We start from the raw sequence: 57,671 nt of genomic DNA on the forward strand, positions 1-57,671 counted from the left end.
TTACTTTATTTAAATAAATTGAGGTGGATTTATAATGCTCGCAGAGTTATCAATTCGCAACTTTGCCATTATCGAAGAGTTAACGATTTCCTTTAAAAAAGGACTAACTGTTTTAACAGGTGAAACAGGTGCAGGAAAATCAATCATTATTGATGCAATTGGATTACTTGTCGGTGGGCGTGGGTCAGTGGAATATGTTCGCCATGAGATGGAAAAAGCTGAAATTGAAGGGCTTTTCTTATTAGATAATCAAACACACCCTTGCTTTGAAAAGATGAATGAACTGGGTATAGAAGCTTCTGAAGGAATGATTGTATTACGTAGAGATATTTTAAAAAATGGGAAAAGTGTTTGTCGAGTGAACGGAAAGCTAGTGACATTAGGTATATTACGTGAAATAGGACAAACATTAATTGATATACATGGACAACATGAGCACCAAGAGCTGATGAATCAAGATGAACATATTTATCTGTTAGATCAATATGCATATGAAGCAATTTTTCCAGCATTAGAAGAATATCAACGATTATATAAAGATTATAATCAGTTAAATCACCAGTTGAAAAATTTAACCGAAAATGACCAACAGTTAGCTCATCGTTTAGATTTACTCCAATTTCAGCTTAATGAAATTACAAGTAGCCAACTTGAGCCTGGCGAAGATGAGCGACTAATGGAAGAAAAACATAAAATTTCGAATTTTGAGCGTATTTATCAGTCCGTCAATAGTGGTTATCACGCCTTGCACGGAGATCAAAAAGGGCTAGATTGGATTGCTATGGTAATGAATCAATTAGAGATGATCTCTGATTTAGACCCAAAATACAAGGAGTTATATGATTCAATCTCAACTAGTTTTTATCAACTTGAAGATGCATCTTACTCATTGAGAAATCAATTAGATAATCTTGAACACGATCCCAATCGATTAAATGTAATTGAAAGCAGATTAAGTGAGATTAATCAACTGCGTAGAAAATATGGGACAAAGGTTGATGAAATTCTTCAGTATGCTGCTAAAATCGAAGAGGAAATTGATGAAATAACGAACCGTGATTCTCATGTTCATAATGTACGTCAAAAGTTAGAATCAGTTCTTGAGGATTTGTTAGTAGAAGGACAAGTAATTTCTGAATTAAGAAAGAAATGGGCCTCGCTCTTAGAGGAAGCGATTTTAAGAGAATTGAAAGAGTTACACATGGAGAAATCTTCCTTCAAAATAATGGTGGAGCAAAAAGAGGGAAATGCGAATGATCCGATTGTAAATGGGAAAAATACGAAGCTACATAAAACTGGGTTTGATGAAGTGGAGTTTTACATTTCCCCAAACCCTGGAGAGCCTCTGAAACCATTAGCTAAAATTGCTTCAGGAGGAGAGCTTTCAAGAATTATGCTAGCGTTAAAGTCGATTTTCTCCAAACATCAAGGAGTAACTTCAATCATTTTTGATGAAGTGGATACTGGTGTAAGTGGAAGAGTAGCGCAGTCGATAGCAGAGAAAATCTATAAAGTATCTGTTGATTCACAAGTTCTTTGTATTTCTCACTTACCTCAAGTTGCTGCCATGGCCGATAGTCATTTATATATTCAAAAAGAAATGCACAATGAACGCACAAAGACGTCTGTTAAAGAATTAACGGATGAACAACAAATAAAAGAATTGGCCAGAATGATTTCGGGTGTAGAAATAACAGAACTTACTAAACAGCATTCTAAAGAGCTTTTAAGCCTTGCTACAAAGCTAAAACATCAAACAACTTGAAAAGCTATCCAAATTGGGTAGCTTTTTTTATAAAAGGAAAGTTATAAATGAAGTACGTAAAGGTAAAGTTATATATGTAGCCAAATATAAATGGTATGGTGTGGGTAGGAGCGAGGAGAGTGAAAATATGACAACAGAGATAATTAGAAAAATAATTGGCGCATTTCTCCTTGTTTCATTAGTTGCGATAGGATTTCTAAAACCGGTTCAAACGTATGTAGAAATACCGAAAGAGATTGTTTTGTTTGAGAATCAAAAGGAACAACTGTCCATTCCTGCCTCGGCAGCTGTAAAAGGGTTTCAGAACAATGAACAAATTGCCACAATTGCAGGAACAAATGAATCGCTTTCAATCGAAGGAACAGAAAGCGGGGATGGCGATATGATTGTTGAGATGGCTGGCTTTCCCATTAAAAAAGTTGATGTAAAGGTTTTAACTGATTTTAAAGTAATACCAGGTGGTCAATCGATTGGTGTTAAACTTAATTCTCAAGGAGTATTAGTAGTTGGGCACCATCAAATTGAAACAGAAAAAGGTAAGCAATCTCCAGGTGAAATAGCAGGTGTGCAGGTTGGAGATATAATTAAAAAAATAAATGGCGCACCAATTGAAAAAATGAGTGATGTTACACCTTTCGTACAGAGTGCCGGGAAAACTGGCGAGCCATTAGATTTAGTGGTTGTACGAGATGAAAAAGAAATCAAAACAAAGCTTGTGCCATTAAAGGATAAAAACGAGCATTCTTACCGAATTGGGCTTTATATTCGCGATTCTGCAGCTGGAATTGGGACAATGACCTTCTATCACCCTGAATCCAAGAAATATGGAGCACTCGGTCACGTTATCTCGGATATGGATACGAAAAAACCGATTGTAGTAGATGATGGTCAAATTATTCGATCGACCGTCACATCCATTCAAAAGGGTGCAAACGGAAGTCCTGGTGAGAAGCATGCACGATTCTCGTCAGAAAAAGAAGTGATCGGAAATATTACTCGAAATAGCCCGTTTGGAATTTTTGGTAAGCTTTCAAAGGATATGCAAAATGGCATTATGGATCAGCCATTACCAGTAGCTTTATCTCATCAAGTGAAGGAAGGACCTGCGCAAATATTAACAGTAGTTGATAACGATGAGGTACAATTATTTGATATTGAAATTGTAAGCACAGTTCCACAAAAATTTCCTGCTACAAAAGGGATGGTACTAAAAGTAACAGACCCCGAACTGCTTAAGAAAACAGGCGGTATCGTACAAGGGATGAGTGGAAGCCCGATTATCCAAGATGGAAAAGTTATTGGAGCTGTCACACATGTTTTTGTAAATGATCCTACTTCAGGATATGGTGTTCATATAGAGTGGATGCTTAATGAGGCAGGTTTAGATATATATGAAGAGTCATCAGAAGAGCGAAAGGCTAGTTAATAGCCATTTTCGCTCTTTTTTTCTTTTCTAAAATTATTTATACTGAAGGAGATAAAGATTATTCGACAAAATTGTGTTGTTATGACAAAAAAAGTCGAATAGACAAGTATAATGGAGAATAATAAATATTTCAACGTTTTTTTTATATTTTTTTTAAAAAATAGAGGAAATTTGGTTGCATTGTCGAAAACTTCATTTAGAATAGAAAATAGAAATCATAAATTATTCAAAATTTTAACCCTAATTATAAATCGGAAATAGGAGCGCTTTGATATAGAGTGAAACTGCAACGATTTAGGGAGTTGATGGTTTAAGTGCCATCCAATTGCTTATGTCTAACAAAATAATGTGAAAAGTTTCTTGAGGAGGAAGTATCGTGAAAAAGATTAAAGTTTGCTTAGTGGATGATAATAGAGAACTTATTGGACTTCTAGAAGATTATGTTTCAGCTCAAGATGATATGGAAGTGATTGGTGTTGCTTATAACGGTCAGGAATGCTTAAATTTACTCGAGGAACGTAATCCTGATGTATTAGTATTAGATATTATCATGCCTCATTTAGATGGTCTTGCTGTTCTGGAGAAGATGCGTGAAACAAGAACAGAAAAGATGCCTAATGTAATTATGTTAACTGCTTTTGGTCAGGAAGATGTAACGAAAAAGGCAGTTGATTTAGGTGCATCCTATTTTATTTTGAAACCGTTTGATATGGAACACCTTACAAACCAAATTCGTCAAGTTAGTGGTAATGGTGTATCTGCAATTAAGAGGCCTTTCTTCAGATCACATCAAGAACCATCAAAACCAAAGAATTTAGATGCGAGTATTACGAGCATTATCCATGAAATTGGTGTACCAGCTCATATCAAAGGATACCTATATTTACGTGAAGCAATCTCAATGGTTTACAATGACATTGAATTATTAGGATCAATTACAAAGGTCCTATATCCTGATATTGCCAAGAAATACAACACAACAGCAAGCCGTGTAGAGCGTGCAATTCGTCACGCGATCGAAGTAGCTTGGAGCCGTGGAAATATCGATTCGATTTCTTCTTTATTCGGATACACGGTAAGCATGTCTAAAGCAAAACCAACAAATTCAGAATTCATCGCAATGGTAGCGGATAAGCTTCGTTTGGAGCATAAGGCTTCTTGAGAGGGCGAGAAATAACACAAAACCACCGACTATTTGTTTAGTCGGTGGTTTTTATCTTTAGGCGCTTCCTAGAGCTATCAACTTGCTTAAAAACCCTCTTAAAATACATCCAATTATTTTGTATATACAAATAAATAAAATGACCTACTTTAGCGATAAATTATAGTGCGTGTTATTTACATTTTAATTGTTATGCGTATCGGCAAGTTTGTCTCGGTCACTAACAGACGGCGGTTCCTCGACCCAGCCTTTTTCGATGAGTAGATTCATACCGTCTTCTGCATAAAGTGCTATCTCGGTGATCATTCGTGCATATTGAGCAGCTAAATCACGTCGCTGCGCAACAGCAAAACCAGCACCGTAAAAACCAACTGCTGCAGATACTAGTGTCACAACATGATATAACATGAGTTTTTCAGAAAATGGCGCAATCGTTGAATTGGTTATTTCGCTATCTACTCTTCGAGGAGGCGGAAGGTTATCGTCGGTTAGCATTGTATTTAATATATCGAACTGTTTGTCGCAAACCTTATGTCCGCGTTGAAAATATGCGCGTACATCTTCCGTTTCAGTCACTTGACTAAATGCTAACTCTAAAACAATTTTGACGATATTTTTATACATATTATAGTAAATTCCGCTTATCTCAATAGCATTCAATGGTCTTCTTTGACCCAAAAATCCAGTTAAAAAACTTTGCTTTTCGATAAAATCAATACTTTCCTTTGGCGCAATATGGGGAGGACGACTAAAGATGCCCTTCGTTAGCAAGACGTCCATAATTCGATCGTAAAGCTCCATAGCCTCAGTGTTACACCCGATAAAGTATTTCCTCTGATCTGCACAAGTAGATGTTCCTACTGCACCCGCGTAGCCGGTCAATCCATGTAAGGTCATTACGTGGAAATATATGAGCATAAAAGTATCGGTAAAAAGTGGAGGAGCATCGTAGTTAACATCTAACTTAGTAAAACCTTTTGGTATAGGAAAGTTCTCTTTTCTTAAAAACTCTCTTATTTTAGATAGATGTTCTTTGGATAAAGATAAAGCGAATTCAAGAACCTCTTTTACATTAGGGTCTTTCACGGTCTTGATAAAGTAACTTGTTATCGCTGCCCCCATACTATCATTCATGTACTGTGTCCAAAGATTTGCAATTTCTGAAGATGATAACGGAACGGTGTGACTAATTTTTTTCATATTAACCTCTCTTATATACCGTTTTTCATCTGTTTAGTCTTTACCAGAATCAAGATAATTATATAAAAAAGTTGAATAGAAACGAATGACTCACAAAAATGACAAAAAGCTAGTACTTTATCTCGGAAAAGGTAAAGTACTAGCCAATTTTTTATGATTCTTCATTATTTGTTTCTTCTTTTGCAAGCTCCATCATTTTTTCTAATAAGATGTGTTGTGGCATATGCATGAGCTTTTCAATTGGTACACCAAGTTTTTCTGATAACCTGATTGCGGTTTCAGGTGAAATTTGTAATGGTCTCATTTTATTTCCTCCTTACTATAGTAGAATAAAGGAAGATATAAACATTCTCAAGCAATATAAAAGGGAGGGAATTAAATGACTAATATTTTCGGACATAGAGGTGCAGCGGGCACACACCCTGAGAATACAATGATTTCTTTTATGGAAGCAGAGAGAGTATTAGCTGATGGCATTGAGTTGGATGTTCAGTTAACGAGAGATGGAGAAATCGTTGTCATTCATGACGAAACCCTTGAGCGAACAACAACTGGAACTGGTTTTGTGAAAGATCATACTTTAAAGGAAATTCGGTCATTAGATGCAAGTTATAAGTTTCCTGATTACGGAGTATGTAAAGTACCTTCATTAGATGAAGTGTTTAACTGGGCACTTTCAAACTATCTTATCATCAATGTAGAGTTAAAGAATAGCGTTTTTCCTTATGATGGACTTGAAGAGAAGGTTATACAATTAGTGAGAACATATCATTATGAAAAACGAGTCATTATCTCCTCGTTTAATCATAAGAGCCTCGTAAAGTGCTTGAAGCTAGCTCCTGAAATAGAAGTAGGTGTACTTTTCCACGAAAAGAAGAAAAATCCTTGGGAATATGCGAGAAAATTAGGAGCAAACTCCATTCATCCAAATTATCGAGTAGTATCTAACTCTACAATTATAAAGTCACAAGAAAACGGTATTGCAGTCCGTCCATATACTGTTAATAAGTCGAAAGAAATGGAACGTCTTTTCTCCATTAACTGTGCTGCTATTATTACAGATTATCCTGAAAAGGCTGTTGCATTGAGAAATAAAAAAAGCTCTCGCTAAATTGAGAGCTTATTTACGTGGCATAAATTTCTTTTGAATTTTATTACGCTTGCGATCGCGATAAAATATAAAACTTCCGATTAAGTATAATCCACCACCAAGGCTTAGCACGCCAAGAAGTAATTGTAGGCCGAGAGAAGGAATAGGTGCTTGTAAGATCCCAAAAGACATATCTCTTATTAATTTTATTCCTAAGGCTGCTAGCCCTACTGGGATAAGTACTAGTATAAGTGCAATAAAACGTAACATAGCGTGTCCTTTCTAAACGGATATTGTTATTTCTTATTATAGTGGAAAAACGTCATGAGGGAAATTGCCAAAACTTACAATTCAGTGTACAATAATTATGTGCAATATTTTGCAATTAGGAGTGTCTAACTATGCAAAAAGTGTTATTAGTAGGAGCTGGAAAAGGTGGAACTGCTATACTCCGTCTCCTTAAGGAAACGGAGATAATGGAAATAGTAGCGGTTGTGGATATTAATAAAGAAGCTCCTGGCTTAGAATTAGCTAAAACATTAGGTATTGAAACGAGCACTAGCTGGGAAGTGTGCTTGACAGATGAAATCGATATTATCGTTGAAGCAACGGGAGATGAAGAAGTCTTTAGAGCAATTCGAGAAAAGCGTAGTCAAAAAACAGTTTTAATTCCGGGTACGGTTGCGCATTTCTTGTCAAAGTTGATTGAAGAGAAAGAGCTGCTAATTAATGAGTTAACTCATCAATCATATAAATATAATTTGATATTCAACTCTACTCATGACGGTATGATTGTAGTTGATATTGATGGTAAAATTATTTTGTTTAATCGAAGTGCCGAAAAAGTTACGGGGATAAAGAAAGAAGAAGCAATTGGACAAGACATCGAGAAAATAATACCTACTACTCAATTGCCAAGGGTGCTTCAAAGTCGCGAGATAGAGAAGAATAAAGAGTTATTGCTCGAAAACGGTAAAAAGGTCATAACGACGAGAATACCGATTGTAACAGATTCGGGTACGCTCCTTGGAGCATTTTCTGTCTTTAAAGATATTACAGAGGTTGTCAATTTAGCAGAAGAAATTACAAACTTAAAGGATATCCAAACAATGCTAGAGGCAATTATCCAATCTTCTGAAGAAGCAATCTCAGTTGTAGATGAAGAGGGTAAAGGGATTCTTATCAATCCAGCATATACGCGAATAACTGGGCTTACTAAAGAAAATGTTGTTGGTATGCCTGCAACAGCAGATATTTCTGAAGGTGAAAGTATGCACATGCAAGTCCTTCAGACAAGAAGGCCAGTTAGAGGAGCGAGGATGAGGGTAGGTCCTAATCATCGTGATGTTATTGTCAATGTTGCTCCTATTATCGTAGATGGTAAGTTGAAGGGTAGTGTAGGTGTTATTCATGACGTCTCAGAGATCCACTCGCTAACAAATGAATTAAAAAGAGCGCGACAAATTATTCGAACATTAGAAGCGAAATACTCGTTCGATGACATCATTGGAAGCGCAGAAGAAATGACGTTTGCCATTGAACAAGCAAAATTAGGTGCCAAAACTCCTGCTACAGTATTGCTAAGGGGAGAGTCAGGAACAGGAAAAGAGTTATTTGCTCATGCTATACATAATGGTAGTGATCGAAAATTCAATAAGTTTATTCGAGTAAATTGTGCAGCGATATCTGAATCACTATTAGAAAGTGAACTGTTTGGTTATGATGAAGGAGCCTTCTCCGGTGCTAAACGTGGCGGGAAAACTGGTTATTTTGAAGAAGCAAATAATGGGAGTATTTTTTTGGATGAAATTGGCGAACTATCAGCTGGAATGCAAGCAAAGCTTTTACGTGTTTTACAAGAACATGAAATTGTCCGAGTAGGGGGGACAAAGCCGATTCCAATCAATGTCCGTGTGATTGCTGCAACCAATGTTAATTTGGAAAAGGGAATAGCGAATGGAACATTTAGAGAGGATTTATACTATCGATTAAATCGCCTTCCGATTCATATTCCTCCTCTTAAACAACGAAAACAAGATATACCAAACTTGTGCCACTACTTATTACATAAAATAAACCAAGACTATGGTAGGGTCATTGAAGGGATCACTGAGGAAGCGTTGCGTTATTTAATGGAATATCATTGGCCGGGTAACGTTCGCGAACTTGAAAACATTCTAGGTAGAGCTGTTATTTACATGAAGCCGAATGAAACAAAAATAGAATTATCTCACATTCCTAAATTAGAGCCACAAGGGCAAACTAAAATAGACCAAGGACCGAATGAGATAAATGTTAGGACTCTTAATGATATGGTCGAAGAATTCGAAGCAAACATATTATCAAGGGTAATTCAACAGAATAATGGTAACAAAACGTTAACCGCTAAACAGTTAAATATTTCATTGCGAAGTTTATATTATAAACTAGATAAATATCATGTTTTGCAAAAGTGAGCATGCAATTTCTTTCACATCGTGCAGATATTTGCATGGTCGTTAAAATAAATGAAGCGTTTTCATTGAATGAAAAATTGGCATGATTCTTGCTTATATAATATATGGGTGCATATTTTGGTTAATCAGAATTTTTCTTTTGAATTTTTGAACAACCTAAGAAAAACTAGGGCGACCTACGACGCTAGCTGAGTATTCCTACTATCAAAAGGGGTTGAAGACAAACATGAAACTTAGCACACTCATTGAAAATGCAACCCGTTTTAATGGGAAGGTTGTTGCGGTTGCAGCAGCTGAGGATGAAGAAGTTATTGAGGCAGTACATTTAGCTTTGGAAAACAACCTCGCCTCTTTCCATCTATTCGGAAATGAAACTGAAATTAAAAGTTTGCTAACGAAGCATGGTATTGAGAAAAATGAACATATCGTGATTCACCATGCAAATACGAAGGCACGTGCAGCTGAATTGGCAGTTAAAGCAGTTAGTTCCAATGATGCAGATATTTTGATGAAAGGGAATATACCTACATCAACAATATTGAAAGCAGTATTAAACAAAGAATATGGGCTTAGAACTGGTAGTGTGTTATCACATGTCGCAGTATTCGAAGTACCTGGTTTTGATCAGTTGATTTTCGTTACTGATGCAGCTATGAATATTGCGCCAGACGTTCAGGAGAAAGCACAAATTGTACAAAATGCAGTAAATGTTGCGATTTCTATTGGAATTAGTAAACCAAAAGTTGCTCCTTTAGCAGCTGTTGAAGTGGTGAATCCTACTATGCAAGCAACGTTAGATGCAGCCATACTTAGTCAAATGCAAGTCAGAGGACAAATCACAGACTGCAAAGTCGATGGTCCGTTAGCACTTGATAATGCGGTTTCGTTAGAGGCAGCAGAGCATAAAGGGATTACTGGTGAAGTAGCGGGACAAGCAGATATTTTGCTAGTTCCTACAATTGAAGTTGGTAATGTATTATATAAATCATTAATTTATTTTGCGAAGGCGAAAGTCGGAGCGATGATCGCAGGAGCTAAGGCACCAATTGTATTAACATCTAGAGCAGACTCTGCTGAAAGTAAATTATACTCACTTGCATTAGCAGTTTGCTCTGTAGCAAATAAATAACTAAAAGGTAATCTGGGGAGGAAACGAAAATGGAATTATTCAAGTACATGGAAACTTACGATTATGAGCAGTTAGTATTATGTCAAGATAAAGAATCAGGCTTAAAAGCAATTATTTGTATTCACGATACAACATTGGGACCAGCTCTTGGCGGTACTCGTATGTGGACTTATGCATCAGAAGAAGCAGCGATTGAAGATGCCCTGCGTTTAGCAAAAGGAATGACTTACAAAAATGCAGCAGCAGGTCTAAACCTTGGTGGGGGAAAAACGGTTATTATCGGTGATCCACGTAAAGATAAGAACGAAGCAATGTTCCGTGCGTTTGGTCGCTATATTCAAGGCTTAAATGGTCGTTATATCACTGCTGAAGATGTAGGAACTACTGTAGCTGACATGGATCTTATTTATGAAGAAACTGAATTTGTAACAGGAATTTCACCTGCATTTGGTTCTTCGGGTAACCCATCACCTGTAACTGCTTACGGTGTATATCGTGGTATGAAGGCTGCAGCAAAAGAAGCGTTTGGTACAGACTCTTTAGAGGGTAAAGTGATTGCAATTCAAGGTGTAGGAAATGTTGCTTACAACTTATGTCGTCATTTGCATGAAGAAGGTGCAAGCCTAATTGTTACAGATATTAATAAAGAGGCTGTTGCAAGAGTCGTTGAAGAATTTGGAGCAAAAGCAGTAGATCCAGATGAAATTTATAGCGTAGATTGTGACATTTATGCACCATGTGCTTTAGGAGCTACCATTAATGATGAAACAATTCCGCAATTAAAAGCAAAAGTGGTTGCTGGTGCGGCCAACAACCAATTAAAAGAAGCTCGTCACGGAGATGTTCTACAAGAGATGGGTATTGTATATGCACCAGACTATGTTATTAACGCTGGTGGAGTAATTAACGTAGCGGACGAACTTTACGGATATAACCGTGAACGTGCAATGAAAAAAGTAGAAACAATTTATGACAACATTGAACGCGTAATTTCAATTTCAAAGCGTGATGGAGTTCCTACTTATGTAGCAGCAGACCGTCTCGCTGAAGAAAGAATCAACACAATGAAGAATTCTAGAAGCCAATTCCTACAAAACAATAAACACATTTTAAGTCGCAGAGTTGGACGTTAATCAATAAATTTTTTTAGATAGAGGTAAGCTTGAGGTGTGGGAGGACAAACATCAGGATCATGCATCATCCCACCTCTCACCTCACAAACCCTCTCTATTGGAGGAATCAACATTGCAAGAAAACGAATACCGAATTTTAGTTATTAATCCTGGCTCAACTTCCACAAAAATAGGTGTCTACTCAGATGAAGTATCAATCTTTGAGAAAACGATACGCCACGATGCAGAAACCATTTCTTCTTTTTCAAATATTATTGATCAATATGAATTTCGTAAGAACACAATATTGGAAACGTTAGATCATGAAGGAATTAATATTTCGAAGTTAAGTGCTGTTTGTGGTCGAGGCGGTTTACTTCGTCCTATTGAAGGCGGCACCTATGATGTAAACGATCAAATGCTCAAAGATTTGAGAAAAGGCTATTCGGGACAACATGCTTCAAACTTAGGTGGAATCATTGCCTATGAAATTGCAAGTGGATTAAATATCCCTTCTTTCATCGTTGACCCAGTGGTAGTAGACGAATTAGACCCTATCGCTAGAATATCGGGTGTTCCAGAAATAGAACGAAAAAGTATATTCCATGCGCTAAACCAAAAAGCGGTTAGCAGACGAGTAGCAAAAGAATTAGGCAAGCGTTATGAAGAGCTAAATTTAATCGTTACTCATATGGGTGGGGGAATTACCGTTGGTGTTCACAAACTAGGAAGAGTAATCGATGTAAATAATGGTCTTCATGGTGATGGGCCATTCAGTCCAGAACGTGCAGGAACCGTACCAGCCGGAGATTTAGTATCACTTTGCTTCTCTGGCGAGTATTACCGAGATGAAGTAATGAAAAAATTGGTTGGTCAAGGTGGACTTGTTGGATATCTAGGAACGAATGATGCGGTAAGAGTTGAAAAAATGATTGAAGCAGGGAATGAAAAAGCCAAACTTGTGTATGAAGCAATGGCCTATCAAGTTGCAAAAGAAATTGGCTCTGCAGCAGCCGCATTAGCAGGTAAGGTTGATGCAATCATATTAACAGGCGGTCTCGCTTACGGTAAGGGATATGTGTCACTAATTACGGATCGAGTTAAATGGATTGCTGATGTAATTGTTCAACCAGGTGAAAACGAATTACAAGCATTAGCAGAGGGAGCTCTGCGTGTATTAAAAGGCGAAGAGAGAGCTAAAACCTATCCAGGCCTTGTGGATCAAATAGTTAAGGCTTAAAGGTGAAGGAGAGATGAAAACATGGCAACAGAATATGATGTAGTCATACTTGGAGGCGGAACAGGTGGATACGTAGCAGCTATCCGTGCTTCCCAATTAGGTAAGAAAGTGGCAATCGTCGAAAAAGGTAAGTTAGGTGGTACATGTCTACATAAAGGATGTATCCCTAGTAAGGCTCTTCTTCGTAGTGCAGAAGTATTTGCAACAGCTAAAAAAGGCGAGGAGTTTGGAGTTATTGCAAAAGAAGTAGCTCTAGATTTCACAAAGGTTCAAGAGAGAAAAGCGAAAATCGTAGAACAACTTCATAAAGGTGTTCAACACTTAATGAAGCAAGGGAAAATTGATGTTTATGAAGGATTAGGAAGAATTTTAGGACCGTCAATTTTCTCTCCAATGCCTGGAACAATTTCTGTAGAAATGAACAATGGTGAAGAAAACCAAATGTTAATTCCGAAAAATGTTGTAATCGCAACAGGTTCACGTCCAAGAACACTTCCAGGACTAGACATTGACGGTGAATTCGTTCTTTCTTCAGATGAAGCATTAGAACTTACAGAGCTTCCTAATTCTATTATTATTGTTGGTGGTGGAGTAATCGGGATTGAATGGGCATCGATGATGTCAGATTTCGGAGTTGAAGTGACGGTACTTGAGTATGCAGATCGCATCATTCCAACAGAAGACCGAGAAATTTCAAAAGAAATGCAACGTATCATGAAGAAAAAGGGAGTTAAAATTGTTACAAATGCGAAGGTACTTCCTGAAACATTGGAAAAAGGGAATGGTGTAACAATTAAAGCTGAACATAAAGGAGAGCAAAAATCCTTTACAGCTGAAAAAATCCTTGTATCTGTCGGACGTCAAGCAAATATAGAAGGTATTGGAATCGAGAATACAGAAATTCAAATAGACCGAGGCTTTATTGTTACAAACGAAAATTATCAAACAAAAGAATCACACATGTATGCAATTGGTGATGTAATTGGCGGACTTCAGTTAGCTCATGTAGCCTCACATGAAGGTATTACAGCTGTAGAGCATATCGCAGGTGAAAAGACTCATCCAGTTGACCCAACTCTTGTTTCAAAATGTATCTATAGTAATCCAGAAGCAGCTAGTGTTGGTCTAACAGAAGATGAAGCAAAAGAAAAAGGTTATAAAGTGAAAACTGGAAAGTTTTTATTTAAGGCAATTGGAAAGGCACTTGTTTATGGCGAGTCAGATGGATTTGTAAAGCTTGTTGTTGATGAAGAAACAGACGATTTATTAGGTGTTCATATGATTGGTCCACACGTAACTGATATGATTTCTGAAGCTGGCTTAGCAAAAGTACTTGACGCGACTCCGTGGGAAATCGCTCATACGATCCATCCGCATCCAACCTTATCAGAAGCAATTGGTGAAGCAGCGCTTGCTGTTGAAGGAAGAGCAATTCATTCATAATTTTAGAATCTATGGAGGTAGGTAATCCTGCCTTCATCTACATATTTTATTAGGGGGTATCCATATGACTGAGAATCGTCATCAAGCCTTAGGTTTAAGTGATGAGACTGTTTTAGAAATGTACGAAACAATGCTACGTGCTCGTAAGATTGATGAGCGTATGTGGTTATTAAACCGTGCAGGTAAAATTCCATTCGTAATTTCTTGTCAAGGGCAAGAAGCTGCACAAGTTGGTGCTGCATTTGCGCTTGATCGTGAAAAAGATTATGTACTGCCATACTACAGAGATATGGGTGTTGTATTAACATTTGGAATGACTGCAAAAGAATTAATGTTATCAGCATTTGCAAAGGCGGAAGATCCAAACTCTGGTGGCCGACAAATGCCTGGTCACTTTGGTCAAAAGAAAAACAGAATCGTAACAGGTTCATCTCCGGTTACAACACAAGTCCCACACGCAGTTGGTGTTGCTCTGGGTGGAAGACTAGAAGGAAAAGACTTAGTAACGTTTGTAACGTTTGGTGAAGGTTCTTCTAACCAAGGAGATTTCCATGAAGGTGCAAACTATGCTGCAGTACACAAACTACCTGTTATCTTCATGTGTGAGAATAACAAGTACGCGATCTCTGTTCCATATGAAAAGCAAGTAGCATGTGAGAACATCTCTGATCGTGCAATCGGGTATGGTATGCCTGGTATCACAGTTGATGGTAATGATATTTTAGAAGTATACAAAGCTGTAAAAGAAGCGGCAGACCGTGGTCGCCAAGGTGAAGGTCCAACTCTAGTAGAAACAGTATCTTATCGATTAACTGCTCACTCAAGTGACGATGATGATCGTATATATCGTACAAAAGAAGAAGTAGAAGAAGCAAAGAAGAAAGATGGCTTATTCGCTTTCGAACTGTATCTACAAGAAATCGGACTATTAACAGAAGAAAAATTGAATGAAATTCAAGAAAAAATTAAAAAAGAAGTAGAAGAAGCAACAGACTACGCAGAAAATGCTCCATACGCAGAGCCAGAGCATGCTTTAAAGCATGTATATGCTGAGTAAGAGGGGGAAGAGAGATGCCAGTAATTTCATATATTGATGCTGTAACAATGGCGATTCGTGAAGAAATGGAAAGAGATTCAAAGGTTTTCACTTTAGGTGAAGATGTTGGTCTTAAGGGTGGAGTTTTCAAAGCAACACATGGTCTATATGATCAATTCGGAGAAGACCGTGTAATTGATACACCGTTAGCTGAGTCAGCAATTGCAGGTGTAGCAATCGGTGCAGCAATGTATGGAATGAGACCAATTGCTGAAATGCAATTCGCTGATTTCATTATGCCTGCAGTTAACCAAATCATTTCAGAAGCTGCAAAAATCCGTTATCGTTCGAACAATGATTGGAGCTGTCCGCTTGTTGTACGTGCACCATACGGTGGTGGAGTACACGGTGCTTTATATCACTCTCAATCAGTAGAGGCTGTATTTGCGAATCAACCCGGGTTGAAAATCGTAATGCCTTCAACTCCTTATGATGTAAAAGGGTTATTGAAAGCAGCAATTCGCGACGAAGATCCTGTTTTATTCTTTGAACATAAGCGTGCTTACCGTTTAATAAAAGGTGAAGTTCCAACAGATGATTATGTACTACCAATCGGTAAAGCAGATGTAAAGCGTGAAGGTGAAGACGTAACTGTTATTACATATGGTCTATGTGTACACTTCGCACTTCAAGCTGCTGAAAAACTTGCAAGTGACGGTATTTCTGTTCATGTATTAGATTTACGTACTGTATATCCACTTGATAAGGAAGCTATTATGGAAGCAGCATCGAAAACAGGTAAAGTACTTCTTTTAACAGAAGACAATAAAGAAGGAAGTATTATGGGTGAAGTTTCTGCGATTATCGCTGAGAATTGCCTATTCGATTTAGATGCACCAATTAAACGCTTAGCAGGACCAGACGTTCCGGCTATGCCTTATGCTCCAACAATGGAAAAGTATTTCATGATTAATCCAGATAAAGTCGAAAAAGCATTACGTGAACTTGCTGAATTTTAATTAACGTACGGGTAAAGGAGGTCATCTCGATTGGCTATTGAAAAAATTACGATGCCACAGCTTGGTGAAAGTGTTACCGAGGGAACAATTAGTAAATGGCTCGTGTCACCAGGAGATAAGGTAAACAAGTACGATCCTATTGCAGAAGTTATGACAGACAAAGTAAATGCTGAAGTGCCATCTTCATTTACTGGGACAATTAAAGAACTTATTGCAGCAGAAGATGAGACGTTACCAGTCGGTGCTGTAGTATGTACGATTGAAGTTGGAGGAGGGGAAAGCACACCTGTTGTAGAAACACCAGTTGCTGAACCTTCATCTGCACCCGCATCCGCAGAAACAATCACACCATCTGCAGATCAATCAAATAAGCGTCGTTATTCACCGGCTGTTCTTCGTTTAGCGCAAGAAAATAATATTAACCTTGAACAATTAACTGGTACAGGAGCGGGTGGACGTATTACTCGTAAGGATGTTCAACTAGTGATTGAATCAGGTCAAATTCCAACACCTGCTGCTAAGAAAGAAGAAACAGTTGCGCCAGGTACACCAGCAGTTGAAACTACTGTACCATCAGCATCTAGTAAGCCAGCTGCTGCACCGGTAAATGTGCCAACAATGCCAGGTGACATTGAAATCCCAGTGTCGGGTGTTCGTAAAGCAATTGCAGCAAATATGCTACGCAGTAAGCATGAAGCTCCGCACGCTTGGACAATGGTAGAAGTTGATGTGACAAACCTTGTGAATTATCGTAATTCTATTAAGAATGAGTTTAAAACTAAAGAAGGCTTTAATTTAACGTTCTTTGCATTCTTTGTAAAAGCAGTTGCACAAGCTCTTAAAGAATTCCCACAAATTAATTCAATGTGGGCTGGCGATAAGATTGTTCAAAAGAAAGACATTAACATCTCAATCGCAGTTGCAACAGATGATGCGCTTTTCGTACCAGTTATTAAACATGCAGATGAAAAGACGATTAAAGGTATTGCTCGCGAGATTACAGAGTTGGCAAACAAAGTTCGTGCAGGTAAGCTAAAGTCTGATGAAATGCAAGGTGGAACTTTCACTGTTAACAACACTGGGTCATTTGGTTCTGTCCAATCAATGGGTATCATTAATTACCCACAAGCAGCGATTTTACAAGTTGAATCTATTGTAAAACGCCCAGTTGTTATGGATGGTGGAATGATCGCGGTTCGTGATATGGTAAATCTCTGCCTATCTTTAGATCACCGAGTACTTGACGGTTTAGTTTGTGGACGTTTCCTTGCAAGAGTGAAGGAAATTCTAGAGAACACTACAAAAGAAAATACTTCTGTTTACTAATAAAAATAGCAGTCCGATTCATTAAATCGGACTGCTTTATTTTATATACAAAGATTTCATTGTAATATCATTTATTACAGCACTTTTTCTGCAATAGATCTTCCAGCTTTACACCCTGTAAATAAACATCCACCGAGAAATGTTCCTTCGAGTTCCGATATTCGCAAACTCCTCATCCTCCAAAACTAGAAGCTTCCCAGCCGCATATAAACCTGGAATAGCGTTTCCAATAGAGTCAAGTACACGTCCTGATAAATCGGTTTGCAAACCACCTAATGTTTTGCTACTAACAATATGTAATCGCTCAGCAATAAGAGGTCCATTTTTAGGTTCAAGTATCCTATGTCAAGATGTAACCCTGATTAACTTTAACTCCAATATAGTTTCGTGTTCCATGTATAGCAGTCACTAGAAGGTTTTTGTTAAATTGTACCACTTTAGACATCAATATAAATAACAACATAATCTCAATAAAAGTTCACCTATCGCAAGAAAGAATTCTGAAGAGAAACCACTATCAAGATTTTCAGGAATGAATAGTAGCCTTTACATTGTGCCTAAGCAGTATTTGTACTAAAATTAAACTATGTAAAAATATACATATTAGCTCTAACTCAAACTGAAAGCGTTTTCGGGCAAGGGGGATGGATATGACAGAAAAATTATCGGCCAGCTGGTTAAATGAGTTAAATGAAACATTTGCAATTCCTTCTTATGAGGAATGGGAGCAAGTGGCCAAAGCTTCTTTAAAAGGAAAACCTTTAGAGAAACTATACACTCAGACATACGAGGGAATAACTTTACAACCTATTTATCGTAGTGAACAAGTAACAAACAACCTGACACTTCAACATGGAAATCCGACTCAAACTTGGAATATCTCACAAGAGATCAAAGTTACGACAATTGAAGAAACAAGTATAGCCATTCAACAGGCATTACAATTCGGGCAAACATGTATCAATATCGATTTTTCGAATTCTACTATAAATAAAGAAGAGTTTTATGGAATACTGGATTCATTTATAGATACAGAAGCTTTTGTTTTCATTAAAGGAGATCAAAGCATTTTAAAATATATTCATTCTTATCAAGAAGAAAAAGGGCTTACTGTAAATGGTGTAATTGGATTTGATCCAATTGCTAAATGGGTGAAAACGGGTGCTTTACAGAAGAACTTAACAAAATATTATGAAGAAATGGCAGAAACAATACAAATCTCATCTTCTTCAATTAAATGTCTGTTAGTAGATAGCCAGCCTGTACATAACGGTGGAGCAAATGCTGTACAAGAGCTAGCATATACACTCTCCGTTGCTATAGAGTATATCAATCAGCTTACTGAACGCGGTTTATCAATAGATCAGATCGCTCCTCATTTCGCGTTTTCATTTAGTGTAGGATCCAATATGTTCATGGAGATTGCGAAACTAAGAGCGGCGAGATTTCTTTGGTCTGCAATTGTGAATGAGTTTGGAGGTTCAGAGAATTCACAAAGAATGTGGATTCATGCGAGAACTTCCATCACGACAAAGACAAAATATGATCCCTACGTAAATATGCTTCGTTCAACAGTAGAGACGTTTGCTGCTGTTGTTGGTGGGGCTAATAGCGTTCATACGTCAACTTTTGATGAGGCTCATGGAATTTCTACTGAGTTCTCTGAAAGAATTGCAAGAAACGTACAATCCATTTTGAAGGAAGAATCTCACCTTCATAGAGTAGTAGACCCTGCAGGTGGTTCATGGTATATCGAAAGGATAACAACTGAATTAGCAGAGAAGGTCTGGGAGATGATCCAGAAGGTTGAGCAAGAGGGAGGCATTGTGTCTTCACTAAAGAATGGGACAATTCAAAACGACATTCAGAATACTAGAGAACAACGCTTTAAAAAGATCGACTATCGCAAGGAACGAATTGTTGGGACAAACATGTATGCAAACACTAAAGAAGAAAGTATAAATAGGAAGTCTAGTAAACAGGAAATTGAACAAAGTTCTGAAAATTTAATAGAGCCTATTCAACAAGTTCCTGTGATTAGATGGTCTATGAAGTATGAAGAGCTTAGAGATGCATCATTTATGTATTTTAATAAGCATGGAAAGATGCTATCAATCCAATTAATTAATATAGGGGTACTTCCAAAACACAAGCCAAGAACTGATTTCATTAAAGGTTTTTTTGAAGTAGGAGGCTTTGAAGTTAAGGATAGTGAGAGTTTCTTAACTGTTGATGAAGTGAGCGCCTTTCTGACATCTGCATCAGATACAGTATATGTATTGTGTGGTATTGATGAGACATATGAAGAAATCGGAAGAGAAGTTGTACAGATACTTCAAACACATGCACACTCATCATTCGTGTATATAGCAGGAAGGCTTGATTCCCAAACAGAAGAGGACTATAAATCACTAGGATTATCAGATACAATTCATGCAAACACAAATTGTTATGAATTTTTGTATAAGCTACAAAAAGAAATGGGGGGATATCATGAAGAAGCCTAATTTTGCCTCAATCCCTTTTACTCAATTAGTAAATAATCAATATTCTGGTAATCTAGATCAAGTCACGACGTATGAGACAAATGAAAAGATTACAGTAAAGAGTCACTATACAGAAAGTGATAGCATTGAACTTCCCTTTTTAGATTACATGCCAGGTATAGCTCCTTATACAAGAGGACCATACCCAACGATGTATGTGACACGTCCGTGGACAGTAAGGCAGTATGCAGGATTTTCAACTGCTGAGGAAAGTAATGCTTTTTACCGTCGTAATTTAGCTGCAGGACAAAAAGGGTTATCAGTTGCCTTTGACTTAGCAACACATCGAGGCTATGATTCTGATCATCCTCGTGTTGTAGGGGATGTTGGGAAAGCTGGAGTGGCCATTGACTCTATATTAGATATGAAAATCTTATTTGATGATATTCCACTTGATGAGATGAGTGTTTCGATGACAATGAACGGCGCTGTATTACCGATCATGGCATTTTATATTGTTACAGCGGAGGAGCAAGGTGTAAAACAACATCAACTATCAGGAACAATTCAAAATGATATTTTAAAAGAGTATATGGTCAGAAACACGTACATTTATCCTCCTGAAACATCAATGAGAATTATTGCTGACATTTTTGAATACACGTCCAAAAATATGCCGAAATTCAATTCGATTAGCATCTCGGGTTATCACTTACAAGAGGCAGGAGCGCCTGCTGATTTAGAGTTAGCGTATACGCTTGCTGATGGTCTCGAGTATGTTAGAACTGGTTTAAAAGCGGGAATTGACATTGATTCCTTTGCTCCAAGACTTTCATTCTTCTGGGCAATCGGAATGAATTACTTTATGGAAGTTGCCAAAATGCGTGCAGCTCGTTTACTGTGGGCTAAATTAATTAAACCTTTTCAGCCCAAAAATGAGAAGTCACTAGCACTTAGAACTCACTCTCAAACTTCCGGATGGAGCTTAACAGAGCAAGATCCATTTAATAACGTAGCAAGAACCTGTGTTGAAGCATTAGCGGCATCACTTGGACATACACAATCTCTTCATACAAATGCATTAGATGAAGCGATTGCCCTGCCGACAGATTTCTCTGCTCGTATTGCTCGTAATACACAGCTATATTTACAGGATGAAACAGGAATATGTAATGTAATTGATCCGTGGGGCGGTTCTCATTATGTTGAAACATTGACGGCTGAATTAGTAGATCGTGCGTGGAAGCATATTACTGAGATTGAAGAACTTGGTGGAATGGCTAAGGCGATTGAAACAGGGTTGCCGAAAATGAGAATTGAAGAAGCTGCTGCTAGACGTCAGGCACATATTGATTCGGGCAAGGAAGCGATTATCGGTGTCAACAAATATCGTCTAGAAAAAGAGGATGAAATAGATACGTTAGATATTGATAATACAGCAGTAAGAGTGAAGCAAATTGAACGATTAAAACAACTAAGAGAAAATCGTGACGAAGAGAAAGTCACGGCTGCATTAGATGCAATTACAAATGCTACTGAAACTGGAGGAGGTAACCTTTTAGAACTCTCTGTTGAAGCAGCGAGAGTACGAGCGTCATTAGGTGAAATTTCGTATGCGATTGAAAAGGTAGCAAAGCGCCATAAAGCTGTTATTCGTTCCGTAAGTGGTGTGTATAGCTCAGAATATTCAAATGAAGCTGAAATTCTGCGTGTGAAAAAGCTTACAGATGAGTTTGCTGAACAAGAAGGAAGAAGACCTCGTATTATGATAGCGAAGATGGGGCAGGACGGTCATGACCGCGGGGCAAAAGTAATCGCAACCGCGTTTGCAGATTTAGGGTTTGATGTTGATATCGGACCGTTATTCCAAACACCAGAGGAAACTGCACTTCAAGCAATTGAAAATGATGTTCATGTGATTGGATTAAGTTCACTGGCTGCCGGACATAAAACGTTATTACCACAACTTGTGGAAGAACTTCGAAAGCATGACAGAGAAGACATAGTTGTGATAATTGGGGGAGTTATTCCAGCGAAAGACTACGACTTCCTATTAAGTAATGGAGCGTCTGCTGTATTTGGTCCAGGAACAGTTATCCCAGTCGCAGCCGAAAAAGTACTTCAAGAAGTATATACACGTTTAGGGTATGAGAATGGTGTGACCTCGAATGACTGATAGGAAGCCGAAAATCCCTAGAAAGCGAGAGAAAACAGCGACCGAACTTTCGGATGGAGTTTTACAGGGAAATAGGGCAATACTTGCACAAGCTATTACACTAATTGAAAGTAATGCTCCTAGGCATTTTGAAAAGGCTCAAGAGTTATTAAATCTTATAATACCAAGTAGTGGGAAATCTATTAGAATTGGCATTACTGGTGTTCCTGGTGCTGGTAAAAGTACGTTTATTGAAGCGTTTGGCATGTATCTTTGTGAGTTAGGACATAAGGTTGCAGTGTTAGCTGTGGATCCCTCTAGTAGCGTTACTGGAGGGAGCATATTAGGTGACAAGACAAGAATGGAACAGCTATCCAGACATCCACATGCATATGTAAGACCATCTCCATCAGCGGGAACACTTGGTGGAGTCGCGAAGAAAACGCGAGAAACGATACTGTTATGCGAAGCAGCGGGTTACGATGTTATCATTGTTGAAACAGTTGGTGTCGGACAAAGTGAAGTAGCTGTTAGAAGTATGGTTGATATATTTCTATTGTTAGCATTAACAGGTGCGGGCGATGAACTACAAGGAATGAAAAAAGGAATTATGGAGCTAACAGACCTTTTACTCATTAATAAGGCTGATGGTGATAATGAACAAAAAGCATTAAGAGCTAAACAGGAGTTCTCTAGAATTCTACATTTTCTAAGACCCGCAACAAAGGGCTGGTCTTCAAAGGCATTAACGTGCTCTGCACTATATCAAATTGGAATTGATACTGTTTGGAACAATATTTTAGAATATGAAAAAGTAACAAAAGAGTCCAATGTGTTTCAAGAAAGACGTGAGGCACAAATGAAAGATTGGTTTTATACGATGATTGTGGATCGATTACAAACTATGTTTTTTCAACATTCAACGATTAAACAGCAGCTCCCGATACTAGAGAGTCAGATTCTATCAGGTAAACTCTCGGCAAGTCTTGCAGTTAATGAGTTATTTGAAGAATATGAACGAGCAAAGTAAAAGTTGGATATACTAGGGTGTAGAATCGGTGAGCGTGAAGGTTGAATAATAAAGGGTAGAACTGTTAATATGAATTCACAAGCTCTGACTTAGGAGGAAGTAGAATGTCAATGAATTTTAATTTTTTTATGAACGATGTTGTTAGCCAGGCACGTGAGGAAATGGTGAATGCGGGTTACCAAGAACTAAAATCACCAGAAGAGGTAGATGAAGCCCTATCACAAAAAGGAACTACACTTGTAATGGTGAATTCCGTTTGTGGATGTGCAGGTGGTATTGCTCGTCCTGCTGCTCTCCATTCCATTCACTTTGATAAGCGCCCTGATCATCTTGTCACGGTTTTTGCTGGACAAGATAAAGACGCAACGGCTAAAGCGCGTGAGTATTTTGAAGGATACCCACCGTCATCACCTTCATTTGCTTTATTAAAAGATGGTAAGATTGTCACTATGGTAGAAAGACATGAAATTGAAGGACATGATCCAGTTCAAGTTATCAATAAGTTACAACAAGCATTTGAACAACATTGTGAAGAAGTTTAATGATGAAAGTCACAGTTTAATCTGTGGCTTTTTCTTTTTCCTATGAGAATGAATATAGGCTAAATCGAATAAATTAAATGAATGAGAATAAGAGAGGATGAGTTTATTTTATGAACTATATTCTTCACTTTCAAACTAATAAATAAAAAAGATATTGCATAATTATACGTATGTGTTAAAATACAATCTGTTGAATATAAATGCATGACAAAATAAGTACTTGAAATAATGTGTGTATTTATTCATAATATTTATTAAATTATAAAAATAAAATATCTAGGGGGAGAAATAATGAAAGCAAAGAAATGGTTACTTGGTTTAATGATGTCGATATTAATAGTTGGTGTTTTAGGAGCATGTGGCAATGGTGACGATAAGAAGCTTGTTATGTTAACATCAGCAGATTACCCACCATATGAATCAATGGATACAAATACCAACGAAATTGTTGGTTTTGATGTAGATATTGCAAAGTATATTACAAAAGAACTTGGGTATGAGCTTGAAATTAAAGATATGGATTTTAATTCTCTTATCACTGCGATGAATGCTGGAAAAGGGGATTTCATCATGGCTGGTATGACACCTGATGAAGACCGTAAGAAAAACGCTGATTTTTCTGATATCTACTTTACAGCGAAACACTTAATTGTGACAAAGAAGGATAGTGGAATTGAAACAACGGAAGATTTAAAAGACAAAACTGTAGGTGTACAAACTGGTTCAATTCAAGAAGGAGTAGCTGAAACGGTTGCAGAGACAATTGACATCAAAATTGAAACTAGAAATCGTATACCAGAAATTATTCAAGAGATGTTAGTGGGACGTTTTGATGCAGCCATCATTGAAGACACTGTGGCCGCTGGGCATTTCAAGAATAACCCGGAACTCACTGGCTTTGAGGTAAAAGAAGTAAGTGAAGCTGGATCTGCTATTGCTTTTGAAAAGGGTAGTGATTTAACAGTGGAATTTAACCGTGTACTTAATGAGATGAAGGATAATGGCGAATTAGATAAATTAGTAGTGAAATGGTTTGGTGGAGAAGAATAATTACTTTTGAAGGGAGTAGAAAAGGGCATGAATCTTAATTTCTCTGATAACCTCGTGCCCTATATCCCTTTTATATTACAAGGGTTATGGGTTACACTAGGGGTTGTTATAGTTTCGGCACTAATTGGTTTTATTCTAGCAATTATTTTAGCATTGTTTAAAATCAGTAGAGTGAAAGCATTACAGTGGTTTGCAGACGCATATACGTCCGTCTTTAGAGGAACACCTCTAATATTACAACTTATGATTATTTATTTTGGATTACCACAGTTGCTTGGTGGAGTAGATATCCCACCATATGTTGCAGCTGTTTCTGCATTTGCATTAAATTCGGGTGCATATATGTCTGAAGTTATCCGGGCAGGGATACAAGCTGTCGATAAAGGACAACGTGAGGCTGCAATGGCATTAGGTGTTCCATACAAAAAAATGATGTGGGATATTGTAATGCCACAAGCATTTAAAAATATTCTGCCAGCCTTAATGAATGAATTTATTACACTGACTAAGGAATCAGCTTTAGTTTCTGTTATTGGAACAATGGATTTGATGAGACGAGCACAAATTATTGGAGGCAAAACGTATGGTTTTTTCGAGCCGTTATTATTTGTAGGTCTGGTTTATTATCTCCTCATCATCATCCTAACATTTGTAGGTAAAATGATTGAAAGGAGGTTGAAACAAAGTGATTAAAGTACAAAACCTTCATAAATCATTTGGACAACTAGAAGTATTAAAGGGGATTTCAACGGAAATTAAACAAGGGGATGTTGTGGCAATTATAGGACCTTCTGGGTCAGGTAAATCAACATTTTTACGTTGTATGAATTTACTGGAAGAGCCTACAAGTGGCCAAGTTTGGATTGGAAGTGAAGAGGTTACCAATCCAAAAGTAGATATCTTAAATGTTCGACAAAATGTAGGGATGGTTTTTCAACACTTTCACTTATTCCCACATATGACGGTATTAGAAAATTTAACGTATGCACCAATTAATGTTAAAGGACTTTCTAAGTCAGAGGCAGAATCTATTGGCCAAGATCTATTGAAGAAGGTTGGCTTATCAGAGAAAGTGAATGAATATCCAACGAAGCTTTCAGGAGGACAGAAGCAACGTGTGGCAATTGCTCGAGCACTTGCAATGAATCCGAATGTAATGTTATTCGATGAACCAACCTCTGCTCTGGACCCTGAGATGGTAAAGGAAGTATTAGAGGTAATGAAGTCACTTGCACATACGGGTATGACGATGGCAATCGTAACTCATGAAATGGGCTTTGCTCGTGAAGTGGCTGATCGAGTGTTATTCCTAGATGAAGGACAACTTGTAGAAGATGCCCCTCCAAGAGAATTTTTTACGTCGCCAAAGACAAAACGTGCGCAAGATTTTTTAGAAAAAATGCTATAATCAAAATGGTGATCCTTTTGGGTCACCATTTTTTATTTGACTAATGAAACCTTTTTCAAGATATCCTAAACAATAGTTAGGAGAGTGTGTATGTTTAAAATTGGATATCGAACGATCAAAACAGCTTTAGGTGTATCGATTGCGATTTTTATTGCAGCTATGTTGGAGCTTGAGTATTACACATCTGCAGGTATTATTACCATTCTTTGTATACAAGCTACAAAGAAAAAGTCACTGAAGAGTTCGTGGTCTAGATTGTTAGCAAGTACTGTCGCTATTATTTTTTCCTTCATCATTTTCAAAATAATTGGTTACACTCCTATCTCTCTAGGAGTTATTTTATTATTTTTCATCCCAACTACGGTGTTCTTACGAATTCAAGAAGGTATTGTAACAAGTAGTGTTATTATATTTCACTTATATAACAAGAAGTCTTTTACCATTGATTTTCTTTTAAATGAATACGCGATCATTTCAATTGGAATTGGTGTAGCTTTAATCATGAATTTATATATGCCTAGTGTAGATAAAGAATTAAAAAAATATCAAAAAGAAATCGAGCGATACTTTGCATTTATATTTAAGGAAATCGCAGTATATCTAAGACAGCAAGAGTCAAGTTGGGATGGGAAGGAATTAACACTTGCACATGAATCCATTGAAGAGGCAAAAAGTTTAGCAATTAGGGATATTCAAAATCACATAACTCGATATGAGAATACATACTATTCATATTTTAAAATTCGTGAACGACAGCTACAAATTATTGAAAGAGTGTTACCGTTAGTAACATCTTTAACACATTCTTGTGAACAAGGGGAGATATTGGCCGAATTTGTGGATGACATTAGTAATTCCATCCATCCAGGAAATACTGCAAAACGATTTCTAGACAAAATAGAGGAATTGAAAACAGCGTTTCGCCAAATGGAGCTTCCAAAGACGAGAGAAGAGTTTGAAGCACGGGCATCATTACATCAATTTTTTAGGGAAATGGAACAATATTTAATAATTAAGAGCTATTTTAGACCTAATTATGAATGATTTGAAATATTAGGCAAAAACTAACCTTACTAGTTAAAGAAATGTGAGGCGAACGTAATGTTAAATTTGATCCTTACTATTCTCCTTACGGTATCCCCTATTTGGCCACTTGGACAAAATCCGTTAGTGGGGGACCCTTACTTAATTGTGAATAAACAAACAAACCAACTTGCTTATATTAACCATGGTGAACTAAAGAGTATTTATGATGTTGCAACTGGCTATACGGATGAGTTAACGCCTGAAGGTGAATTTACGATTGTTGTAAAAGCTGTGAATCCTTATTATCGTAAGAAAAACATTGAAGGTGGCACTAAAGATAATCCATTAGGTACAAGGTGGATGGGGTTTGATGCAGAAGGGACAGATGGTAGAATTTATGGAATACACGGCAATAACAATGCTATGTCAATTGGTCATTACGTTACGCAAGGCTGTGTTAGGTTAAGGAATAACGAAATTGAACAACTTTTTAATGAAATACCATTAGGAACGAAAATCAAAATTACGAATACAGATATGTCATTTATTGAACTCGCTACAATTGCCGGAGCAATCAAATAAAAAAGGCTAAGGAACTCATCCTTGGCCTTTACCTATAACTCCCTACCCGTTGCCCCTGGTGACTTATCCGTATCGGAATTGTTGTTAAATCCTTTATCGTTAGACTGTTGCTTATGGGGTCTGTCACTACCTACATATTCAGACTTATGCTCCTGTTGAAGTTTTGTAAATTTATTAAAATCTTGATTCACCATGAGTTGTTGTCTCCTTTTTTCTTGTAGTCGTATGTTAGTGTGACCTTAATTCTCTCATTTAACCCAAACTTATACAGCATTACTTACTAAAATAATTTTCTGTATAGTAAGGCTGTGATTCTTGGTTAAAGGCAACACCTACTCCGAGATATTCATAGTCCTTTTGTAATATATTTTCACGATGTCCCACCGAGTTCATTAACCCTTCATGTGCAAAAATACTGCTAAACTGACCGTAAGCCAAATTCTCTCCAGCAACATTAAAGACTATATCGTCCTCAAGCATCCGATCAAATGGAGATTCACCTTCTAAATTAGTATGACTAAAATAATTATTTTGAGCCATGTCTGCACTATGCTTACGTGCTGTTTCTCTAACTGCTTCATCCCATTCTAACACTGGAAGTCCATGCACGACTCTTGCTGCGTTTGTTAAGTCGAAAAGCTGATACTCAAAGCCTTCCTTTAGTTGATCAGTTCCTTCTGTATAAAAGGACTCTTTAGCTTTTTCTAAATCCTTACTAACCATTTGGATGGCAGTTACGATATTATCGCGATGTTTATCGTAAAAAATAGTCGTATACGTGTTGTTTAATAAATACACTTCGTAGTCTCTGTCTTTCTCGAATTGATAGATCATTCTACCTTTATTAATACTGTTTAATGGTTCCCCAAAAGCATCCAACACTTGTTGTCTTGTACTACCATACGTAATATTTTTTGTGGATGAAATTAAATCTTGATTTGTATATAATCCTGCAACCAAACCGTTTCCTTCATAACCAACCATGACAAAATTTTGATAGTTTTCATGGTAGGCGAACCATTCAATGCCGTATTCATTATATGTTGAACGTTTTGGCGCTCCTAATAGTTTTTCAACATGTTCCTTTGTATCACCAACCTGAACATTATGAATCGAAAAGTACTGTTCGGTAGGTGTTTCTAATTGTGGCTTCGGGATAGTAGGTGAAGCCTGGTCATTCGTTTTTGTTTCAGGAAGTTCTTCAAGAGTTGACTGAAGTTGTTCAACTAATAACTGAAGCCCTAACGAAATACGTTCAATTAATTGCGTTATTTCTGGATCCTTCGAAACTATATCAATCTCTGATTTGATGGCTTCAATAGCAGAGTCAAAACTTGTATTCTCAAGATGCTTTTCTCCCGTATTCCATAATGCATAAAAGAATATTCCAACAGATATAAAAAGAAGTAACCTTCTCATAAGCAGAGTCCCTCCCTCCATTACCATTCTATCCAAAATAATTCGAAACGAATCATAGATTTATAAGGTAATTGATTAGTCTTTTTGGGATATTTTAAAATTACTCTTTAATAATATGCTAACATTATCCATATAGGATAATGGAGAAGAGGTAACAGGAAAATGGGACAAACAAATATCATAGAAGTGAATAAAAATTGTTGGAATAAAGTGGCTCATCATTTTCATGGTGTGGAGGCGTTACCAGAATATGGACCATTTACAGAAACCGAAGATGAATTACATCTGTTCGATGAGATAAAAGGAAAGAAAGTACTTGAAATAGGTTGTGGAAGTGGACATTCTTTAAAATATATGTCAGACAGACATGCTAGTGAATTATGGGGGATTGACCTTTCACAAAGTCAAATTGAAACTGCTAAATCTACGTTGATTGGATTAAATACTAATCTTATCTGTAGCCCAATGGAAGAAGAATGTGGTATTCCAAAGGAGTATTTTGATATGGCATTTTCAATCTATGCACTTGGTTGGTCAACAGATTTATCGAAAACCACTACTCTTATTTATTCTTATTTAAAGCAAGGAGGAAGCTTTATTTTCAGTTGGGAACATCCCTTTTATTCGAGCTTAACTTCGAGAAATGAAGAACTCATACTAAGTAGAGAGTACCAAAAAGAGGATATGTGGGAAATTCCTTCTTTTAAAGGTGAGTCAGTGCAAGCAATCATTCCAAGAAGAAAACTGAGTACGTTTTTAAATGAGCTAATTCGCGTTGGATTTAAAATTGAAAAATTAATCGAGGGAGAAGTATCTTCAAAGTATGATAATGAAATCGGAGAAATTTCAGAGAGATATTATTCTCTATATAAAACTAGACTGGTACCGTCTACTTTTATTATAAAAGCAAGGAAGTAAGAAAAAAAGAACGACTTAAAGTCGTTCTCTTGTTTTTGCATCTTTAAAAAAACATTGCCATACCAGCAAATAATGAAGATAGTAAGATTGAAATGATCATTAAATATACAACAAATTTTTGTGTTTTACGGGACATCTTTTTTCCCCCTTTTATTTATGGCTCTTATCTATTATTCTAATCATTTACGTGAATCAGGACAAGTCATAAAAAGTGGCAGGATATTTCATGGTCTATGCAGAAATAAGAATAGATGTAGGTTAAAAAGTATTTTATTATAATTGTATGCGTTTTCTTTTTTGGACATGCTTAGTTTTTGTTAGGAGGGAATGTTTATATGATAAAAAAAGTTGATCATATAGGTATTGCAGTTCGGTCGATAGAAGATTCGTTAGACTTTTATGTATCCACATTAAAGCTTGAATTATTAGGAATTGAAGAAGTAGAGTCAGAAAATGTTCGTGTCGCTTTTATAAAAGCTGGCGAAACAAAGTTAGAGCTATTACAGCCAACTAGCCCAAATAGTGCGGTTGCTAAATTCATAGAAAAAAAGGGTGAAGGAATTCACCATGTTGCTTTAGGTGTTTCATCAATAGAAGAGAGAATACAGGAACTTAAGGAAAATGGGATACAAATGATTAATGAAACATCTAAACCAGGGGCTGGAGGAGCGCAAATCGCATTCATGCATCCTAAATCAACTGGTGGAGTTTTACTAGAACTTTGTGAAAAGAAATAAAGGAGTGTTCATCTTGAATATTTACGAAAAAATAAATGAACTATATGACAGGAAACGTGAAGTAGAATTAGGTGGCGGTGACGATCGTATTGAAAAGCAACATGAAAAGGGTAAACTAACTGCTAGAGAAAGAATTGATCTTCTAGTTGATCCTGGAACATTTGTAGAGTTAAACCCGTTTATTGAACATCGCTCTCAAGATTTCGGTTTAGGTGATAAAAAAGGTCCTGGAGATGGTGTTGTTACAGGGTACGGTAAAGTACATGGTCGTCCTATATACTTGTTTTCGCAAGACTTCACTGTTTTCGGTGGAGCATTAGGTGAGATGCATGCGAAGAAAATATCAAATATTATGGACTTAGCTGTGAAAAATGGTGCTCCAGTGGTTGGGTTAAATGACTCGGGTGGAGCAAGAATTCAAGAAGGTGTGGTATCATTAGATGGTTATGGTCACATTTTTTACCGTAATGCCATTTATTCGGGTGTAGTCCCACAAATCTCAGTTATTATGGGTCCGTGTGCAGGGGGAGCCGTTTATTCACCAGCGATTACTGATTTTGTATTCATGGTTGAGGAAACAAGTCAAATGTTCATCACTGGTCCAAAGGTTATTGAAACCGTAACAGGTGAAAAAATTTCCTCCGAAGACCTTGGTGGAGCGAAGATGCATAACTCTGTTAGTGGTAATGCTCATTTCTCTGGTAAAACAGAACAGGAAGTACTAGAGCAAGTTAGACATTTGTTAAGTTATTTACCACAGAACAATGAAGAAAAGGCACCAATAAAAGAGCAAAATGATGAATCTGACTACCGACCAGATTTAACAGAAACGATACCATTTGATCCGATTCGTCCTTACGATGTGAGAACAGTCGTAGAGCAGGTAGTAGATGAAGGATCTTTCTTAGAAGTACATAAAGATTTTGCAAGGAATATTGTCGTAGGATTGGCACGAATTAAGGGAGAAGTGGTAGGATTAGTTTGTAATCAACCGAAGGTCATGGCAGGTGGACTAGATATCGATTCATCTGACAAAGCGGCTCGCTTTATTCGTTTCTGTGACTCGTTTAATATTCCTATTATTACATTTGAGGATGTAACAGGATTCTTCCCAGGTGTAAAACAAGAACACGGTGGAATCATACGTCATGGAGCTAAGATTTTATATGCTTATTCAGAAGCAACAGTACCTAAGTTAACTGTTATTTTGAGAAAAGCATATGGAGGGGCATATGTAGCATTAAATAGTAAAGCCATTGGTGCGGACTTAGTGTATGCGTGGCCGAATGCAGAAATTGCGGTAATGGGACCACAAGGAGCCGCTAACATTATTTTTGCAAGGGAAATTGAAAATAGCGAGAACCCAGAGCAGACAAGAGCGGATAAGATTGAAGAGTATCGCGAAAAGTTTGCAAACCCATATGTTGCAGCAAAAATGGGAATGGTTGATGATGTCATTGATCCAAGAGATACAAGAATAAAATTGATTCAAGCACTCGAAATGTTAAGAAACAAGCGTGAAGAACGACCTAGAAAAAAACACGGAAACATCCCGTTATAAACATTGGAGGTATAAATCATGGTAAATCAAGAACGTTTATTAAACGAATTTCTTGAATTAGTTCAAGTTGATTCTGAAACAAAATTTGAAGCTGAAATCGCAAAAGTATTAAAAGAAAAATTTTCTTCTTTAGGTGTTGAAGTATACGAAGATGACACAACAGCCTTAACTGGTCATGGTGCAGGAAACTTAGTATGTACACTACCTGCGACAAAAGACGGAGTAGATACCATTTACTTCACATCACATATGGATACAGTTGTACCTGGTAAAGGTGTTAAGCCATCTGTTAAAGATGGTTACGTTGTGACGGATGGTACGACGATTTTAGGTGCTGACGATAAGACGGGTCTTGCAGCAATGTTTGAAGCGATTCGTGTTCTTAAAGAGAACAACATCCCTCATGGAACAATTGAATTTATTATTACAGTAGGGGAAGAGTCAGGCTTAGTAGGAGCAAAGGTTCTTGACCGTTCCAAAATTACAGCTAAATACGGCTATGCATTAGATAGTGACGGTAAAGTCGGAAATATCATTGTAGCAGCACCAACTCAAGCAAAAGTTAAGACAACAATTTTCGGTAAGACGGCTCACGCTGGTGTTGCTCCAGAAAAAGGGGTATCAGCAATTACAGTAGCTGCAAAAGCTATCGCTAAAATGCCACTAGGTCGTATCGATGAAGAAACAACGGCAAACATCGGTCGTTTTGAAGGTGGTCAACAAACAAACATCGTATGTGATCGAGTAGATATCCTTGCTGAAGCACGTTCATTAGTTCCTGAGAAGATGGAAGCACAAGTACAAAAAATGAAGGAAGCGTTTGAATCAACAGCTTCTGAAATGGGTGGACGTGCTGAAGTCGAAGTAACAGTGATGTACCCTGGTTTTAAGTTTGGAGAAGGTGACCATGTTGTTGAAGTAGCACGTCGTGCAGCAACTGCTATTGGACGTTCTTCAGAATTGCAACAAAGTGGGGGAGGAAGTGACGCGAACGTAATCGCAGGTCACGGAATTCCTACTGTCAACTTAGCTGTAGGATATGAAGAAATCCATACGACAAATGAAAGAATGCCAATCGAAGAGCTTGTAAAAACGGCTGAATTAGTAGTAGCAATAATAGAAGAAGTTGCAAAGTAATAATACGATTATTGAAGAGGCAGTTTTTTATGCCTCTTTTTCTTTTAGCGTGGAGGAATTATGAAATATAATAAATTGGCTGTTTGGGTTATGTTTGTTTGCTACTTAGGCTTATTGTTCTATTTATTATTTTTTTCTGCTTATCGAAATAATGTAAAAGGGATTATTGCTTATAATGTAATTCCGTTTGATTCAATTAAGAACTACATCAACCACTATGATGGATTTCGAATTTCGCGGCTAACGGATAACTTTTTTGGTAATATAGCTGCTTTTCTTCCCTTCGGATTCCTAATTCCATTGTTGTTTGAAAGAAATAATATTTATCTTATTTTCTTATACTCATTTTTGTTTTCATTTATTATTGAAATCACACAAATCTCATTTCGAGTTGGAGCTTTTGATGTAGATGATATGTTTTTAAATACAATTGGCGGTTTAATAGGTTATGTCTTAGTAAAAGTTTTCTTATTTAGTAGACATATGAAACTTAACTGATACCGCGAGGAAATTTAAACAAAAAGAAAAGAGCAAAATTTTTACTTCAATCCGCTCTTTCTTCTTGTCTATTTTATTTAATGAACAGTGTTTCGACTTCGAAAAATAATTCCTCTGGAACTTCCTTTTCAACAGCTCTTATATTCTCCTCAAGCTGTTCTAGTGCAGATGCTCCGACTAACGCACTAGATATATTCTCTTCCCGTAATACCCAATTCAAAGCAAGTTCGGTTAGAGTACAGTCATATTTTGATGCTATATCCTCAAGTCTTTTTACTATTTGGATGTTTTCTTCATTAAAAAGCTTATGGAAAAACTTGTTTGCACTTGGATTTGTTGCTCGGCTCTTCTTCGGAATTGTTGTATTGTATTTCCCTGTAAGAATTCCTTGAGCGAGTGGACTAAAGGCAATTTGTGATATGCCTAATTCCTTAGAATGAGGTAGAAGAGACTCCTCATTATCCCTTTTCAGAAGACTATACTCACATTGATTGACAATGATCTTATTTAATAAATATTGCTCGGAAGTCTGCACTGCATCACGTAATTGTTCAATGGTCCAATTGCTAACTCCAGCATAAAGTATTTTCCCTTGTTTAATCAGATCATCGAGAGTACGTAACGTCTCTTCAATAGGGGTATCGATATCATAATGGTGACAATAGAAAATATCGATATACTCCATATTCATTCGCTTTAAGCTTGCATTTACTTGTTCGGTAAGATGTTTTCTAGAGAGGCCTCTGCTATTTGGACCTTTACCGGTTGGCCAGAATGCCTTAGTTCCTACAACAAATTCATCACGAGGAACAATCTCCAATGCTTTTCCTAGAATCCGTTCAGCCTCACCGTCTTGGTAGGTGTTCGCAGTATCAAAGGAATTAATACCTAATTCCATCGCTGTATGAATTAATTGACTGAACCTATCTAAGATAAAGTTAAATAACTTCCTAAACTAATTTCACTTACTTTCAACACAGAATAACCAATCTTTCTGTATTTCATCCTTACACGTCCTTAATTGTTATAGTAAAAGGAAAAGCCTTGAGGTTTTTCCTCAAGGTCTATGTAATCCACTAAAATTTAAATTTATGTAGCTCCTCTTTTAATTCATTTGCAAAATGACTTAGGGAAGTCGCAGAGGCTGCTACTTCCTGCATCGTTGCTAGCTGTTCCTCTGAGGCTGCAGCAACATTTTGAGAATTAACAGATGTTGACTGTGCGATACTAGCAAGATGATTAACAGTCGAATTAACTTGATCCGCATTTGTTTCCATTTTTACAGCATAGGAAGACACTTCTTCAATTTTTTCAGTCACTAGTTGAATAGAGTCTAAAATTCTTGTAAATGCCTTACCTGTTTCAGATATGACATTTGTTCCGATTTCAACTTCTGTAGTTCCTTTTGTCATGGATTCCACAGCCAGGTTCGTGTCATGTTGAATTTGATTAATAAGTAATGAAATTTGATCTGCTGATGCCTTTGATTGTTCTGCAAGCTTACGTACTTCATCCGCAACGACTGCGAAACCACGACCGTGTTCACCTGCTCTTGCAGCTTCAATAGCAGCATTTAATGCTAGAAGGTTCGTTTGTTCAGCAATACCTGTAATTACTTCAACAATCTGTCCAATTTCAGTGGAGCTTTGTCCTAAATTAATCACTAGTTTTGAAGTGTTTCCAACAGATGTGTGGATAGATTTCATTTGGGAAACGGCCTTTTGAACAAGAGTGTGACCTTCTTTAGCTTGTATCGTAGTATTTTGTGATGCTTTTGTTACTTCTGTTGAAGAGTCAGCGATAAGCTTTACTCCTTCAGACATCTCACCAATTGCCAATACCGAATTTTTTGCACTTTGAGAAGAAGTCTCTGCTCCATGTGCAATTTCTTGTATCGATGTTGTAATTTGTTCAGCAGTAGAAGAAGATTGCTCCGCTGAAGCATTAAACTGTTCTGACGACGCAGCCACTTGGCTTGTTGTTTCAGAAATTCGTTCTAATAGTAGCTTTAAATTAAGAGTCATTTGATTTGATGCGTTTATTAATCTGCCAATCTCATTTTTGGATTTTGTTTGCAAGAGTTCACCACGAAGATCACCATTTGCAATTGTTTCTAATCGGTTAACTACTAGAGTAATCGATTTAGAAATATTACTTGCATTTAACATGGCTACAATAACGGCAACCACAATTGCAAGTACGGCTAAAATCGAAATCAATAGAACAGACTGTGACGAGAAGGCTTGAACCTCTTGAGCCTGTTTCGTTGTAAGGCTATTTTGTATTTCGACCACGTTTAACCATGCGTTAATAGCAGCTTTACTATACAATAAATCTTTCTTCTCCATTAACTGTATAGCAGCTTCTTTATTACCACGCTCATATAAAGGCATTACTTCGTCTGTAATAAAATTAGTCCATTTTACAGTCTTGTTATTTGCATCGAGTAAAGCACTTTTAACTGAATTAGATATGCGTCCTTCATTAACAGCAGTATGAAGAATTTCTTCTGTTTTTTTCGCATCTTCAGTTTCTTTTATGAACTGATTTTTTAATTCTTTACGATTAAACAAAATATAATCACGAGCAATTTTAGATCGGTTTGCAACACTAAAGGTCATTGAATTCGCATCTTCTAAAAAAGCCATATCATTTTGAGTAATTTTAACAACATCATTTGAGGTGGAGAAAATCGTATAAAAACTATACAGTGCTATTGCTATTAAAATTGTAAGTACTACAGCAAAACTAGCTAGTATTCTACCTTTAATACTTTTCATGATATATCCCCTTTAGGCGTCAATTATTAAAATTATATAATAGGGATATTATACCATGTTAATTGCAGGAAATAACTTATTTTTCGACAATATTCTAAATAATCTACACAACTAAGCAGACAACCTAAAGATGTCTGCTTAGTCTAATACTTAAAGTTCCAATTTTATACGTTCTTCCTCATTAAAAACTCTAGATCTCGTCAGAAATCTTACTCCTTCAGAACCTTCTACAGAAAACATTCCACCACGTCCCTCTACAACGTCAATGATGAGCTGGGTATGCTTCCAATACTCATATTGAGCTTTCGTCATATAAAATGGACAGTTTCCGATTTCTCCAAGTAGTACATCCGCCTCAGCAATTAGAAAGTCACCTTGTGGAAAGCACATAGGGGAGCTACCATCACAACATCCGCCGGACTGATGGAACAGTAATTCTCCATGTTTATGCTTAAGCTTTTCTATTAAGTCTAGAGCGCTTCTTGTCGCAATTACTTTCAAAACCATGGATCAAAAGAATCCAAGTTTTTGTGGGCTATAGCTTACTAGCAAGTTTTTCGTTTGTTGGTAGTGACCTAACATCATTTTATGATTTTCACGACCAATTCCAGAAGATTTGTACCCACCAAAGGCAGCATGAGCCGGGTACGCATGATAACAGTTAGTCCATACACGTCCAGCTTGAATTTCTCTTCCAAAGCGGTATGCTGTATTCATATCACGTGTCCAAACTCCTGCGCCTAAGCCATACAAAGTATCATTGGCAATCTCTAACGCTTCAGCTTGATCTTTAAACGTAGTTATAGATACTACGGGTCCGAAAATCTCTTCCTGGAAGATTCTCATTTTGTTGTGACCTTTGAATACAGTCGGCTTAATATAATAGCCACCTTCTAAATCCTCAGATAAGTAGTTTCTTTCTCCACCTGCTAACACTTCAGCGCCTTCTTGTTTTCCAATTTCAAAGTAAGAAAGGATTTTCTCTAATTGTTCAGTAGATGCTTGAGCACCAATCATTGTGGAAACATCTAATGGATTTCCTTGTTTAATCTCAGCTACACGAGCTAATGCTTTTTCCATAAAGCGGTCATAAATGGATTCCTGAATTAAAGCACGAGAAGGGCAAGTGCATACTTCGCCTTGATTTAAGGCAAACATAACAAAACCTTCAACTGCTTTATCTAGGAAATCATCATCTTGGGCCATTACATCTTCAAAGAAGATATTTGGTGATTTTCCACCAAGTTCAAGAGTAACAGGAATAAGATTTTGAGATGCATATTGCATGATTAAACGACCCGTTGTCGTTTCACCAGTGAATGCAATCTTAGCAATGCGACTGCTGGATGCAAGAGGTTTACCTGCTTCTAATCCAAAGCCATTTACAATATTAACGACCCCAGGTGGTAATAAGTCTTCAATTAACTCCATCAGAACCATAATCGATGTAGGCGTTTGCTCTGCTGGTTTTAATACTACACAGTTACCTGCTGCTAGTGCTGGAGCTAACTTCCACACTGCCATTAGAATAGGAAAGTTCCAAGGAATAATTTGACCAACAACTCCAAGCGGCTCATGGTAATGATACGCAACAGTGTCGTGGTCAATTTCAGATAATGAACCTTCCTGAGCTCGAACTGTTCCTGCAAAGTAACGGAAGTGGTCAATTGCAAGTGGTAAGTCAGCAGCTAAAGTTTCTCGTACTGGCTTTCCGTTATCCCACGTTTCAGCAACAGCTAACATTTCAAGATTTTGCTCCATACGGTCTGCGATTTTATTTAAGATATTTGCTCTTTCTGTAACTGACGTACGTCCCCAAGCCGCTTTTGCCTCATGTGCTGCGTCTAACGCAAGTTCAATATCTTCAGAAGTTGATCGTGCTACTTCACAAAATGCTTTCCCAGTGACAGGTGTTACATTTTCAAAGTATTGACCGCCTGCAGGTGCCGTCCATTTTCCGCCGATGTAGTTTTCATAGCGACTTTTAAAAGTTATCTTCGAATCAGCTTGTCCAGGTTGTGCAAAAATCATCATTCATTCCCCCTAAGAAATAGTAGCCTGTTGCTAAAACATGCTTGTAGTAAAGTGTATGCGTTTTCATAGAGTTGAGAACTAGATTTAATAAATAATTTTCTTTACTAGTTTTGATGTGCATTCTGTATAAATTACATCTCACGTGTTCTACGTAAGGGAGACTTTATTATAATGGAATGTAGTAAGATTGCTAAGACAATGGATGATTTTACTACTGGTTAGGCATAGATTTGTATATTGGAAGAGAAACTAGAAAGCATCATGATATTGGAATACTAGTCTTTCGCCATAATCAATGGAATATAAGAGAATACGTAATCCATTGGGAGTTTCAAAAGGTAATCAATAGAGAACTTCAATCATTGGAAGGTGAGTACTTTCATCTGTTTTTGTGTAGTTAAATTATTCCACGCTCTTCTCTATATGCAATTCATATAGTATGATATTCATATAGATGCGCCAAAAGTAATAGGAGGTAAGTAATGATGAGTGAAACACTAGTTTTTGATAAAGTTGTTGTATTCCAAGCAAAGGAAGAAGAATTCGGTATTCCGATTCAATACGTTGTATCAATTGAAAAAATGCAACCTCTAACTTCAATTCCAAATATGCCTTACTATATGAATGGCGTAACAACTGTTCGTGGTGATGTGACACCAATTTTAGATGCAAATCAAATTCTTTACAAAACTAAAAGTGAAATTACAGAACAATCAAGAATGATTATTGTAAAAACAGATACCCTTTCTTTCGGTATTATCGTTGATGATGCAAAGGAAATTATTGATATCCCTGCAGAATCTGTTCAACAAGTTGGATTACTAGTTTCAGACGCCTCTTCGTATTTAGTAGGAGTAGCAAATCTAGAAAATAGACTACTATCTCTATTAGACCCAACTAAACTTCTAAGCACTCTTGCTGAAATGGACGATGTAAAAAAACAACTTCAATAATACTTATGTAAAGGTCCGAATAGGGCCTTTTTTATTTGCCTTTTTCCATGTAAAGACTTTATGATAAAGGTAATTGTAAAAGGTAAAGGGTGTAGAAGTGTTGAAACAAATGTATCCTATAAATGGTCGAGTCATTCTTCATGTTGATATGAATAGTTTCTATGCTTCTGTTGAGGTTGCATATGATCCTTCTTTGAAAGGAAAGCCACTTGCGATTGCAGGGAATCCTGAGGAGAGAAGAGGGATTATTGTTACATGTAGTTATGAAGCTCGAGCATTAGGGGTAAAGGCAACGATGCCATTATGGGAAGCAAAGCGATTGTGTCCGAATTTAATCATTAAGACCCCGAATTTCGATCGTTATCGAAAAGCTTCTTTAGAAATGTTCGAATACCTCCGTACATACACCGATCTTGTTCAGCCTGTTTCAATTGATGAAGGCTACATGGATATTTCTGATTGTTACAATTTAGGAACACCGTACGAAATTGCTCAAAAAATCCAAAAAGAACTCCAAGATAACTTAAAGCTGCCTAGCAGTATCGGAATTGCACCCAATAAATTTTTAGCCAAAATGGCTTCAGATATGAAAAAGCCACTAGGAATTACAATATTACGTAAGCGTGACGTAGAAAAAGTGTTATGGCCACTGCCAGTTGCTGAGATGCACGGTGTAGGTACAAAAACAGCTGAAAAGTTAAAACCAATACATATAACAACAATCGGTGATTTAGCGAATGCTAATGAAATTCAAATAAAAGCAATATTAGGCATTAATGGGGAAAGGCTCAAACAACGGGCGAACGGAATAGATGAGAGAGTGGTAGATCCAGATGCTATCTTTGAGTTTAAAAGCATTGGAAATTCTACAACACTACCTGAAGACACAACAGATGAAGAAATATTGTATGGGGTTTTACGAAGGTTAGCGGATTCTGTTTCAAGACGATTGAAACGGAAGGAATCACTTGCTCGCACTATTCAGATTGTCATACGGTATTATGATCGAAAAACGATAACAAGAAGTAAAAAACTTGAAAACCCCGTTGTCGAAGCGAAAGATGTATATGAAGTGGCACTTCAATTATGGAAAAAGCATTGGAATGAAGAGCCTGTTCGATTAATTGGAATCACCACAATGGACCTTATCGAGAAAAAGGATGCATTCAAACAGCTAGATTTATTTTCATATGAAGAAGATGCAAAGAAAGAGCCTCTTTTTAATACAATTGAGAAATTACAATCAAAATTTGGAAAAGATGTTATTAAAAAAGGGATTACGGCCAAGACAGAAGAATCAAAAACAAAGGGCACCAGTTTTAATAAAGATTTTTTACAATCAAGAGAGGATTCGTGAAGACTATGGAGTTAGTATTTTTAGGAACAGGGGCTGGTGTACCAGCAAAGGAGAGAAATGTATCAGCAATTGCTCTTCAATTGTTAGAGGAGAGAGGAAGTACATGGCTTTTTGATTGTGGTGAGGCAACACAGCACCAAATTTTACATACGTCCATAAGGCCACGTCGCATTGAAAAAATCTTCATTACTCATTTACACGGTGATCATATCTTCGGACTACCAGGATTACTTGGGAGTCGCTCCTTTCAGGGTGGAGAAACAGAGCTTACTGTCTACGGCCCAATCGGTATTAAGGAATTCATTGAAGTTTCTCTTAAAATAAGTAAAACACATTTACGTTATCCATTATCCATAGTGGAAATTGAAGAAGGTGTTATTTTTGAGGATGAGCAATTCATCATAGAGGCTGGTCTTCTTGAACATGGTATCTCATGCTTCGGATATCGAATTGTCGAAAAGGATTTACCAGGTGCGCTACAAGTGGAAAAATTAAAAGTTCTCGGTGTAAAACCAGGACCGATATTTAAACAGTTAAAAAAAGGTGAGCTTGTCACACTAGAAGACGGAACCAGACTTGATGGCAAAGAGTTCATAGGGCCGTCAATGAAAGGTAGAATCGTAACGGTTTTAGGAGATACACGGTTTACGGAAACTGCAATTCATTTAGCAAAGGATGCAGATGTACTTGTTCATGAAGCCACTTTTAGTGGAGAGGAAGCCCAGTTAGCACATGAGTATTATCATTCAACAACCATTCATGCCGCGAAAGTAGCAGAAGTAGCAAAGGTGAACAAGCTTCTCCTCACACATATTAGTTCGCGTTATCAAAAGGATGATGTATACAGGCTTCGAGAGGAAGCAAGGACTGTCTTTAAACAAGTAGAAGTGGCTCACGATTTATTTCCATATGTCATTGAAAGGAATGGGAAAAAACATGAATAAGATTTTATACGTGGTTCGTCATTGTAAGGCATCTGGACAGGAGCGGGAAGCAAGTTTAACTGAGGAAGGGCAGCAACAAGCAAACGAACTTTCTGAGTTTTTAAGTGAGTATCCCATTAAAAGGATCATCTCAAGTCCTTATAAAAGAACTGTGGAATCGATCCTTCCATATGCAGAGAAGGTGGGTATTGAAATCGAAAAAGACGAACGACTTGGAGAACGATTATTAAGTCCAAGTAATCAATCAAACTGGCTTGAATTATTAGAGCAGTCCTTTCAAGATTTATCCTTTACTCTAGAAGGCGGCGAATCTTCACAAGATGCAATAAACAGAGTGAAATCTCTAATTGAAGAATTGGTAGAGGTACCAGAAGAGCATATCGCATTAATTAGTCATGGGAATTTAGCAACTTTATTATTAAAAATATTTGATGAAGTATATGGTTTTGACGAGTGGAAAGCAATGTCAAACCCAGATGTATATATGATCCAACTTAAAAGTGATGGTAGAGAAGTAAGAAGAATTTGGAGATGATGAGATGAAAGAACAATATCTATATCAATTAAAATTAATTCCGTCACTGTTGAATGAAGATAATTGGACTGAGCGAGAAAATGAGATTGTCAAAGAGCATTTTCATATGCTGCAGGACCTGTGTGAACAAGGAATCGTCATGATGGCAGGTCGAACATTAGTTATGGAGGAATCAGGGTTCGGAATTGTTATTTTAGAAGTTGATACAGAAGAAGAAGCAAAAGAGATAATGAAATCGGATCCAGCTGTAAAGCATGGTGTGATGACGGCAACATTATTCCCATACCGGGTTGCTTTATTCCGTGATTCCAAAAGGTAGGGTTCATTATGCCATTACGTGAGGTAACGAAAAAAAGAAAAGGGAAGGCGAATAAGCGGACAGCTATGAATCGTAGGACAATCATGATCCGTACGTTAAGAGCAGCAGGTTTCTTGTTGGTCGGAATTGTTATCGTATATTTCTATTATTTATATGAGACTGGTAGCTTACTAGCATTTTTCCATGCTTTGAAAATTAAAGAGGGCTTTCAAACTATAGTTGATGATGTCACAGAACATCCATTCAAAATAGGATTTTATCTTATTTATAGCTTAGCTATCCTCGGAATAGGATTTTGGCTGGGAAGAAAGAAGTGGATTAAGTAGAGTAAACAGCTAGAAGGGGGAAACTTACAATCAGTTTGAGGATGTAATAGCATTTTGTCTAGAAATTTGGAACTTCAATTATTACCGAGATTTCTATACCTTAAATCATGTGTGATAGAATATAGGGAACTTACAAATTAAGCGTGCGCTGTTAGTAGAAGGGATAAGAAGTATGGAGATCAATTATACTAAAATTAATCATAAGTTATATTACAGCACAGTATTAGTGGTAATTACACTTATGCTCCTTGGGCTGATTGTTGATAACCCGCTTCTTCATCATCTTGGAGTAGGCTATATTACCCATGGTGTTCTAGTTTTCCTATTTTCAACTTGCTTATTAATTTATCCTAAATATAAGTCACATTTTCTTAGAATTATCATCATCATCGTAGCATCTACATACTTTTATACCATCTTCTTCTTATATCCCAATACGTGGTCGAACTTTATATTTTTATGCTTTATTCCTGCCATCTCAATTTTGTTTTTTGATATAAGACTTTTTTATTTTTCTTTACTAGTAAATACCTTCTCAATCATTAGTCTTTTTAGCTATATTGCTATGGTTGATCAAGGACATCTTTATCCTTATATAAGAGAAGACTTAATCGGTAATATTATTAACTTCTTAGGAAGCCAAGCCATTCTATATTTTATATTTTACCTATCATATGGACGATTGAAGAAACAGCAGCTTTACTATGAGCAAATAAAACAATCAGAACGTCTGAAAACAACTGGGCAACTGGCTGCTGCTGTGGCACATGAGATTAGAAATCCATTAACAGTAGTTAAAGGTTTTTTACAATTGTATGAGAAAGATAATAATAATGTTAATAGTAAGAGGCATTACTCGTTAATGATTGATGAATTAAACACGGCAGAACAGGTAATTTCTCAATTTTTATCAATTGCGAAGCCGGACAAGGACACTCAAATTGAGCTAGTAAATGTTAAGAACGTACTTCAAAGTGTAACGGATCTACTCAATACTTATGGACTCCTACATGATAATAAGATTGTACTTGAGAGGGTAGAGGATTGTTATATTGCTGCAAATACTATTGAGTTTAAACAACTCTTAATTAATATTATTAAAAATGCCATTGAAGCATCAAAAGTCGGTGATTCTGTTGTCATCACCGCTGAGAGAAAAAAAGACTTGGTTGAAATTAATGTCATTGATCGTGGACAAGGTATGTCAAAAGAAGAGATGAATTCTCTTGGTACCCCATTTTACTCGTTAAAAAGTAAAGGGACCGGTCTAGGGATGATGATTTGCTTTAATATTGCTACAAAGTATAAAGGAACCATTCACTTTGATAGTGTAAAAGGTAAAGGAACAACGGTTACGATTCGGTTTCCGGCAAAATTAGGATAAGTAAAGAGGGTTGCAACTAGGCAACTCTTTTTTTATAGAGAAGTTATATGAAGATATATACAAAAACTAAAGAGTGCATATTGAGAAAAGGAAACATAGCTAAAAATGTTCCCTTATTTATATCTAATATAATAGTGCCTATTTAAATTGAGTGGCACCTTCATTGAAAATATATACATTTGTAAACCGATAGGAAGAATTACCAATTGCTAAAAGGTAGTTCTTGGATTTTGGCTAGAGAAAGAAACGGAAATAAAGAACCTTTCGTATAGTAGAAAGGTTCTTTCCTTATGCATCATATTGAGTTTTTAATTTGGTAATAGTATCTAAAATATCCTCTGAATCGTTTACTACAAGATTAAAGTTAAGTTCTTTTAACTGTTTAAAAAACAAATTAGCACCATGCAGAAGAGCGGTAATCGTTTCATATCTAGGTAATCTCCAACTATCAATAATGGTATCCTCTTGAATAATAGATATTGTTATTTCTTCATGATTGTTTTGAACAAATGTTAACGCCAGCTCAAATGGATGATAGACAAATGGAGCAGAAACGTGTCGATGATTAGTAAGTAAGTTTAGGCATTGTATTATGTTATACCATAATCCATCAACACTATCATTGTAGGCTGTTCCTAGAATGGTAGTTTGGCCATGCTTAATTTCAATCATGCCTGGATAGACGGGATGGGTAGTGGAGATATGTTTTAATACTTTTTCCCTATCGTTTACTTCAATGAAATATTGATTACGATGTATTGAGGCTTTTTCTATATCATCAATTAATACATTTGGTTTTAAAAAATAGCTAGTTACTTCAATCATATTTAGACTCCTTTATGAAAGGATGAAGATAGGGAGAATGGTTCTCCCTATCTCTATTTATTAATATTTTTTTACACCAAGTCCCCAACCATCTGGATACATCGTAATAACCTTGCCACCTTTTACTACTAACTTGACTTTATAAGCTGTATTTCCATACACATAACCATACACAACAGTTCCCGAACTAGAAAAACCATAATTAGCAATTTGAGTTTTATTGCTATTGATAATATTAGCGATTACATTTTCATAAAAACCTATAGAATAGCCCGGATTAAAAAAAGATTGTGTAGTTGTCGGATTTCCAATAAATTGTTCTGGTACATGTCTTGATAAAATGTGTGTCATTCCATAGCTTGAGCAGCTCCCAAAGTCTAGCTTAACTGTTTTGTTCGTAGCAACAGTATAACTTGCAATGGTTTGATCTGAGTATGTAGTTGGTAACCGGAAGTATCCCTGTGTAGCATTGTTTACTTGGCCACATGATTTGTTATAAAAATCTTGGCCGGTTGGTTGATATTCAATGTAGTTGCTGTAAATGTTCCAAGAATAAGTAGCGGCGTTAACATTGAACGTAGGAGCGAGAAAAAGTGCGACAGTTAATAAAGATAAAAACAAATTCCTTACAAGTTTTAGTTTCATACGTGTATTCCTCCATTATTGTGAAATGACCAACGAATGAAACTATAGCATCTATTTGTTACTAAAAAATTAAAATTTTCTCAATTTTATTACACTTAGATTAAATAATAGTTAAATATTGGGCTTTTAAGTAAAAAAAGGAAAAATGAACTATGTGTTGTTTCCCCTTTTTATGACTTAAGTACTGGAGAAAAATTATAGGATTGCTTCTCTGATTAACTGATAAAATAGAGTAAATGCAATAACCCATATAATAATAGCTGAAAGATAATTGATTCGTTTTAATAGCTTTGTTGAAGTATCAAGTTTTCCTAATGCTCTGCCAGTTAACGCTAAGGTGAAAAACCAAATCCATGAAATGAAGATACATCCAATTGTAAATAAAAATTTTTCAGTACCTTCATACACAATGGAACTTGTACCGATGACTCCGATTGTGTCTAGAATAGCGTGTGGATTTAATAATGAGACAGAAAGGGCAAATCCAATTTGTTCTTTAATGGATAATGGAGTTTTCTTCTCTGTTTTTGTAGAAGTAGTTGTCCTCCAAATTGTCCATCCCATATATAGTAAAAAAAAGGAACCAATTAATAGAACGATAGGTTTGAGCCACAATATTTGAAAAATGAGTAACGATACACCTGAAATAGCAAGACTAATTAATAGTGTATCGCATAAAGAAGCAGTTATAACTGCTGGCAATGCGTAAAGAAAGGACCTTTGAGTGGCACCTTGATTAAAAACAAATACATTTTGTACACCAAGAGGAAGTATTAAACCAATTGCTAAAAGGGCACCGTGGAAAAGTGCTAGCATGAAAGTCACCACCAAAAAGAAATAGAACCGAAGTGCCTTGCACTCCGGTTATTTATGATTGTTACCATCCACGGTCATATTGCTTAGGGGATGGGATTGTAACGCCTAATTGCTTTGCAGCTGTTCGTGGCCAGTAAGGATCCCGTAAAAGTTCACGTGCTACAAATATAAGATCAGAACGATCATTTTGCAAAATTTCCTCTGCTTGGTTCCCTGTTGTAATGAGTCCAACTGCTCCAGTTGCGATATTTGCACCATTTCGAATTGTTTCTGCGAAGCCTACCTGATAACCAGGATATACATTGATAGCTGCAGGAACTACAGCACCTGAACTGACATCAATTAAATCAACACCCTGTTCTTTCATCCAGTTGGCATATGTAACATAATCTTCGGGAGTTAGTCCATCAGGATGATAATCGTGAGCAGATACCCTTACAAATAAAGGGCCGTCCCAAACCGTTTTGACCGCATCGATGATTTCGCGAAGGAATCGATAACGATTTTCCGGATTTCCACCGTATTCATCTTCTCTTTTATTAGAAAGTGGAGATAAAAATTCATTAATTAAGTATCCATGTGCACCATGAAGCTCAATAATGTCAAAGCCAGCTTCCTTCGCACGAGCAACACCTGCTTTGAATGCTTCCACAGTTTTTTTAATCACTTCTATACTCATCTCAATCGGTAATTTTGATTTTTCATTAAAGGCGATAGCAGAAGGTGCGATAATGTCTTCATTCGTCATAGATTTACGACCCGCATGTGCAATTTGAATGGCCGTTTTTGCACCTTGTTCCTTCATCATATTCACAAGTGTCTTTAACCCAGGAATATGGTCATCACTCCAAATTCCAAGATCTTGATTGGAAATTCGGCCTTGTGGCGTTACCGCAGTAGCTTCTACCATAATTAACCCAACTTGCCCAACAGCACGACTTACATAATGAGTGAAATGCCAATTTTGAACCATCCCATCTTCATTATGTGACGAATACATACACATAGGTGACATAACAACTCGATTTTTTAATGTTACGTCTTTTATTTGAAATGGGCTAAAAAGCTTTGCTTCCATTCTAACTCCTCCTTCATGAAATAATTTTCTCTATTTATAGTACCACTTCCTCGTGAAAACCTTCTAGAAATGTGCTTTCTTTTTTTTATGAAGGAAAAACCTTCTTTCTTACAGAATTACTAATCATACTTTTTTATGTAGGAGACATTTTATGAAAGAAAAAATTATCATATTTCTAATCATTTTTACTTATGTTATTCTTCTCATTTCCTCAATGTTTTTCAATAAAGATGGATCCGTTGAAATGACAGATGTGAGTCAATTAATGCCCGTAAAAGTAGAGAAAGTTGTCAAAGGGAAAGAAGAGCAATCAATTCTTCAAGTAATCAAAGAAGCCAATGAAAATGGAAAAAAAGTTTCCATAGCTGGTAAGAGACATAGTATGGGTGGACATACGTATTATAAAGACTCCATTGTCCTAGATATGACGACTTATAATGACATACTAGATTTTAATTTAGACAAAAAGACAATTACTGTTCAAAGTGGCGCAACGTGGAATGATATTCAACAATATGTAAATCCATACGGTTTAGCAGTAAAGGTCATGCAGTCACAAAACATTTTTACGATTGGTGGTTCACTCAGTGTAAATGCTCACGGACGTGATATTCGTTACGGTTCATTAATTGATTCGGTACGATCATTTAGATTGCTAACTGCGGAAGGTGAGATTCTTCATGTAAGCAGAGAGGAAAACGAAGAGTTGTTTTATCTCGTCATCGGTGGTTATGGACTATTCGGTGTTATTTTAGACGTTGAACTAGAATTAACGGAAGATGAGCTTTATGTAATGCAAACGAAGGCAATGAGTTATGACGAGTACACCAATTATTTTGTGTCTTCCGTCAAGGAAAATGAAGAGGTGAGAATGCATTTAGCAAGAATCTCAACTTCTCCTGAAAATTTCCTAACTAAGATGTACGTAACAGATTATGTGTTTGCCTCAGAGCAAAAGCTATTAACAGATCATGATAAATTAAAGGAAGACCGCGCCACGTGGCTAACGAAGTTTCTACTAGGTCTGTCTCGTCATTACGATTGGGGTAAGGAAATGCTTTGGAATATGCAAGAAAAGTATTTTCACTCTATTAATGGTGAACTTGTCTCAAGAAATAATGTGATGAGATCGGAATCTAAATTTCTAGAATATGAGGACGCAAATGACACAGACGTTTTGCAGGAATATTTCGTACCCATTCATCATTTCACACCTTACATTGATGACTTAAGAGAAGAGCTTTCAGATGAAGAGCTAAATTTAGTGAATATCACGATTCGTTATGTAAATAAAAATGAAGATGCAGTCCTTTCCTATGCAAAGGATGATATGTTTGCTCTTGTTTTATTAATCAATCAAGGATTATCAGAGGAAGAATCAGAAAAAGCAAAGCAAATTGTTCAAAAGATGATTCAAGTGACACTTGAGCATAATGGAAGTTATTATTTACCTTACATGCCATATCCGACGAAGGATCAGTTAACAAAAGCGTACCCAAGATCAATAGAGTTTTTTGAGAAGAAGCTTGTATATGACCCTGATGAGTTGTTTTATAACTACTTTTATAAGGAGTATAAACAATGAACTCTCAGCAACGATTAAAGATATTCATGATGTCGCAAAGTATCACATTCTTTGCCAGTAGCTTAATTTTTCCTTTTTATATTTTGTTTTTGAAAAATGTCGGTTCGTCCTTTACCACATTTGGATTTTCTTACGGATTATTTGGGTTAAGCTCAGCTTTAATTTATCCACTTCTCGGAAAAGTCTCAATGCATATCGAAAACCGAATGTTTATGTTTGTACATTGTTTTGGTATGGCTCTTACTTTACTTACTTTTCCACATATTACTGAAGTAAATCAAGTATATGTAATTCAAGTTATTCTTGGGTTACTTGGTGCTCTGCAAAAGCACGGAGAAAAGATGTTGTTAGTAGATTACACGGACAAAAGCAATCGAGGACAAAAGCTAGGAAGCTACCACTTTTGGACTGCTCTTTTTTCATCTTTAGCTGTCATGTCGGCAGGTATTTTAGCAGATTTCTTTACAATCGACGCGATCTTCTACGGAAGTTCAATTTTATATTTTGTAAGTGGTCTATTGTTGTTGAATAGGAAGTTAGTAACTGATTAGAAACGAGGTTGATTTGTGAGGTATGTAAAGTTCATTTCCCTCCAATTTATTATGTTTACATTAATATTTTTGGTTAATTATCAGTTTGATCGCTATATTAGTAAACCATTTACACGTGTAGATTTATTCGCAATATTGATTAGTATTCCGGTTATCTTACTAATTTATCAATTAGTAGTGACATTATATAAGTCATTTAGTATGATAAGTAATCTAAATAAGGTATTAATTTCCATTCCTGTTTTGATTCTATCAATTTTTTTTATAGGGTTTATGGAGCAATTATTGTTTTAAAAGGGAGTAATACGATGCTAATAGATAATAAAGAGTTTACTAGTAAAGGGTTGCATTATACGATACGATCTGCCGTACTTAAGGATGCAGACTCACTTTCACATTTAAGATTGCAAATTGATGGTGAAACGGAAAAACTGGATCGTGAACCAGGTGAAGCTTTCATTGATAGAGAAGGGTTTGAACAATTGATAATAATAGACTCTGAAAATGAGAGGAACATTTTCTTAGTGGTCGAGATTGGAGATAAACTCGTTGCATTCTCTAGATGTGAAGGAAATCCATTAAAAAGATTTTCACATAAGGTAGAGTTTGGTGTCGGTGTTTTAAAAGAGTTTTGGGGATATGGGATTGGGAAGAATTTATTAAAAGAGTCCATTAAGTGGGCTGACGAAAACAACCTTAGCAAAATGACGTTACAAGTCTTAGAAACAAATGATAAGGCTGTAAAACTATACGAATCACTTGGTTTTGAAGTAGAAGGAGTATTAAAGAGGGACAAGATACTTTCGGATGGAAACTACTATAACACGATTGTAATGGGAAGATTTATGAATAAGAAGTGAACTTACTAATTTGAATAAGTTACCAAAAATACAATTAAGAGAGTTAACACTGTAAGATGAAAAGATCGTTAGCAATGGTGATAATGCTAGCGAAGATTGGGTATTACGACAAGGTCCATTAAGGATGATCCTGATTAGTGAAGAATTTATGACATTACATGGAAGTCCCATTGTAAAGGTACACAGCTAATGTGTTCCTTTTGACGTATAGAATAATCATGTTTAATTTAATTATTTGAAAATAACGACAAAGGCGAATGGAAAAGGTAAACTTAAATGATATAATTATCCTGAGAAAATATAGTTACATAGAATGGAGGGTTACCTTTGAATAGGCTTACTTCTTACTCAAATGGAATCCATTGTATAAGTTTACCGACCCCTTTTGCTGTTGGGGATGTAAATGTTCATATTGTTGAATCTGAGAAATTAACGTTAATAGATGCTGGTGTAAAAACAGAAGAAGCTTGGCAAGTATTTAAAAATGAGCTACAACATATTGGGTATTCTTATACTGATATCGAACAGGTTGTAATCACACATCATCATCCTGATCACGTTGGAATGTTAGATTTCTTATCCACAGATATACCCATTTTTGGTCATCGTTTCAACCGTCCATGGATTACAAATGATGAAGTATTCTTTAAGCATCATGATCAATTTTACTTAGATTTGTTTGTAAATCTTGGATTGGATGAGGCACTTTTGGAAAAAGCAGCTCATCTAAAAGACCCTCTTGCCTTTAATTGCCATCGTGAATTAACACATGAATTACAAGAAGGAGATAAGATACCAGGTTTACCTGGCTGGGAGGTACTAGAGACTCCTGGTCATGCACAAAGTCATATTGCTCTTTACCATAAAGAAAATAGTCTATTATTAGGTGGCGATTTGTTAATTGGACACATTTCTTCTAATCCTTTATTTGAACCACCAATGAAAGGGAATGAACGACCGAAAACCCTTTTGCAATATAACAGTTCATTAAGAAAAATAAGTGACCTTGATTTAGATGTTATTTATACTGGACATGGTAGTATAATAAACCATGCAACTGAGTTGATAAAAGAGAGATTGCATAAACAAGAAAAACGAGCAGAACTAGTTTTAGAACTGCTTAAGAAAAATGGTCCGCAAACTTGCTTGCAGCTATGTCAGTCTTTATTTCCTCAAGTATATAAAAGAGAAGTGGCCCTTACATTGTCTGAAACGTTAGGTCAGCTAGATTACCTGGAGGAAGATAACTATATTCAGGTTGATCGTACTAAAGTACCGTGGCTGTTTTATTCTATATAAAGGTGGATCAACAATGAAGTTACAATGGAAAAATATAGTAATTACTGGTGCATCAAGTGGAATTGGGGAAGAAATTGCTTATTTAGTTGCCAAAAAAGGTGGTACACCTATTCTAATAGCTAGAAGCGAGGATCGATTGAAGCGAGTTTCCAGTACAATTAAAGAAAAATATCACATCGATAGTCCATATTATGTGTTGGACGTGCAGCAACTTGAGAAAATTGATGAAACGATTCAACATATCACAAATAAAGTGGGTACGATCCATGTACTCATAAATAATGCTGGCTTCGGTGTATTTGATGCTGTGGAAAACATTAATTTACATGATATGAAATCCATGTTTGAAGTGAATGTGTGTGGCCTTATTGGAATGACGAAGTCGGTTATACCGTTTATGCTCCAGCAGAACGAAGGACATATTATTAATGTCGCATCACAAGCGGGGAAAATTGCGAGTCCGAAATCGAGTGTCTATTCAGCAACGAAACATGCAGTACTAGGATTTACAAATAGTTTGCGAATGGAATTAAACATGACAAATATTCATGTTACATCAGTAAATCCTGGGCCGATTCGAACAAGATTTTTTGATACCGCAGATAAATCCGGGAACTATGTTAAAAACGTTCAAAGGTATATGCTAGACTCAGAATACGTAGCGGGAAAAATAGTTGATGCAATTTATACACAAAAGCGTGAAATCAATTTGCCTAAATGGATGAATGCTGGTAGCGTACTATTTCAATTATTCCCATCGTTTATGGAAAAGACAGCTGGAAAAGTCGTGTTTAAAAAATAATACGCTGAAACTTTGACAGACTAAACGATAAGTTTAGTCTGTTCTTCTTTTATAGAAGGAGAGGTGTAGTTAATGCAAATAGAAGATCCACTTTCAGTGCTAGAGCATATGCCAACTGGTGTTATGGTATTAGATACAAAAGGGTCTATTGCTTACATAAATGAATCAGGGAAAGCAATATTAGGAGTATTTGCTAATGATGATCTGCATCATTTACTATCTCGTTTTTTATCACATCAGGAAACAAAGATAAAGTGAAGCTTCCATCAGCGAATTTCTGATGGTTAGCCTGAACTAATCGGGACGCCCTGAGCCTTTTGCTCTTAGTGAATTGCTTTTTTCTTAAATCTACCTCCACGAACCTCTGCAATATCTGCCATCGCTAAAAAGGCATGGGGGTCAATTTCTTCAACAATTTCTTTCAGTTTTGCTTCCTCAAGTCGTGTAATAACACAGAATATAACTTTTTTCCCTTCACCTGAGTAAGCTCCTTCACCATTTATATATGTAACACCTCGTCCTAAACGACTCATGATCGCATCCCCAATTTGCTCGTGGCAATCACTTATAATCCACGTTGATTTGGACTCGTCTAGTCCTGTGATCGTGACATCAATGGATTTAAATGCTACAAAATACGCAATCAATGAATACATTGCTCGGTCCCATCCGAATACGAAACCTGCACTTCCTAAAATAAAGATGTTAAAAAACATAATAACTTCACCGACTGAAAACGGAACACGCTTATTGAACAGTATTGCTAGTATTTCAGTTCCGTCCAGTGACCCACCATATCGAATAACTATTCCTACTCCAACACCGAGAATGATTCCTCCGAAAACAGTTGCGAGTAAAAGGTCTTGTGTAAATGCAGGAACAGGATGTAAAAGTGTTGTAGCGACTGATAGTATGGTAATTCCGTACATAGTTGAAATAGCGAACGTTTTCCCAATTTGCTTATATCCAATGAAGAAGAAGGGGATGTTTAGAACAAATAAGAATAATCCTAGCTTCCAACCTGTTAAGTAGGAAAGAATAATGGATATTCCAACGATTCCTCCATCTATAACTTTGTTAGGGACTAAGAAAATCTCAAGTCCAACGGCCATAAGTATTGCACCGATCGTTATTAAAATTCCTCGTTGAAGAATCTTGAGTCCTGATAGCCTTTTGTGTTGAATTTTTTGAGACGCTCCTTCAAAATTAACCATAAATCTCCCCCTTCACATGTCTCTTCATTCCGTTTTTTTCCCATCACTATCCTTTAGTAAAAGATATGATAAGTTCTTTCGTAATATATACGTGAAGAAAAATTAGAATGTTATAATAATAAAAAACGGTGAGGAGTTACATATATGGTCCTGATTGATTGGGTATTTTTAATTTTGGCATGGGTGATAATCGGCATTTTCTTTTATCGTTTATATCAGAAAAAAATAGAAAAGCCAAAACTATGGAAGTCAATAGTCGTGGTTTTCATAGGACTGTTTTCGTTTTCTATCAACTTACCTTTTAAGGAATCTATTTTAAATATTGCGATCTTGCCACTAGGAATCTTTCTATTATACTTGGTTATTGGTCGTAATCATCAAGGAGAGCGCTGGTTAAGGTATCGATCCTTTGCCTGGCTTGGCTTTTTCGGTAATTATGTATTTCTTGCGTTTGCACTTGTAACTCCGTATATTGGTGATCTAATTTATCCAAAGGATTCACTCAGTACCTATATATCTTCCATAAAGGATGCACAGGTCATTACTATACATCCATCTGCATCTAGTAATTCCATTAACGAAACAAGTCTTCAAGAACAGATTAAGTCTGCTTCAGAGCAAGAAATAGTTAGTGAGGAATGGTATGCAGAAGCACATGAGTCTCTCGAAATAAAAGGGAGAAAAGAAAAGTTTCCGTATCAATTAGTTGGAGTAGAGCCTAAAGTAGGAAGTGGTTTACATACTATGATCTACATTGAGCAAGATGGGAAAGGTCTTCTTGTGTCCACTCAGAAGCGACAAGTATATTTCCGCACCGAGCAGCCAATCTTGATGTGGGAAGAGGGTGATGGAAATGAAGACTAATAAGAAAATACTAGTAATGAGTGGCATAGCGTTAGCTCTAGTAACGACCATATATGTTTATCTATTTTTCCTTTCGGAACCAAATGACTTGCCTAGTGAAAGGTTAATGTTAAAGGGTATCAACGAACTGCAATCGGAAGTTCAAGCTGAGGTGTTGCAAGATAAAATCTTTTTAACCGATAAGGCTGTGTTTGTTCCATTTGTTTCAGAATCAGGGGACTATGGAGCAAGTTATTGGACATGGAAAAAGGGAAAATGGAGGATTGCGCATATCGAAGCAAATGATGGACCAAGAATTTGGAAAATTAACCCTCATGATCCATCTACGTTTCATTTTGTTTGGAATTTACATCCCAATGATGACGTTCAAAATCTATCTTTCTATTTAATCAAAAGACGTTATTTTCAAGTTTCTGACGGAGTTGCCACATATGATCCGCGAGTTCAGATGAACGTATCCTTACCCTTAGACTCACTCTCTTATGGGACACTCAAACTACCTAATGAATGGGCGGTATCACTTGAAGAATTTTTACAAATAAAAGATCCAAATCGTTCTCTTGAACAGTTTTATTCTTTCGAATGGATTGCATATGATAAAGAGGGTAAAGAATTTATACCATCTAAATCATTAATGGGTGGTTCCACGTCAGCTGGTTTTGAAAATGAAATCATTGATTTTATTCCATTGGTGACTGAGTTTGAATTAGAATAATGGGGAAAAGCGACTGATTTTCAGTCGCCTTTTTCATTCTCTTATAAGTGTATTCGCATTAAGCCCTAGTACTCTTCTTACACTAAACTCACAACTATTTTCTTGATTCTATCTATCCTAGTTATATTTCTTTTTATATTCACGTGAAATTTTTTCTTTAGACATTCCTTGTAATGTTGTTGTTTCGGTGGTTTTCCATTTGCCATTTACTTTTTGAATAGAAGTTACGATGTCCATACCATTATCATTTTTATAGATGATTAATCCAGTCTCCTCTCGTAACAATGCGACGGGTGCTATATCCTCTCTACTATCTATGTTATTATTTTGAAGGAATTCAGCAGCAAACCTAACTCCCGTAATAGAGAGGTCCGTTTTTGTATATTCACCAAGCTCTAAGTCTAGATATTTTACAACTTCATTTACCATGCGTTCTCTTACGTACGTTTCTTCACTTGGCTTATAATCAAAGAATTTATATTCTTGATTACTAATTGGTTCACTTGTTAGTTTGGTCAAATCTATTTCGATTGCTAGTTCTTCTAGTTCCTTTTCTGAGTAATCTGAGTCAACTTTCACAGGTACGATTGTCACTACCTGTTCCTTCTTAATTGGACCAAACAAGGATTCAACCTTCAAATAATCTAAATTAAATCTTGTTAAATAATGTTGTTGAATATTTTCTTCAATTAGTTCTAACATGGTACCGTCTTGTTCATAAAGGTGAAAGGTATAGGTATCTTCAAGTCGTTCATTGCTTTCTATTGATAGCTTAATCATTGTTCCACTCGGCGTTGAACTAATTGTTTCCACTAGAAGCTCTTTGTTATCGTGTTCTGCACGTTGATTAACTTCGTATTCTCTACTAAATTCTTCGATGGATACAGGAAATTCGAAGTCCCATTTCCCTGTTTTATTTAAAACTTCATGAAAAGAAATGTTTAAATTAAATGTATCTGGTAAATTACGTTCACTTTGGATGGCTCCAATTAAATACCCATCCTCTATCGTTATTTTGTTTCCATAGCTCATTATATTTTGACCGTCAACTAGTAGTTGAACCTCAGGATATCCCTCAAATATCTCATTATCTTTTAGCAGTTCCGGCTTAATTGGAATTTTATAACCGATTACTAATCGAAATTTATCATAATAAACGTCTGTGATGGTAATTGGAATATCATGATCAACTACAGTTTCGCCAATTGATTTTATAAGTCCTTTTTTTGATGCCTCATGAAGACCACTATCTTGAGTAGATAAAATGGACCCTAAAACCGGGATGTGCTGAAGCATCTTTGCAAAGGCTGGTGAGACAAACGATGCACCAATGAAAAAAATAAATAAGGAAGCGACAATAGCTAAACCATAAATCTTTTTATTAATTCTTGAGCCACGTGTCTTCTCACCATTTTTGATTGCCCTATGTATGGCGAAATTTAGCTTTTCTTCTGGAATTGGTATATTCTCTATTTTTATCTTAAAATGTTGCACCTCGTTATTCATTGATACAGTCCTCCTTTAAGTATCCTCTTAGTAACTGAAGTGCTCGGTGTAAATTAGATTTCACGGTTCCTTCTGGACAATCTAATATTTCAGCAATTTCTTTATTCGGCAAATCTTCATAATACTTTAGAATAATGATGGACTTGTGTCGTTCATTCAATTGGTCAATTGCGTTGTATAAATCTAGACTTCCATCGACTTCAACCGTTTTTGTTGGGATTGATTCTACTATCTCATTGATTAATGGAACAACTTTCTTTTGTTGTTTTAAAAAGTCTAGCGCACAGTTAATCGTAATGCGCTTTAACCATGCCGAGAAAAGTAAC

General features: G+C 36.5%; 57 protein-coding genes and 2 pseudogenes (1 of these 59 only partly in view). 41 read left to right on the forward strand and 18 right to left on the reverse strand.

Annotation, left to right across the window (positions count from 1 at the left end; genetic code table 11):
* The first annotated feature begins 34 nt into the window (after positions 1–34).
* From recN to spo0A, 3 genes are all read left to right on the forward strand, one after another.
* Positions 35–1,765, forward strand: a complete 1,731-nt coding sequence (recN, locus tag JR050_RS06610; protein ID WP_204202721.1) for a DNA repair protein RecN — start codon at positions 35–37, stop codon at positions 1,763–1,765.
* Between the two features lie 127 nt (positions 1,766–1,892).
* Complete coding sequence (gene spoIVB, locus JR050_RS06615) at positions 1,893–3,191, forward strand: SpoIVB peptidase (RefSeq protein ID WP_204202722.1); 1,299 nt, start codon at positions 1,893–1,895, stop codon at positions 3,189–3,191.
* Positions 3,192–3,567: 376 nt separating this feature from the next.
* The gene (spo0A, locus tag JR050_RS06620; protein ID WP_204202723.1) at positions 3,568–4,353 is read left to right on the forward strand and encodes a sporulation transcription factor Spo0A; all 786 of its coding nucleotides are present in this window, start codon (positions 3,568–3,570) and stop codon (positions 4,351–4,353) included.
* A gap of 183 nt (positions 4,354–4,536) precedes the next feature.
* Here the strand turns inward: spo0A and JR050_RS06625 are convergent, their stop codons facing one another.
* Both JR050_RS06625 and JR050_RS06630 read right to left on the reverse strand, forming a co-directional pair.
* On the reverse strand, positions 4,537–5,553 hold the full coding sequence (locus JR050_RS06625; protein WP_204202724.1) for a DUF3231 family protein: 1,017 nt from the start codon (positions 5,551–5,553) through the stop codon (positions 4,537–4,539).
* A 151-nt stretch (positions 5,554–5,704) separates the two neighbouring features.
* Entirely contained in the window at positions 5,705–5,857 is a 153-nt protein-coding gene (locus JR050_RS06630; protein WP_204202725.1) for a YycC family protein, read from the reverse strand.
* 75 nt (positions 5,858–5,932) lie between these two features.
* On the opposite strand from JR050_RS06630, the gene JR050_RS06635 reads away from it, so the two are divergent.
* Positions 5,933–6,664, forward strand: coding sequence for a glycerophosphodiester phosphodiesterase (locus JR050_RS06635; RefSeq protein ID WP_204202726.1), 732 nt, complete (start codon positions 5,933–5,935; stop codon positions 6,662–6,664).
* A gap of 9 nt (positions 6,665–6,673) precedes the next feature.
* On the opposite strand, the gene JR050_RS06640 is transcribed toward JR050_RS06635, so the two are convergent.
* Positions 6,674–6,913 (reverse strand): DUF2627 family protein, encoded by a 240-nt coding sequence (locus tag JR050_RS06640; RefSeq protein WP_204202727.1) that lies wholly within the window; start codon positions 6,911–6,913, stop codon positions 6,674–6,676.
* Positions 6,914–7,044: 131 nt separating this feature from the next.
* Between JR050_RS06640 and JR050_RS06645 the strand changes: the two genes are divergently transcribed.
* From JR050_RS06645 to JR050_RS06680, 8 genes are all read left to right on the forward strand, one after another.
* Positions 7,045–9,099, forward strand: coding sequence for a sigma-54 interaction domain-containing protein (locus tag JR050_RS06645; RefSeq protein WP_204202728.1), 2,055 nt, complete (start codon positions 7,045–7,047; stop codon positions 9,097–9,099).
* 226 nt (positions 9,100–9,325) lie between these two features.
* A complete protein-coding gene (gene yqiS / locus JR050_RS06650) occupies positions 9,326–10,228 on the forward strand; it encodes a phosphate butyryltransferase (protein WP_204202729.1) in 903 nt (300 codons plus the stop codon).
* A gap of 29 nt (positions 10,229–10,257) precedes the next feature.
* Positions 10,258–11,361, forward strand: a complete 1,104-nt coding sequence (bcd, locus tag JR050_RS06655) for a Leu/Phe/Val dehydrogenase (protein ID WP_204202730.1) — start codon at positions 10,258–10,260, stop codon at positions 11,359–11,361.
* Positions 11,362–11,473: 112 nt separating this feature from the next.
* Positions 11,474–12,580, forward strand: coding sequence for a butyrate kinase (buk, locus tag JR050_RS06660; protein WP_204202731.1), 1,107 nt, complete (start codon positions 11,474–11,476; stop codon positions 12,578–12,580).
* Positions 12,581–12,601: 21 nt separating this feature from the next.
* The gene (gene lpdA, locus JR050_RS06665) at positions 12,602–14,023 is read left to right on the forward strand and encodes a dihydrolipoyl dehydrogenase (RefSeq protein ID WP_204202732.1); all 1,422 of its coding nucleotides are present in this window, start codon (positions 12,602–12,604) and stop codon (positions 14,021–14,023) included.
* Between the two features lie 64 nt (positions 14,024–14,087).
* Positions 14,088–15,080 (forward strand): thiamine pyrophosphate-dependent dehydrogenase E1 component subunit alpha, encoded by a 993-nt coding sequence (locus JR050_RS06670; RefSeq protein ID WP_204202733.1) that lies wholly within the window; start codon positions 14,088–14,090, stop codon positions 15,078–15,080.
* Positions 15,081–15,094: 14 nt separating this feature from the next.
* Entirely contained in the window at positions 15,095–16,078 is a 984-nt protein-coding gene (locus JR050_RS06675; RefSeq protein ID WP_204202734.1) for an alpha-ketoacid dehydrogenase subunit beta, read from the forward strand.
* A 30-nt stretch (positions 16,079–16,108) separates the two neighbouring features.
* Entirely contained in the window at positions 16,109–17,404 is a 1,296-nt protein-coding gene (locus JR050_RS06680) for a dihydrolipoamide acetyltransferase family protein (protein ID WP_204202735.1), read from the forward strand.
* 74 nt (positions 17,405–17,478) lie between these two features.
* On the opposite strand, the pseudogene JR050_RS06685 reads toward JR050_RS06680, so the two are convergent.
* Positions 17,479–17,834 (reverse strand): annotated as a pseudogene (locus tag JR050_RS06685) (FAD-binding protein); the annotation flags it as partial.
* 220 nt (positions 17,835–18,054) lie between these two features.
* Here JR050_RS06685 and JR050_RS06690 point away from each other — a divergent pair.
* From JR050_RS06690 to JR050_RS06730, 9 genes are all read left to right on the forward strand, one after another.
* Entirely contained in the window at positions 18,055–19,911 is a 1,857-nt protein-coding gene (locus JR050_RS06690) for a methylmalonyl-CoA mutase family protein (RefSeq protein ID WP_204202736.1), read from the forward strand.
* Complete coding sequence (gene scpA, locus JR050_RS06695; protein ID WP_204202737.1) at positions 19,898–22,066, forward strand: methylmalonyl-CoA mutase; 2,169 nt, start codon at positions 19,898–19,900, stop codon at positions 22,064–22,066. The genes JR050_RS06690 and scpA overlap by 14 nt, the downstream gene beginning before the upstream one ends.
* Positions 22,059–23,075, forward strand: a complete 1,017-nt coding sequence (gene meaB / locus JR050_RS06700; RefSeq protein ID WP_204202738.1) for a methylmalonyl Co-A mutase-associated GTPase MeaB — start codon at positions 22,059–22,061, stop codon at positions 23,073–23,075. The genes scpA and meaB overlap by 8 nt, the downstream gene beginning before the upstream one ends.
* Before the next feature lie 104 nt (positions 23,076–23,179).
* Entirely contained in the window at positions 23,180–23,617 is a 438-nt protein-coding gene (locus JR050_RS06705) for a BrxA/BrxB family bacilliredoxin (protein ID WP_204202739.1), read from the forward strand.
* A gap of 291 nt (positions 23,618–23,908) precedes the next feature.
* Complete coding sequence (locus JR050_RS06710) at positions 23,909–24,667, forward strand: transporter substrate-binding domain-containing protein (protein ID WP_204202740.1); 759 nt, start codon at positions 23,909–23,911, stop codon at positions 24,665–24,667.
* 27 nt (positions 24,668–24,694) lie between these two features.
* Complete coding sequence (locus tag JR050_RS06715; RefSeq protein WP_204202741.1) at positions 24,695–25,360, forward strand: amino acid ABC transporter permease; 666 nt, start codon at positions 24,695–24,697, stop codon at positions 25,358–25,360.
* The gene (locus JR050_RS06720) at positions 25,353–26,075 is read left to right on the forward strand and encodes an ATP-binding cassette domain-containing protein (protein ID WP_204202742.1); all 723 of its coding nucleotides are present in this window, start codon (positions 25,353–25,355) and stop codon (positions 26,073–26,075) included. Before JR050_RS06715 ends, JR050_RS06720 begins: the two co-directional genes overlap by 8 nt.
* Before the next feature lie 90 nt (positions 26,076–26,165).
* Positions 26,166–27,119, forward strand: a complete 954-nt coding sequence (locus tag JR050_RS06725) for an aromatic acid exporter family protein (RefSeq protein WP_204202743.1) — start codon at positions 26,166–26,168, stop codon at positions 27,117–27,119.
* A 57-nt stretch (positions 27,120–27,176) separates the two neighbouring features.
* Positions 27,177–27,683 (forward strand): L,D-transpeptidase, encoded by a 507-nt coding sequence (locus JR050_RS06730; RefSeq protein WP_204202744.1) that lies wholly within the window; start codon positions 27,177–27,179, stop codon positions 27,681–27,683.
* A gap of 32 nt (positions 27,684–27,715) precedes the next feature.
* Here JR050_RS06730 and JR050_RS06735 read toward each other — a convergent pair whose 3' ends face one another.
* Both JR050_RS06735 and JR050_RS06740 read right to left on the reverse strand, forming a co-directional pair.
* Positions 27,716–27,877 (reverse strand): hypothetical protein, encoded by a 162-nt coding sequence (locus JR050_RS06735; protein WP_204202745.1) that lies wholly within the window; start codon positions 27,875–27,877, stop codon positions 27,716–27,718.
* A 79-nt stretch (positions 27,878–27,956) separates the two neighbouring features.
* On the reverse strand, positions 27,957–29,102 hold the full coding sequence (locus tag JR050_RS06740; RefSeq protein WP_204202746.1) for a CAP domain-containing protein: 1,146 nt from the start codon (positions 29,100–29,102) through the stop codon (positions 27,957–27,959).
* Between the two features lie 162 nt (positions 29,103–29,264).
* Here JR050_RS06740 and JR050_RS06745 point away from each other — a divergent pair, with 162 nt between their 5' ends.
* Entirely contained in the window at positions 29,265–30,020 is a 756-nt protein-coding gene (locus JR050_RS06745; RefSeq protein ID WP_204202747.1) for a class I SAM-dependent methyltransferase, read from the forward strand.
* A gap of 43 nt (positions 30,021–30,063) precedes the next feature.
* On the opposite strand, the gene prli42 is transcribed toward JR050_RS06745, so the two are convergent.
* Positions 30,064–30,156 carry a stressosome-associated protein Prli42 gene (prli42, locus tag JR050_RS06750; RefSeq protein ID WP_149218581.1) on the reverse strand — a complete coding sequence of 31 codons (93 nt, stop codon included), beginning with the start codon at positions 30,154–30,156 and terminating at the stop codon, positions 30,064–30,066.
* A 199-nt stretch (positions 30,157–30,355) separates the two neighbouring features.
* Between prli42 and mce the strand changes: the two genes are divergently transcribed.
* From mce to JR050_RS06770, 4 genes are read left to right on the forward strand one after another with little or no spacing between them, the layout of a single operon-like run.
* Positions 30,356–30,757: a methylmalonyl-CoA epimerase gene (gene mce / locus JR050_RS06755; RefSeq protein WP_204202748.1), complete on the forward strand. Its 402-nt coding sequence runs from the start codon at positions 30,356–30,358 to the stop codon at positions 30,755–30,757.
* Positions 30,758–30,770: 13 nt separating this feature from the next.
* A complete protein-coding gene (locus JR050_RS06760) occupies positions 30,771–32,318 on the forward strand; it encodes an acyl-CoA carboxylase subunit beta (RefSeq protein WP_204202749.1) in 1,548 nt (515 codons plus the stop codon).
* A gap of 18 nt (positions 32,319–32,336) precedes the next feature.
* Entirely contained in the window at positions 32,337–33,455 is a 1,119-nt protein-coding gene (locus JR050_RS06765; RefSeq protein ID WP_204202750.1) for a tripeptidase T, read from the forward strand.
* A gap of 60 nt (positions 33,456–33,515) precedes the next feature.
* Positions 33,516–33,953 (forward strand): VanZ family protein, encoded by a 438-nt coding sequence (locus tag JR050_RS06770; RefSeq protein ID WP_204202751.1) that lies wholly within the window; start codon positions 33,516–33,518, stop codon positions 33,951–33,953.
* A gap of 73 nt (positions 33,954–34,026) precedes the next feature.
* Here the strand turns inward: JR050_RS06770 and JR050_RS06775 are convergent.
* From JR050_RS06775 to adh, 4 genes and pseudogenes are all read right to left on the reverse strand, one after another.
* Positions 34,027–34,958 (reverse strand): annotated as a pseudogene (locus JR050_RS06775) (aldo/keto reductase family protein).
* Positions 34,959–35,029: 71 nt separating this feature from the next.
* Entirely contained in the window at positions 35,030–36,733 is a 1,704-nt protein-coding gene (locus tag JR050_RS06780; RefSeq protein WP_204202752.1) for a methyl-accepting chemotaxis protein, read from the reverse strand.
* Positions 36,734–36,883: 150 nt separating this feature from the next.
* The gene (locus JR050_RS06785; RefSeq protein WP_204202753.1) at positions 36,884–37,240 is read right to left on the reverse strand and encodes a DUF779 domain-containing protein; all 357 of its coding nucleotides are present in this window, start codon (positions 37,238–37,240) and stop codon (positions 36,884–36,886) included.
* 3 nt (positions 37,241–37,243) lie between these two features.
* Positions 37,244–38,764, reverse strand: coding sequence for an aldehyde dehydrogenase (gene adh, locus JR050_RS06790; RefSeq protein WP_204202802.1), 1,521 nt, complete (start codon positions 38,762–38,764; stop codon positions 37,244–37,246).
* A 485-nt stretch (positions 38,765–39,249) separates the two neighbouring features.
* Here adh and JR050_RS06795 point away from each other — a divergent pair, with 485 nt between their 5' ends.
* The 7 genes from JR050_RS06795 (at position 39,250) to JR050_RS06825 (ending at position 44,585) form a co-directional block, all read left to right on the forward strand.
* Positions 39,250–39,720, forward strand: a complete 471-nt coding sequence (locus JR050_RS06795; protein WP_204202754.1) for a chemotaxis protein CheW — start codon at positions 39,250–39,252, stop codon at positions 39,718–39,720.
* Positions 39,721–39,829: 109 nt separating this feature from the next.
* Positions 39,830–41,077, forward strand: a complete 1,248-nt coding sequence (locus tag JR050_RS06800; RefSeq protein ID WP_204202803.1) for a DNA polymerase IV — start codon at positions 39,830–39,832, stop codon at positions 41,075–41,077.
* A 5-nt stretch (positions 41,078–41,082) separates the two neighbouring features.
* Positions 41,083–42,021, forward strand: a complete 939-nt coding sequence (gene rnz / locus JR050_RS06805) for a ribonuclease Z (protein WP_204202804.1) — start codon at positions 41,083–41,085, stop codon at positions 42,019–42,021.
* A complete protein-coding gene (locus JR050_RS06810) occupies positions 42,014–42,556 on the forward strand; it encodes a histidine phosphatase family protein (protein ID WP_204202755.1) in 543 nt (180 codons plus the stop codon). The genes rnz and JR050_RS06810 overlap by 8 nt, the downstream gene beginning before the upstream one ends.
* Before the next feature lie 4 nt (positions 42,557–42,560).
* Positions 42,561–42,875, forward strand: coding sequence for a YciI family protein (locus JR050_RS06815; RefSeq protein ID WP_204202756.1), 315 nt, complete (start codon positions 42,561–42,563; stop codon positions 42,873–42,875).
* Between the two features lie 8 nt (positions 42,876–42,883).
* Positions 42,884–43,201, forward strand: a complete 318-nt coding sequence (locus JR050_RS06820) for a hypothetical protein (protein ID WP_204202757.1) — start codon at positions 42,884–42,886, stop codon at positions 43,199–43,201.
* Between the two features lie 172 nt (positions 43,202–43,373).
* A complete protein-coding gene (locus JR050_RS06825) occupies positions 43,374–44,585 on the forward strand; it encodes a sensor histidine kinase (protein WP_204202758.1) in 1,212 nt (403 codons plus the stop codon).
* A gap of 288 nt (positions 44,586–44,873) precedes the next feature.
* Here JR050_RS06825 and JR050_RS06830 read toward each other — a convergent pair whose 3' ends face one another.
* The 4 genes from JR050_RS06830 to namA all read right to left on the reverse strand — a co-directional run bounded on the left by JR050_RS06830 (position 44,874) and on the right by namA (position 47,949).
* A complete protein-coding gene (locus JR050_RS06830) occupies positions 44,874–45,410 on the reverse strand; it encodes a hypothetical protein (protein ID WP_204202759.1) in 537 nt (178 codons plus the stop codon).
* A 60-nt stretch (positions 45,411–45,470) separates the two neighbouring features.
* Positions 45,471–46,055 (reverse strand): hypothetical protein, encoded by a 585-nt coding sequence (locus tag JR050_RS06835; protein WP_204202760.1) that lies wholly within the window; start codon positions 46,053–46,055, stop codon positions 45,471–45,473.
* 195 nt (positions 46,056–46,250) lie between these two features.
* Complete coding sequence (locus JR050_RS06840; RefSeq protein WP_204202761.1) at positions 46,251–46,871, reverse strand: LysE/ArgO family amino acid transporter; 621 nt, start codon at positions 46,869–46,871, stop codon at positions 46,251–46,253.
* 61 nt (positions 46,872–46,932) lie between these two features.
* Positions 46,933–47,949, reverse strand: a complete 1,017-nt coding sequence (gene namA / locus JR050_RS06845; protein ID WP_204202762.1) for an NADPH dehydrogenase NamA — start codon at positions 47,947–47,949, stop codon at positions 46,933–46,935.
* Between the two features lie 151 nt (positions 47,950–48,100).
* On the opposite strand from namA, the gene JR050_RS06850 reads away from it, so the two are divergent.
* From JR050_RS06850 to JR050_RS06875, 6 genes are all read left to right on the forward strand, one after another.
* Positions 48,101–49,534, forward strand: coding sequence for an FAD-binding oxidoreductase (locus JR050_RS06850; protein WP_204202763.1), 1,434 nt, complete (start codon positions 48,101–48,103; stop codon positions 49,532–49,534).
* Entirely contained in the window at positions 49,531–50,085 is a 555-nt protein-coding gene (locus JR050_RS06855) for an MFS transporter (RefSeq protein WP_204202764.1), read from the forward strand. The genes JR050_RS06850 and JR050_RS06855 overlap by 4 nt, the downstream gene beginning before the upstream one ends.
* Before the next feature lie 308 nt (positions 50,086–50,393).
* Complete coding sequence (locus tag JR050_RS06860; RefSeq protein ID WP_204202765.1) at positions 50,394–50,945, forward strand: GNAT family N-acetyltransferase; 552 nt, start codon at positions 50,394–50,396, stop codon at positions 50,943–50,945.
* 327 nt (positions 50,946–51,272) lie between these two features.
* Positions 51,273–52,244 carry an MBL fold metallo-hydrolase gene (locus tag JR050_RS06865; RefSeq protein ID WP_204202766.1) on the forward strand — a complete coding sequence of 324 codons (972 nt, stop codon included), beginning with the start codon at positions 51,273–51,275 and terminating at the stop codon, positions 52,242–52,244.
* Positions 52,245–52,257: 13 nt separating this feature from the next.
* Positions 52,258–53,046 carry an SDR family NAD(P)-dependent oxidoreductase gene (locus JR050_RS06870; protein WP_204202767.1) on the forward strand — a complete coding sequence of 263 codons (789 nt, stop codon included), beginning with the start codon at positions 52,258–52,260 and terminating at the stop codon, positions 53,044–53,046.
* Positions 53,047–53,118: 72 nt separating this feature from the next.
* Positions 53,119–53,304, forward strand: coding sequence for a PAS domain-containing protein (locus JR050_RS06875; protein WP_204202768.1), 186 nt, complete (start codon positions 53,119–53,121; stop codon positions 53,302–53,304).
* Between the two features lie 65 nt (positions 53,305–53,369).
* Here JR050_RS06875 and JR050_RS06880 read toward each other — a convergent pair whose 3' ends face one another.
* Positions 53,370–54,260: a YitT family protein gene (locus JR050_RS06880; protein WP_204202769.1), complete on the reverse strand. Its 891-nt coding sequence runs from the start codon at positions 54,258–54,260 to the stop codon at positions 53,370–53,372.
* A gap of 144 nt (positions 54,261–54,404) precedes the next feature.
* Between JR050_RS06880 and JR050_RS06885 the strand changes: the two genes are divergently transcribed.
* Positions 54,405–55,124, forward strand: a complete 720-nt coding sequence (locus JR050_RS06885) for a hypothetical protein (RefSeq protein ID WP_204202770.1) — start codon at positions 54,405–54,407, stop codon at positions 55,122–55,124.
* On the forward strand, positions 55,114–55,839 hold the full coding sequence (locus tag JR050_RS06890) for a hypothetical protein (RefSeq protein WP_204202771.1): 726 nt from the start codon (positions 55,114–55,116) through the stop codon (positions 55,837–55,839). The genes JR050_RS06885 and JR050_RS06890 overlap by 11 nt, the downstream gene beginning before the upstream one ends.
* A 117-nt stretch (positions 55,840–55,956) precedes the next feature.
* Here the strand turns inward: JR050_RS06890 and JR050_RS06895 are convergent, their stop codons facing one another.
* Together JR050_RS06895 and JR050_RS06900 are read right to left on the reverse strand one after the other, a co-directional pair.
* The gene (locus JR050_RS06895; RefSeq protein ID WP_204202772.1) at positions 55,957–57,345 is read right to left on the reverse strand and encodes a DUF4179 domain-containing protein; all 1,389 of its coding nucleotides are present in this window, start codon (positions 57,343–57,345) and stop codon (positions 55,957–55,959) included.
* Positions 57,338–57,671: the 3' portion of a sigma-70 family RNA polymerase sigma factor gene (locus JR050_RS06900; RefSeq protein WP_204202773.1), read on the reverse strand. Its footprint extends 191 nt past the window's final position; 334 of the gene's 525 nt are visible here — the last part of the coding sequence; the start codon falls outside the window, past its right edge; the stop codon is at positions 57,338–57,340. The genes JR050_RS06895 and JR050_RS06900 overlap by 8 nt, the downstream gene beginning before the upstream one ends.

The organism is Bacillus suaedaesalsae (assembly GCF_016890225.1).
GTDB lineage: Bacteria > Bacillota > Bacilli > Bacillales > SA4 > Bacillus_BS > Bacillus_BS suaedaesalsae.

Bases quoted from the DNA above. Each gene is read 5' to 3' on its own strand.
- JR050_RS06840 (WP_204202761.1), bottom strand. From the start codon at position 46,871: ATGCTAGCACTTTTCCACGGTGCCCTTTTAGCAATTGGTTTAATACTT.
- JR050_RS06725 (WP_204202743.1), top strand. From the start codon at position 26,166: ATGTTTAAAATTGGATATCGAACGATCAAAACAGCTTTAGGTGTATCG.
- JR050_RS06675 (WP_204202734.1), top strand. From the start codon at position 15,095: ATGCCAGTAATTTCATATATTGATGCTGTAACAATGGCGATTCGTGAA.
- JR050_RS06830 (WP_204202759.1), bottom strand. From the start codon at position 45,410: ATGATTGAAGTAACTAGCTATTTTTTAAAACCAAATGTATTAATTGAT.
- JR050_RS06855 (WP_204202764.1), top strand. From the start codon at position 49,531: ATGAACTCTCAGCAACGATTAAAGATATTCATGATGTCGCAAAGTATC.
- JR050_RS06820 (WP_204202757.1), top strand. From the start codon at position 42,884: ATGCCATTACGTGAGGTAACGAAAAAAAGAAAAGGGAAGGCGAATAAG.
- JR050_RS06870 (WP_204202767.1), top strand. From the start codon at position 52,258: ATGAAGTTACAATGGAAAAATATAGTAATTACTGGTGCATCAAGTGGA.
- JR050_RS06705 (WP_204202739.1), top strand. From the start codon at position 23,180: ATGTCAATGAATTTTAATTTTTTTATGAACGATGTTGTTAGCCAGGCA.
- JR050_RS06895 (WP_204202772.1), bottom strand. From the start codon at position 57,345: ATGAATAACGAGGTGCAACATTTTAAGATAAAAATAGAGAATATACCA.
- lpdA (WP_204202732.1), top strand. From the start codon at position 12,602: ATGGCAACAGAATATGATGTAGTCATACTTGGAGGCGGAACAGGTGGA.
- JR050_RS06785 (WP_204202753.1), bottom strand. From the start codon at position 37,240: ATGGTTTTGAAAGTAATTGCGACAAGAAGCGCTCTAGACTTAATAGAA.
- bcd (WP_204202730.1), top strand. From the start codon at position 10,258: ATGGAATTATTCAAGTACATGGAAACTTACGATTATGAGCAGTTAGTA.
- JR050_RS06730 (WP_204202744.1), top strand. From the start codon at position 27,177: ATGTTAAATTTGATCCTTACTATTCTCCTTACGGTATCCCCTATTTGG.
- JR050_RS06645 (WP_204202728.1), top strand. From the start codon at position 7,045: ATGCAAAAAGTGTTATTAGTAGGAGCTGGAAAAGGTGGAACTGCTATA.
- JR050_RS06770 (WP_204202751.1), top strand. From the start codon at position 33,516: ATGAAATATAATAAATTGGCTGTTTGGGTTATGTTTGTTTGCTACTTA.
- JR050_RS06780 (WP_204202752.1), bottom strand. From the start codon at position 36,733: ATGAAAAGTATTAAAGGTAGAATACTAGCTAGTTTTGCTGTAGTACTT.
- JR050_RS06735 (WP_204202745.1), bottom strand. From the start codon at position 27,877: ATGGTGAATCAAGATTTTAATAAATTTACAAAACTTCAACAGGAGCAT.
- JR050_RS06715 (WP_204202741.1), top strand. From the start codon at position 24,695: ATGAATCTTAATTTCTCTGATAACCTCGTGCCCTATATCCCTTTTATA.
- JR050_RS06850 (WP_204202763.1), top strand. From the start codon at position 48,101: ATGAAAGAAAAAATTATCATATTTCTAATCATTTTTACTTATGTTATT.
- JR050_RS06670 (WP_204202733.1), top strand. From the start codon at position 14,088: ATGACTGAGAATCGTCATCAAGCCTTAGGTTTAAGTGATGAGACTGTT.
- meaB (WP_204202738.1), top strand. From the start codon at position 22,059: ATGACTGATAGGAAGCCGAAAATCCCTAGAAAGCGAGAGAAAACAGCG.
- JR050_RS06795 (WP_204202754.1), top strand. From the start codon at position 39,250: ATGATGAGTGAAACACTAGTTTTTGATAAAGTTGTTGTATTCCAAGCA.
- JR050_RS06740 (WP_204202746.1), bottom strand. From the start codon at position 29,102: ATGAGAAGGTTACTTCTTTTTATATCTGTTGGAATATTCTTTTATGCA.
- mce (WP_204202748.1), top strand. From the start codon at position 30,356: ATGATAAAAAAAGTTGATCATATAGGTATTGCAGTTCGGTCGATAGAA.
- namA (WP_204202762.1), bottom strand. From the start codon at position 47,949: ATGGAAGCAAAGCTTTTTAGCCCATTTCAAATAAAAGACGTAACATTA.
- JR050_RS06810 (WP_204202755.1), top strand. From the start codon at position 42,014: ATGAATAAGATTTTATACGTGGTTCGTCATTGTAAGGCATCTGGACAG.
- JR050_RS06800 (WP_204202803.1), top strand. From the start codon at position 39,830: ATGTATCCTATAAATGGTCGAGTCATTCTTCATGTTGATATGAATAGT.
- JR050_RS06690 (WP_204202736.1), top strand. From the start codon at position 18,055: ATGACAGAAAAATTATCGGCCAGCTGGTTAAATGAGTTAAATGAAACA.
- JR050_RS06630 (WP_204202725.1), bottom strand. From the start codon at position 5,857: ATGAGACCATTACAAATTTCACCTGAAACCGCAATCAGGTTATCAGAA.
- adh (WP_204202802.1), bottom strand. From the start codon at position 38,764: ATGATTTTTGCACAACCTGGACAAGCTGATTCGAAGATAACTTTTAAA.
- JR050_RS06825 (WP_204202758.1), top strand. From the start codon at position 43,374: ATGGAGATCAATTATACTAAAATTAATCATAAGTTATATTACAGCACA.
- JR050_RS06880 (WP_204202769.1), bottom strand. From the start codon at position 54,260: ATGGTTAATTTTGAAGGAGCGTCTCAAAAAATTCAACACAAAAGGCTA.
- prli42 (WP_149218581.1), bottom strand. From the start codon at position 30,156: ATGTCCCGTAAAACACAAAAATTTGTTGTATATTTAATGATCATTTCA.
- JR050_RS06710 (WP_204202740.1), top strand. From the start codon at position 23,909: ATGAAAGCAAAGAAATGGTTACTTGGTTTAATGATGTCGATATTAATA.
- JR050_RS06890 (WP_204202771.1), top strand. From the start codon at position 55,114: ATGAAGACTAATAAGAAAATACTAGTAATGAGTGGCATAGCGTTAGCT.
- JR050_RS06625 (WP_204202724.1), bottom strand. From the start codon at position 5,553: ATGAAAAAAATTAGTCACACCGTTCCGTTATCATCTTCAGAAATTGCA.
- JR050_RS06635 (WP_204202726.1), top strand. From the start codon at position 5,933: ATGACTAATATTTTCGGACATAGAGGTGCAGCGGGCACACACCCTGAG.
- JR050_RS06815 (WP_204202756.1), top strand. From the start codon at position 42,561: ATGAAAGAACAATATCTATATCAATTAAAATTAATTCCGTCACTGTTG.
- JR050_RS06765 (WP_204202750.1), top strand. From the start codon at position 32,337: ATGGTAAATCAAGAACGTTTATTAAACGAATTTCTTGAATTAGTTCAA.
- JR050_RS06640 (WP_204202727.1), bottom strand. From the start codon at position 6,913: ATGTTACGTTTTATTGCACTTATACTAGTACTTATCCCAGTAGGGCTA.
- JR050_RS06885 (WP_204202770.1), top strand. From the start codon at position 54,405: ATGGTCCTGATTGATTGGGTATTTTTAATTTTGGCATGGGTGATAATC.
- scpA (WP_204202737.1), top strand. From the start codon at position 19,898: ATGAAGAAGCCTAATTTTGCCTCAATCCCTTTTACTCAATTAGTAAAT.
- JR050_RS06875 (WP_204202768.1), top strand. From the start codon at position 53,119: ATGCAAATAGAAGATCCACTTTCAGTGCTAGAGCATATGCCAACTGGT.
- yqiS (WP_204202729.1), top strand. From the start codon at position 9,326: ATGAAACTTAGCACACTCATTGAAAATGCAACCCGTTTTAATGGGAAG.
- JR050_RS06835 (WP_204202760.1), bottom strand. From the start codon at position 46,055: ATGAAACTAAAACTTGTAAGGAATTTGTTTTTATCTTTATTAACTGTC.
- spoIVB (WP_204202722.1), top strand. From the start codon at position 1,893: ATGACAACAGAGATAATTAGAAAAATAATTGGCGCATTTCTCCTTGTT.
- JR050_RS06860 (WP_204202765.1), top strand. From the start codon at position 50,394: ATGCTAATAGATAATAAAGAGTTTACTAGTAAAGGGTTGCATTATACG.
- JR050_RS06745 (WP_204202747.1), top strand. From the start codon at position 29,265: ATGGGACAAACAAATATCATAGAAGTGAATAAAAATTGTTGGAATAAA.
- rnz (WP_204202804.1), top strand. From the start codon at position 41,083: ATGGAGTTAGTATTTTTAGGAACAGGGGCTGGTGTACCAGCAAAGGAG.
- recN (WP_204202721.1), top strand. From the start codon at position 35: ATGCTCGCAGAGTTATCAATTCGCAACTTTGCCATTATCGAAGAGTTA.